The organism is Metapseudomonas otitidis (assembly GCF_900111835.1).
GTDB classification, from domain to species: domain Bacteria; phylum Pseudomonadota; class Gammaproteobacteria; order Pseudomonadales; family Pseudomonadaceae; genus Metapseudomonas; species Metapseudomonas otitidis.
In genome coordinates this window covers 1-42,547 of record NZ_FOJP01000004.1, presented here as the reverse complement: position 1 = coordinate 42,547, position 42,547 = coordinate 1, and the positions used below count along the sequence as shown (strand labels likewise).

The following is a 42,547-nucleotide window of genomic DNA, read 5'->3' as shown; positions in this document are numbered from 1 at the left end:
GGCTACAAAAGCCCCGCAAGCACCGCACCGTAGCCTGGGCTTCAGCCCAGGGGCTCTTGATCCCCGAGCTGACGCCCGGGGCTCCGGGCTCGCCAGATCAGGCCTGCAGTTCGCTGAGGGGTATGAAGCGCAGCAGGTCGCCCTCGGCCAGGGTGGTGCCTTCCAGCACTTCCACCAGGCCGTCTGCCCAGGCGGCACTGCGCAGCACGCCAGAGCTCTGGTTGCGGTAGATCACCGCCCGGCCATTCTCCAGCCGTGCCCGCAGGTACTCGCGGCGGTTGCCCGGCTTGCTCCAGGTGAACCCGGCCGGCACCGGGAAGCCCAGCGGCTCGATGCGTTCCACGCCCAGGCGACGCAGCAGGTAGGGCCGCGCCAGCAGGCCGAAGGTCACCAGGGTCGAGGCCGGGTTGCCCGGCAGGCCGATCACCGGCACACCCCGGAAATGCCCGAAGGTCAGCGGCTTGCCCGGCTTGATGGCCAGCTTCCACAGCGCCAGCTCGCCCTCCTCGCGCAGCGCCTGGCCGAGGAAGTCCGCCTCGCCCACCGACACCCCGCCCGTGGAGAGGATCAGGTCCACATCGCTCAGCGCTCCCAGGGCCTGGCGAGTCAGCTCCAGGTCGTCGGCGAGGATGCCACCGTCCACCACCTCGCAGCCCAGGCGGCGCAGCCAGGCGCAGAGCAGCGTGCGGTTGCTGTTGTAGATCTGCCCGGGGCCAAGGGCCTGGCCCGGCTCCACCAGCTCGTCACCGGTGGAGAGCACCGCCACCCGCGCACGGCGGCGCACCGGCAGCACGGCCACGCCGAGGGTCGCGGCCAGCCCCAGTTCGATGGGGCCGAGCAGGGTGCCGGCATCCAGCACCGTCTCGCCCACCCGCGTTTCCTGGCCACGGGGGCGCACGTTCTGCCGGGCCTTGAGCGGCTGCAGCAGGCGCACCCGGCCATCGGCCAGCACCTCGACGTTCTCCTGCATCTCCACGCAGTCGGCGCCCTCGGGCAGCGGCGCCCCGGTGAAGATGCGCGCGCAGGTGCCGGGCTGCAGCGGTGCCGGGGCACTGCCGGCGAGAATCCGCTGGCTCACCACCAGCGGCTCGCCCTGCCAGTCGTCCAGGCGCAGGGCATAGCCATCCATGGCGCTGTTGTCCCAGGGCGGCAGGTCCAGGCTGGCCACCAGGGGCTCGGCCAGCACGCGGCCATCGGCCTGGGCCAGCGGCAGGGCTTCCACGCCGGCGATCCGCGCCGCATCGGCCAGCGCCAGCAGGCGCGCCTGGGCCGCCTCGACCAGCAGCAGCCCGGGGTGGTCGCAGCCGCTCATCCGCGGCTCTCGCAGGGGGCGGCGGCCTTCAGGTGCGGCACGAAGTTGCAGGGACGGTGGCGGTTGTCCAGCTGCTCGCCGAGGATGCCGTCCCAGGCGGTGCGGCAGGCATTGGTGGAACCCGGCAGGCAGCACACCAGGGTGCCGTTGGCCAGGCCCGCCAGGGCGCGGGATTGCAGGGTGGAGGTGCCGATGTCGGCCACCGAGATCTGCCGGAAGTACTCGCCGAAGCCGTCGACGCGCTTGTCCAGCAGGCAGGCCACCGCCTCGGGGGTGCTGTCGCGGCCGGTGAAACCGGTGCCACCGGTGATCAGCACCACCTGCACGGTGTCCTCGGCGATCCAGGTGGCCACCTGGGCGCGGATCTTGTACAGGTCGTCCTTCAGCAGGACGCGCGCAGCCAGGTTGTGGCCGGCAGCGGTGAGGCGATCGACGAACAGCTGGCCGGAGGTGTCGGTCTCCAGGGAGCGGGTGTCGCTGACGGTGAGCACGGCGATATTGAGCGGCACGAACACCGCCTCGGCCTTGTGGTTCATGGCTGGCTTCCAGTTGTAGGACAGGGAGGCCGGTGTTATATCACAGCGCCCGTTCGCCGAGACCTCGCCCATGCCCGCCGTGCCTGCCCTGCCCTGCTCCGTCCTGCTGCTGTCCGGTGGCCGGGGGCAACGCCTGGGCGGCCGCGACAAGGGCCTGGTGGAATGGCGCGGCCGCCCGCTGATCGACTGGCTGCACGCCGTGGCCCGGCCGATCACCGACGACCTGATCATCTCCTGCAACCGCAACACCGAACGCTACGCCGCCTGGGCCGACCGCCTGGTGCAGGACGACAGCCCCGACTACCAGGGCCCCCTGGCCGGCATCCGCGCCGGCCTGGCCGCCGCCCGCCACCCGCACCTGCTGGTGCTGCCCTGCGACGCCCCACTGGTGGACGACGAGCTGCTGCAGCGCCTGCTCGACGCCGCCGGCGAGCGCCCGGCGATGCTGCACCGGGGCGGTTTCTGGGAGCCGCTGTTCTGCGTCCTGCCGCGCAGCGTACTGCCGGTGCTGGAGGCCGCCTGGCAGGCCGGCGAGCGCAGCCCCCAGCGCGCCCTGCGCCCGCTCGACCCGCTGGCCATCCCCTGCGCCGACGACGACCCGCGCCTGGCCAACCTGAACACCCCGGAACTGCTTGAAAGCACGCCCCCGACGGCGTGACACTGGCCCGGTTCCGGAACTTTGGCCGCGCTTCGTCCGTCAGAGCCTCCAGAACAACCCGTTCATTCATCAAGGAGATGGCAGATGAACCAGCGGATCCTTCCCGCTTTTGCGCTTGTACTGGGCCTGGCCGCCCTCGCCGGCTGCTCCACCCCCAGCGTGATCACCCTCAACGACGGCCGCGAGCTGCAGACCGTGGACAAGCCGGACTACGACGACGACACCGGCTTCTACGAGTTCGAACAACTCGATGGCAAGCGCGCCAAGGTCAACAAGGACCAGGTCCGCACCATCAAGGAACTCTGATCGTCCCGCGCCTCACCCGCGCCCAGCCCGCCACGGGTCCTGCCCGTCGCGGGCTTTGTTTCATCTGCCCCCCCGCCAGAGCGCGAAAACCGTCGCCCCGCAAAATTTTTTTCGCTAACCCCTTGTCGACCAAAAAGTTTTCTGTAGAATGCGCGCCATCTCACGGAGCGTAGCGCAGCTTGGTAGCGCGTCTCGTTCGGGACGAGAAGGTCGCTGGTTCGAATCCAGTCGCTCCGACCAAATCCCGAAAAAACCCGCCTCAACGGCGGGTTTTTTATTGCCTGCCGAAAACCCCAGCCCCATCACCCCGCCCTTTCTTCCAGCGCAACGGCTGCAGAACGCAGACCGGTTCACATCCTCACCAACGAACCGGGACGGCCATTGGCCAGCATGGTAGAAAGCCGCCCCCTTTCCCCCCGTCTACACTTCTCCGGGCACACGCCCGGGATAGCCAGTTCATGCCGAGCTTCAAGCCACTTGCCTGCCTCATCGCCTGCCTCCTCTGCCTACCGGCCCGGGCGGACTCCAGCGGTCCACTGGTGTTCTGCTACGAGGACCAGGATTCCTGGCCCTGGGTGATGCTCGATGGCAGCGGCCTCAACCAGGCCCTGCTCAACCAGCTCGGCAAGGACCTGCACCTGGATATCCGCCAGGTGCCGATGCCCTGGAAGCGCTGCCTCGACGGCCTGTCCCGAGGGCTCTACGACGGCGCCTTCGCCGCGTCCTTCAACCCGGAACGCCTGGTGCTGGGCGCCTACCCCGACATCAAGAATGGCCGTCCGAACCGCGACTACCGCCTGCACGACGCCAGCTACTCGCTCTACCGCATCAAGGGCAGCGCCGCCGACTGGGACGGCCAGGCCTTCCACGGCATCCAGGGGCAGGTAGGCTCCCTCAGCGGCTTTTCCATCATTCCGATGCTGCTCAAGCACGGCCTGCAGGTGGAAGAAACCAGCCGCGACCCGGTGGCACTGATGCGCATGCTCCACGGCCACCGCTTCGACGTGGCGGCCATGCAGACGCTGCGGGCGGACAAGGTCCTGGCGGACCACCCGGACCTGTCAGTCGATATCGAAAAGCGCCCCATCCCGCTGGAGCAGAAGGACTACTACCTGATGCTCTCCCACCAGCGGGTTCAGGGCTCGCCCCAGCTGGCCCAGTCGATCTGGGAGGAAGTGCGCCGCCAGCGCGAATCGGACGCCTACCGCCAGCGCCTGCAGAGCACCCTCGGCAAGGCCCTCTGAACCGCCTTCGCTAGCCCAGCAACTGGCTCAGCACCGCCCGCAGCTTGCCCGGCTTCACCGGCTTGTTGAGCATCGGCGCACCCAGCCCCTGCAGCTCGCGGCGGCACTCGTCGCTGCGGTCGGCGGTGATCATCACCGCCGGGATGGGCCGCTCGAACTGCTCCCGCAGGGCCCGCACCACCTCGCAGCCGGTCACCCCGTGGTCCAGGTGGAAGTCCGCCAGGATCGCCTCGGGCGCCTGCCCCTGCAGCACCGCCCGTGCGGCGTCCAGGTCCGGCGCCACCAGCACCTCGCAGCCCCACTGCCCGAGCAGCGCCGCCATGCTGTGGAGGATACTCACCTCGTTGTCCACCACCAGCAGGCGCCGCCCCGGCAGCGGGTCGCCGGCCAGCGGGCGCACCACCGCGCCGCCACGGGCCGGCACCTCCGGCAGCGGCGCCAGCGGCACGCGGATGGCGAAGACAGAGCCCCGCCCTGGCTTGGAGCGCACCTCCACCGGACAACCGAGGATGCCGGCGATGCGGTCGACGATGGCCAGGCCCAGGCCAACGCCCTTGCGCTCGGCCGCCCGGCCCCGGTCCAGCTGGTTGAACTCCAGGAAGATCGCCCGCAGCTGGTCCGCCGGAATGCCCCGGCCGCTGTCCCACACCTCCAGGCGCACGGTATCGCCCTGCCGGCGGCACCCCAGCAGCACACGGCCACGCTCGGTGTAGCGGCAGGCATTGCTGAGGAAGTTGCGCAGGATGCGCGTCAGCAGGCGGAAATCGGTGCGCACCGCCAGGTGCCGGGGAATGCGCGCGCGCAACTGCAACCCGGCGGACTGCGCCACCCCCTCGAACTCCGACACCAGCGGCGCCAGCAGGTCCTGCACGCGGTAGGCCTCCACGTCCGGGCGGATGGCGCTCTGGTCCAGCTTGGAAATCTCCAGCAGGTCGGTGAGCAGGTCCTCCGCCCCTTCCAGCGCCAGGTGAGTGCGCTCCACCAGTTGCTGCTCGGCGCTCGGCAGGCGGCGCTCGCGCAGGGTCGCCACCAGCAGCCGCGCCGCATTGAGCGGTTGCAGCAGGTCGTGGCTGGCCGCCGCCAGGTACTTGTCCTTGCTCAGGTTCGCCGCCATGGCGGCATCCCGCGCTTCGCGCAGCTGGCCGTTGAGCGCCTCCAGCTCGGCGGTGCGCGCTGCCACCCGCTGCTCCAGCTCATCGTTGAGGTGCTGCAGGCGCTGCTGGGCGAGGATGCGCTCGGTGATGTCGGCGACGAAGCCCTCCACCAGCCCCTCCTCGTCCGGCTTGAGCAACAGGTTCATCAGCACGTCCACATGGCTGCCATCGCGCCGCCGCAGGCGCGTCTCGTAGCCGAACAGCCCCGGCTTGCCGCGCAGGCGGGCGCGGATGCGCTCCAGCTCCGCCGCACCGTCGGCAAACAGCAGCGCCGCGAAATCCGCCGGCATCGCCAGCAGCTCGTCGGCCTGGGCGTAGCCCAGCATCCGCGCCAGCGCCGGGTTGGCCGCGCGCAGCCCGTCCTGCAGGCTGGCCTGGAAGATGCCGTGCACCGCGTGCTCGAACAGCCACTTGTAGCGGTTGCGCTCGGTCTCCAGCTCCTCCAGGCGGCTCAGCAGCTCGGGGTAATGGCTCTTGCGCGCGGAGTGGCTGCCCAGGCCCAGCAGGGCCTGGCGCTGCTCCTCAGAGTGCCTCGGCATACACCACTTCCACGTCCCGCTGGCTGGACTCGCGGGGGTTGGTGAGGATGCACGGGTCCTCCATGGCGTGGCGCGACAGGAAGGGGATGTCCGACACCGACACCCCGTGCAGGCTCAGGGTGTCGGCAAAGCCCACCGAGCGCTTGAAGGCCACCAGGTGTTCCACCAGGCGCTGGCGGGTCTGCGTCTGGTTCAGCCCGCGCACGTCCAGCCCCAGGGTCTCGGCCACCACGCGGAAGCGCTCCGGCGCGGCGTTGTAGTTGAAGGCCACCACGTGCTCCACCAGTGCCGCGTTGCACATGCCGTGGGGCAGGTCGAGGAAGCCGCCCAGGCTGTGGGACATGGCATGCACCGCCCCGAGGATGGCGTTGGAGAAGGCCAGCCCCGCCTGCATGCTGCCGAGCATGATCTTCTCGCGGCGGCCGATGTCGTCGGGGTTGGCGATCATCTCCACCAGGTTGCCGCTGATCAGCCGCATCGCCTCCAGGGCATGGGGATCGGTGAGCGGGCCGCTGCCGGTGGAGACGAACGCCTCGATGGCATGCACCAGCGCATCGATGCCGGTACAGGCCGAGAGGAACGGGTCCATGCTCAGGGTGGTTTCCGGGTCGATCAGCGACACATCGGGCACCACCGCCTTGCTGACGATGGAGAACTTCATCCGCTCGGTCTGGTTGGAAATGATCACGAACTGCGAGACGTCCGCCGAGGTGCCGGCGGTGGTGGGGATCAGGATCAGCGGCGGGCTGGGCACGCGGATGGTGTCCACCCCCTCGAACTCCAGGATGCTGCGCCCGTGGGCCACCACGATGCCGATGCCCTTGGCGCAATCCATCGGGCTGCCGCCGCCGACGGCGACGATCACGTTGCAGCCCTCGGCGCGGTAGACGTCCGCGCCCTGGTGCACCTCCTCCACCCGGGGGTTCGGTGACACCTGGGTGAACAGCCGGTAGTCGATGCCCTGGGCCGCCAGGCTGGCCTCTACATCGGCCACCCAGCCGGCCGCGACCACGCCGGGGTCGGACACCACCAGCACCTTGCGCGCGCCGAAGGTGCTGGCGTAGTTGCCGACGTTATGCCGGCAGCCGGCACCGAAGATGATTTCCGGGGAGACGAATTTACGCAGTTGGCTGATGTCGTGGCGCATGAAACCGCCTGATTCTTGTTGTTATGGAATGGGCTAGCAGACTACTGCAAAAGATAACGTTTTCAATCCGACCATCGGGTGTTGTCCGACAGAAAAAGCCGACCACCATGCTTGCGTTTCGCCAACCAATCTGCGGTCGCCTCCGCGACATTCCGCCACACCCACCCCGCTGCCCGTTTTACAGGCTCGCACGACACCCTGCTGCGGCAGGTCGTCGCAGTTGTTGAAGCCCGGCCCGCTGCCTAAGGTGCGCCTCACTTCAGGCCGGAAGATCGCTGAAAAATGGGTTTCCACGGTTAGGCCTGGAGCTTTTTGGATCGGTTTGATCATGGATGGCCCTTCCCCGCAAAGGGCCTCTCTTTCAGCCACCGGCGCCGTACTCGCCCGGGTTCCGATCCCGCCCCGGCGGCCATGCCGCCCTCCCCTCGCCCATCGGTATCGACGAGGTCAACGTGCCCGACACAGGCGCCACCCGCAGCGGGTGGACATTGAACATTCCACTGCTCCTGCTCTGCGCCTGCCTGCACGGCTGCGATGGCTCGCCCCAGGCCCGCCTGGAGCCTGGCGAGAGCCACCCGGGCGGGGCCACCACCACCGCCCAGCAGGATGCCAACGCCTTCTCCATGCCCAGCAACAACCTGCGCCCGATCCGGCGCATGGACTTCTTCGTCGGCAATGCCTTCTTCCGCTCCGGCTGGAAACCTGCAGGCAACGGCGCACAGGGCAAGAGCGGCCTCGGGCCGCTGTTCAACACCGACGCCTGCCAGAGCTGCCACATCAAGGACGGCCGTGGCCACCCGCCCCACGAGCAGAGCCTGGCGCCGGCGCTCTCCGCCCTGGTGCGGCTGTCGATCCCGGCAAGCGAGGAGGATGCCGCGAGCCTGGTGCGCAACGGCGTGCTCGCCGAGCCGGTCTATGGCGGACAGCTGCAGGACAACGCCCTCGAAGGCCACCGCCCCGAAGGCCGTGTGTGGCTGGAGTACACCCGCAGCAGCGTGACCCTGGCCGACGGCACCGACGTGCACCTGCGCCAACCGAAGATCGAGATCCGCGACCTCGGCTACGGCCCGCTCCACCCCGACACCCTGATGTCATTGCGTGTCGCCCCGCCGATGATCGGCCTCGGCCTGCTGGAGGCCATTCCCGACGCAGAGCTCGAAGCCAACGCGCGCGACCAGGCGAGCCACGGCCAGGTGAGCGGCCGCCTCAACCGGGTCTGGGACGAAGCCAGTGCCCGCACGGTCATCGGCCGCTTCGGCTGGAAGGCCGGGCAACCCAGCCTGCGCCAGCAGAACGCCGCCGCCTTCGCCGGCGACATGGGCCTGAGCAGCAGCGTGTTCGCCCATGACGACTGCACCGGCGCGCAGTCCGCCTGTCGGGAAGCGCCCCAGGGCAGCCAGCCCGAGGTCAGCGAATCGGTCCTCGACAGCGTACTGTTCTATACCCGCCACCTCGCCGTGCCCATGCGTCGCGAGGCGGGCAGTCCAGACGTCCTGCGCGGCAAGGCCGTGTTCAGCGAGCTGGGGTGCGCCGCCTGCCACCGCCCCTCCTACACCACCGGCGAGGCCGCCGAAGCGGAGCTCGCCCAGCAGCACATCTACCCCTACACCGACCTGCTGCTGCACGACATGGGGCCAGGCCTGGCCGACGGTCGCCCCGAGTTCCTCGCCAGCGGCAGCGAATGGCGGACACCGCCGCTGTGGGGCATCGGCCTCACCGCCACCGTCAGCGGGCACACCCAGTACCTGCACGACGGCCGCGCCGAAAGCCTGCTGGAAGCCATCCTCTGGCACGGCGGCGAAGCCCAGGGCTCGCGCGACAGGGTCGTGGCCCTGGCCACCGACGACCGCCTGGCCCTGCTGCGCTTTCTCGAATCGCTCTGAACCCGGCCAGCGAACAGCACCGCACAACAAAAACCCAACAAGGAATCGCGGATGAACAGCCCCCTACTGCGTCACGCCATGACCCTGGCCCTTACCGGCATGAGCGGCCTCACCCAAGCCGCCGCCCTGGAGCTGGACACCACCCAGGTGGTGGACTCGCCGGTGATCGACCAGAACGAAACCGACCGCTTCGGCAGCCTCGCCACCGTGGTCGGCCAGGAGCAGATCCGCGACCTGAATGCCCTCGACCTGTCCTCCGCCCTGCGTCGAACCCCAGGCGTCACCGTCTCGCGCTTCAACCCGGTAGGCGCCTTCGGGGGCGCCGAAGGGGGTGCGGTCTACATCCGCGGCATGGGCGCCAGCCGCCCGGGCAGCGAAATCAAGACCTACATCGACGGCGTACCGTTCTACATGCCGGTCTGGAACCACCCGCTCCTCGACCTGCTGCCCATCCATGGCATGCAAAGCGTCACCGTCTACAAAGGGCCGCAACCACAGCGCTTCGGCAACACCTTCGCCGCCATCGACCTGGCCCCGCGCCAGGCCGGACCGGGTGACAACCATCACGGCGAACTGCAATTGACCGGCGGCAGCTTCCGCACCGTCACCGAACAGGCCGCCCTCAGCGGGCGCAACGGCGACTGGGACTACACCCTGGCCCAAGGCAGTGCCCACTCCGACGGCGACCGTGCCGATGGCGACGGCCGGCTCAACAACGGCCTCGGCCAACTGGGCTACCGCCTGAATGAAAACTGGTCGACCCACTTGCTGCTGCTGCACGCCGACAACGAAGCCTCCGATCCCGGCCAGTTGCACAAGCCGGAAACCCGCAACGGACGCTTCCGCACCCGAGGAACCCTCGCCGCCCTGACCCTCGCGCATGACTACGAGCAGGCCCAGGGCAGCCTCAAGCTGTACCGCAACGAAGGTCGCGGCAGCGCCCTGGAGCAGACCGGACTGGACGGCGACACCATCACCGACTTCGTCCTCCAGGGGCTGCGCTGGGAAGAAACCCTGCAACCCTGGTCCCAGGGCGAGCTGGCGCTGGGCCTGGACATCGACGAAACCCGGGGCGACGTCACCTTCCGCCGCGTCGCACCCGCCCCGCAGGACCAGTTCGACACCCCGACCTTGCGCCTGGTCTCCCCGCATATCGCAATCAGCCAGGCCATCGACCTGGGGCCGGACTGGACCCTCACCCCCTCCGCCGGCATCCGCACCTACGACCACAATGTCTACGCCAGCGAGCAGGCGCCCCATGCCGGGGTGGTGCTCTCCACCCGCAACCTGGAGCTGCGAGCCAACGTCTCCCGAGGGGTGAACTACCCCGGGCTGGAAACCTCGGTGCTCTCCCACCTGATCCCCGCCCTCGGGCAGACCTGGCGCGAGCTGGACCCCGAGCGCCTGGACCACCGCGAACTGGGCGTGAAGTTCAACCCCACCGACAGCGCCACCCTCGACCTGGCCGTGTTCCAGGACAAGCTCGAGAACCGCTACCTCTTCGCCTTCCCGCCTGCCGTGTCGCAACCGACCTACATCAACCTCGGCGACTACGAAGTGCGCGGCAGCGAGGCCAGCTGGCAGCAGCGCTGGAACGCCAACTGGAGCAGCTTCCTCGGCCTCACCTGGCTGGACCCGACCCTCAAGACCCTGCCGTATGCCCCCGAGCGCTCCGTCTCCCTGGGAGTCACCTACGCACAGGGCCCCTGGCGCGTCAGCACCGATGCCCAGTACCAGAGCCGCATGTACGTCCTGCAGGAAGAGCGGGTCAACGGCGCCAGCAACACCGAGCAGGTGGACGCCTTCACCGTGGTCAATCTGCGGGTCGGCCATGCCGTGCCGGCCCTCGGCGAAGTGGGCGAGGTCTTCCTCGCCGTGGAAAACCTGTTCGACCGCGACTACGCCTACCGCACCGGCTACCCCATGCCCGGCACCTCGGCCCAGGTCGGCGTGAAGATGGGCTTCTGAAGCCCCATGAAAGGAGACGCCCCATGACCACCCTGCGAACGCTGGCCCTTCTGGGCCTGTTGAGCCTGGGCAGCCCGCTTGCCCTGGCCGACGAGACCCAGCAGATCGAGCACCTGATGAAACACACCTGGGAAAAGCCCGGCGCGCCGCTGGATGTCGGGCCGGTCAGCACGGTCGAGGATTACGCCATCGCCGGCTGGACCCAGGGCGAGCGTGGCGGCCGGGCACTGCTGCAGCGCACTGCCGAGGGCTGGCGCGTGGTGCTCTGTGCCGGCGACAGCCTGCTGGACAGCGCCACCCTGCGCGATGCCGGCGTACCCGAAGCCCGGATCGGCACGCTGCAAGGCAAGGCCCGCGAGGCGGAAGCCCGGCAACCGGCCGCCCGCATCCGCCAGTTCGCCCTGTTCCAGGGGCAGGTGCGGGTGGACGCCGGGCACGCCCACGGCACGCACTGAGGCCTCACAACCACCGCTGATAGAACCCGTACTCCGCCTCCAGCGCATGGGCCAGGTTGGCGGCCTGGCGGAAGCCGTGGCCCTCCTCCGGGTAGAGGTGCACCTGGGCCTCGCGGCCGAGGCGCTGCAGGGCGTCGGCCATGGCCCGGGTCTGCTCCGGCACCACCACCACGTCGCGGCCGCCCTGGAAGAACAGCACCGGCGCGCGGATCGCCTCCGGGTGCAGGGCCGGGCTGCGGGCGTGGTAGCGAGCGGCATCGCGCACGGGGTCGCCGATCAGCCAGTCGAGGTAATCGGCCTCGAACTTGTGGGTCACCCGGCGCAGCGCCAGGGGCTCGCTGACGCCGTAGAGGCTGGTGCCGGCGCGGAACGGCGTGTCCCCGGCCAGGGCTAGCAGGGTGGTGAAGCCGCCGGCGCTGGCGCCACGGATGAAGGCCCGCGCCGGGTCGATGCGCCCAAGCCCGGCCAGGTGGGCGACCACCGCCCGCGCATCCGCCACGTCCACCTCGCCCCAGCGCCCCTGCAACCCCTGACGGTAGGCACGGCCATAACCGCTGCTGCCCCGGTAGTTGAGGTCGAACACGGCGAAACCGCGCTGGGTCCAGAACAGGATGCGCGGGTCGAACTGCGGGTAGCAGGCCGAAGTCGGCCCGCCATGGACGAACACCAGCAGCGGCGGCCGCTCATCCGCCGGACCCTCGCAGGCCGGGTTGCACGGCGGGTAGAAGAAGCCGTGGGCCGGCTCGCCGTCGCTGGCGAAGGTGATGGCCTCGGGCCTGGGCACGGCCTCGGCCGGCAACGGCAGCTCGCCCCCGGCCAGCACCTGCACCTCGCCCCCGATTCGGTCCACGGCCAGCACCGCCGGTGACCGGTCCGGTGCATGGGCGATGCAGTAGAAGGCCCGCGCATCCGCCGCCAGGGCACGGAAGCGGGTCCACTCCGGGGCCAGGCGCCGCTCGGCGTGGCCCTGCTGCTCCACCAGTTGGCCGAAGCCGCCTTCGAAGCGGCTCAGCAGCAGGTGGCCGGGCGCCAGCGACAGCCAGGTGCACAGCCCCAGCTGCCAGGGTGCCGGCGCGTGGTCCAGCCGCGCGCAGCCCGGCAGCGGCAGCCAGCCATCGGCCGTCTCGCCCCAGGGGCGCCAGGCCCCGTCGCGGTCGCTGAGGCAGAGCAGGCGCCGCCGGGCGTCGAAGCGCGGTTGCTGCAGGGATTCGCCACCGCCCTCCCCCGCCACCACGCGCGGCGCCGACCAGCCACCCATGGCCTCGCGCCAGGCGCAGCACAGGCGGGTGCTGGTCCAGGGCTGGGCGGGCCGGTCCCACTCGATCCAGGCCAGGCGCAGGCCGTCCTCGGAGAGGGTCGGCGCAGCGTAGAAGTCGGCCCCCTCGGCCACGACCCGGCGCTGGCCGTCGCCCAGGTCGAGGCTGACCAGGCGATTGCGCACCGGCCCATTACCGTGCTGCTCCTCCACCGCCAGCACTGCCCGGCCCTGGCGGTCGAAGGCCAGGTCACCCAGGCGGCTGCCCGGCGCGCCGGCAAGGCACAGCGGGTCGCCGTCGAGGGGCTGAATCCAGAGCTGCTGGTCGGCCTCGTCGACGAAGGCCACGGCGCCGTCCAGCACACAGAAGGCGCCCCCGCCGTACTCGTGCACGCGGCTGCGCACCGACTGCCCCGGCGGGGTCAGGCAGCGGGGCGCGCCGCCCTGCCACAACCACAGGGTGGTGCGCGCATCGCGCGGGTCGAAACGGCTCCACAGCAGCCCCTCGGGCGCGACGCGCAGCTCGCCGAAGTCACAACTGGCGGTGGCTGCATCGATCGCGCTGAAGGTGCTCGGCCAGGTCCCGAAAGGCTGGGCAGTTGACGGCATGACGGCCTCCGTTCAGGGCCTCGGCAAGGGTCACGCCTTGGCGATCAGCCGGGCGTTGGCCGGGTTGCGGAACACCAGCTCGTCCAGCCCGCCGGGCGCCTCCTCGGCCTGGCGGCGGGCGTCGAGGATGATGCCGTGGTGCTTCGATTTGCTGCACACCGGGTCGGCGTTGCTGGCATCCCCGGTGAGCATGAAGGCCTGGCAGCGGCAGCCGCCGAAGTCGCGGTCCTTCTCGTCGCAGGAACGGCACGGTTCGGGCATCCAGGCATCACCGCGAAAGCGGTTGAAGCCGAATGAGTCCTGCCAGATGTGGCGGATGCTGTGTTCACGCACGTTGGGGAACTGCACCGGCAGTTGCCGGGCGCTGTGGCAGGGCAGCGCGGTGCCGTCGGGGGTGATGTCGAGGAACAGGTTGCCCCAGCCGTTCATGCAGGCCTTGGGGCGCTCCTCGTAGTAGTCCGGGGTGACGAAGATCAGCTTGCAGGGGTGGTTCTCGGCCGCCAGCTTTTCCCGGTAGGCGTGGGTCACCGCCTCGGCACGGGCCAGTTGCTCGCGGGTCGGCAGCAGGCCGGCGCGGTTCAGCTCGGCCCAGCCGTAGAACTGGCAGGTGGCGAGTTCGACGTAGTCCGCCTCCAGCGCCAGGCACAGCTCGATGATGCGTTCGATGTGATCGATGTTGTGCCGGTGGGTGACGAAGTTGAGCACCATCGGGTAGCCCGCCGCCTTCACCGCCCGGGCCATGGCCAGCTTCTGGGCGAAGGCCTTGCGCGAGCCGGCCAGCAGGTTGTTCACCGCCTCGTCGGCGGCCTGGAAGCTGACCTGGATATGGTCCAGCCCCGCCTCGGCGAACTCGGCGATGCGCGCCTCGGTGAGGCCGATGCCGGAGGTGATGAGGTTGGTGTAGTAGCCCAAGCCACGCGCCGCGCGGATCAGCTCGGCCAGGTCCTGGCGCACCAGCGGCTCGCCGCCGGAAAACCCCAGCTGCGCCGCGCCCAGCTCACGGGCCTGGCGGAACACCTCGATCCACTCGGCGGTGCTCAGTTCCTCGCCCTGGCGGTCGAAGTCCAGGGGGTTGGAGCAATAGGGGCACTGCAGCGGGCAGCGGTACGTCAGCTCCGCGAGCAGCCACAGGGGCGGGCCGGGCGGGCTGGCAGCGCCGAGCGGTTCAACGCAGCTCGATCCAGAACTGAGCACTGGCCACCTCCATGAAGGCGAGGATGTCCTCGTCCAGCCCCGGCACGCCGGGGAAGCGCTCGGCGAGCTGGTCGATGATGGTGGCGACGCTGCGCTGGCCGTCCACCCGTTCGAGGATCAGCCCGGCGCTCTCGTTGAGCTTCACCATGCCTTCCGGGTAGAGCAGCACGTGGCAGCCCTGGGCCGGCTCGAACTGGAAGCGGAAGCCCCGGCGCAGGGCCGGTACGCGGATGCGCAGGTCCTCGCTCATAGCCCCAGCCCCCGGTGCCAGACCCGCTCGCGGGTCACCGTGTGGTAGGGCGGGCGCTCCAGCTCGTAGGCCATGCTCATGGCGTCGAGCATGCTCCACAGCACATCGAGCTTGAACTGCAGGATCTCCAGCATCCGCGCCTGCTGCTCCGCCGTGCGGTAGTGCGCGAGGGTGATGCGCAGGCCGTGCTCCACGTCGCGCCGGGCCTGGGACAGGCGCGAGCGGAAGTAGTCGTAGCCGGCCGGGTCGATCCACGGGTAGTGGGTGGGCCAGGCGTCGAGGCGCGACTGGTGGATCTGCGGCGCGAAGAGTTCGGTCAGCGAGCTGCTGGCCGCCTCCTGCCAGCTGGCGCGGCGGGCGAAGTTGACGTAGGCGTCCACGGCGAAACGCACCCCCGGCAGCACCAGCTCCTGGGACAGCACCTGCTCGCGGTCCAGCCCCACCGCCTCGGCCAGGCGCAGCCAGGCCTCGATGCCGCCGGCCTCGCCCGGTGCGCCGTCGTGGTCCTGGATGCGCTGGATCCACTCGCGGCGGGTGTCGCGGTCCGGGCAGTTGGCGAGGATCGCCGCATCCTTCAGCGGGATGCACACCTGGTAGTAGAAGCGGTTGGCCACCCAGCCCTGGATCTGCTCGCGGCTGGCGCGGCCCTCGTACATGGCGACGTGGAACGGGTGGTGGATGTGGTAGCAGGCGCCCTTGGCGCGCAGGGCCTGCTCGAATGCCGCCGGGGTCATGGCGTGCTGGCTCATGGGCAAGGCTCCTATAGCCGGATGTCCATTCCGTCCCGCGCCACCTCGATGCCATGGCGGGCCAGTTCGGCCCGCTCGGCGGAGCCGGCGTCGAGGATGGGGTTGGTGTTGTTGATGTGGATGAGCACCTTGCGCGGGCCGGGGATGCCGTCCAGCACCTCGATCATGCCGCCCGGCCCGCTCTGGGGCAGGTGGCCCATCTCGCTGCCGAGCTTGTCGCCCACCTCGCACAGGCGCATCTCGTCATCGCGCCAGAGCGTGCCGTCCACCAGCAGGCAATCGGCGCGGCGCATCCAGCCCAGCAGGGCCTCGTCCACCTGCCCCAGGCCCGGCGCGTAGAACAGCGAGCCGCCGCTGCGCAGGTCCTCGATGAACAGGCCGATGTTGTCCCCCGGGTGCGGGTTGCCCCGGTGCGGCGAATAGGGTGGCGCGCTGCTGCGCAGGGGGATCGCGGTGAAGCGCAGCCCCGGGCACGCGGGGATGACGAAGGGTTCGCCGTCCAGCGCAATGGGGTTCCAGGCCAGGCCGCCGTTCCAGTGCCGGAGCATCTCGAACAGCGGGAAGCCCCGGGTCAGGTCCTGGTGGACCATCTCGGTGCACCAGACCGCGTGCGGGCAGCCCTCGCGCAGGCTGAGCAGGCCGGTGACGTGGTCGATCTGGCTGTCCATCAGCAGCACCGCCGCGATGCCGGTATCCCGCAGGCGGCGGGCCGGACGCAGCGGCGCGAAGGACTCGATCTGCGCGCGGATGTCGGGCGAGGCGTTGCACAGCACCCAGTTCACCCCGTCGTCGCTCAGGGCGATGGACGACTGGGTGCGCGCCTCGGCGTCGAGGGTGCCGGCACGCAGGCCGGCGCAGTTGCGGCAGTGGCAGTTCCACTGCGGGAATCCGCCGCCAGCGGCGGACCCGAGAATGCGGATATGCATGGGAGAACCCCCAGGACGCCCCGGCGGACCGGGGCGCTTCGGATCAGCGGTTGGCGAAGTACAGCGTCACTTCGAAGCCAATGCGCAGGTCGGTAAAGGCGGGTTTGGTCCACATGGGTCGATCCTCTTCTTATTGGGGGCCGGAGCATTCCGGCGCCTCGAGTTAAACACCGGCCCGGAGGGCTCCGAATGCTACTTTCGACGGAGTTCCGGTCCTGATTTGGTAGGGGTCGGCGAGCCCCTGCGCACCGGCCGATCGGGTGACCGAACCCGCCACGGCACGGCCCCGCGTGCCCTACCCGGGATTGGAGGGCCCGAGCCCGCCCCGGGTTCGAAGAAAACGGCGACCGGTGCCCAGCCCTCTCTCACCAGGCCCGACCCGCAGCTCGCCAAGCCCCGACTGATGGGGCCTTGCCCCGCCCCAGCCGCCGACCACGGGGCCCCGACCTACTACTTTGGTACTGCTTCAATCCGTAGAACGTAGGATTTGCAAGGCTCCCGCCCTGGCATGTAATGGGCCGACAAGAACAATGAGAACCTCGCCATGCGCCTCATCCAGAAGGCCCTGCTGCTCTGCCTGCTGTCCGTCCCTGCCTGGGCGGCGGACACTACCGCCCCGCTGTTCTCCCCGGACGGCTACCGCATCACCCAGTACCGCAGCCCCACCCCGGCCCGGCACGAGCAGGCCCGCACCCTCGACACCGAGGGCCTGCGCCAGTTGCTGGCCCGCGAGCCGCGTACCCGCCTGGTGGACGTCTACCGGCGCACCTGGCTGAACGAGCGCTTCATCCCCGACGAGGTCCACGCCAACCTGCCCGGCAGCCTGTGGCTGGCCAACACCGGCGACGGCGCCCTGACCCCGGACTGGCAGGCCTACTTCAGCCGCAACCTCGAACGCATCAGCCAGGGCGACAAGGACTGGCCCCTGGTGTTCTACTGCCGCTCCGATTGCTGGCTGGGCTGGAACGCCGCCCGCCGCGCCCACGCACTGGGCTACCGCAACCTCTACTGGTACCGTGACGGCATCGACGCCTGGCAGCAGGCCGGCCTGCCGCTGACACCGGCCGAACCGCAGCCCTTCCCCTGATCGCCGTCCACCCACAACCACAACAACGAGGTGACCTGGCCATGTACAAGATCCTGATCGCCGACGATCACCCCCTGTTCCGCGAAGCCATCCACAACGTCATCAGCGACGGCTTCCCCGACAGCGAAGTCATGGAGACCGCCGACCTGGACAGCGCCCTCGGCCTGACTCAGGAGCACGACGACCTCGACCTCATCCTGCTCGACCTGAACATGCCCGGCATGCACGGCCTCAACGGCCTGATCAACCTGCGCAACGAGGCGCCGACCATCCCGGTGGTGATCGTCTCCGCCGAGCAGGACAAGCAGGTGGTGCTGCAGGCCATCACCTACGGCGCAGTGGGTTTCATCACCAAGTCCTCGCCGCGCGCGCAGATGACCGAGGCCATCGAGCAGATCCTCAACGGCAACGTCTACCTGCCCTCGGACATCATCCGCACCCAGAAGGCCGCGCCGCGCCGGGGCCAGGACGAGCACGCCATCCCGCCGGAGCTGCTGCAGGCGCTGACCCGCAAGCAGCTGCTGGTGCTGGAGCGCATGACCAAGGGCGAATCCAACAAGCAGATCGCCTACAACCTGGACATCGCCGAGACCACGGTGAAGGCCCACGTCTCGGCCATCCTGCGCAAGCTCAACGTGCACAACCGGGTGCAGGCGATCCTCTGCGCCAGCGACATCGACTTCTCGGCCTACCTGCGCCGCTGACCACGGCGCCCACGCCCGGAGGCCCATGCCCGCTCCACGCATCCTGCTGCTCACCGCCCTGGCCATGCTGGCCTTCGCCGGCAACTCGCTGCTCTGTCGCCTGGCCCTCAAGCACACCGCCGTGGACGCGGTGAGCTTCACCGTGCTGCGCCTGGTGGCCGGTGCCCTGGTGCTCGGCCTGCTGCTGCGCCTGCGCCGCCCGCCCCTGGCCCCCAGCGGCAACTGGCGGGCCGCCACTGCGCTGTTCGTCTATGCCGCCGCCTTCTCCTACGCCTACCTGCAACTGGATGCGGGCAGCGGCGCACTGCTGCTGTTCGGCGCGGTGCAGCTGAGCATGGGCGCGGTGGGCCTGCTGCGTGGCGAACGCCTGGGGCCGCTGCAGAGCATCGGCTTCCTGCTGGCCGGCGGCGGGCTGGTGGTCCTGTTGCTGCCCGGCGCCAGCGCCCCGCCTCTGGGCGGCGCCCTGCTGATGCTGCTGGCAGGCCTGGCCTGGGGCGCCTACACCCTGCTCGGCCGCCAGGCCGGCCCGCCGCTGGCGGCCACGGCGGGCAACTTCATCCGCGCCCTGCCCCTGGGCGGGCTGTTGCTGCTGCCCTTCCTCGGCCAGTTGAGCTGGGACGGCCCGGGCCTGGCCTATGCGCTGCTCTCCGGCGCGCTCACTTCCGGCATCGGCTACGCCATCTGGTACAGCGCCCTCCCCGGTCTGGGCGCCCTGCAGGCCGCCAGCGTGCAGCTGAGCGTCCCGGTCCTGGCCGCCCTCGGGGGCGCCCTGCTGCTGGGGGAAGCCATCAGCCTGCGCCTGGCGCTGGTGTCGGTGGCGGTGCTGGGTGGTATCGCACTGGTGCTGCGGGGGCGGTTCCAGGCGAAGCCGGCAGGGGCCTGAGCCAAACCGCCGAGACGCACGCTGACGTCATGCCGGCTGATGGGACAGCGACAAGGCCCTCCGCAGAAAGAACCCATTCCATGATCCACCGCGCATTGACGCGGCCTTTCATGCCGCTAGAATGCGAGACCATGAATACGTTAACGATCCGCCTCGCGGCCGCCTATTACGCCTACCCGACTCCTGATTCCAGGCGGTAGCCGCGTGCTCATCCGATCCGCCTGAGGCGGCTCGGAATCCCCGGTCTCCTCGGGCCCAACCAAGGAGACACCATGAACACCACCCCCGACCTCCTCGCCCTGCTGCAAGCCCGTGGCTTCGTGCACCAGTGCACCGACCTGGAAGGCCTGCGCCAGCACCTCGCCCAGGGCCCGGTCAGCCTCTACCTGGGCTTCGACGCCACCGCCGACAGCCTCCACGTCGGCCACCTGCAGGGCCTGATGCTGATGCGCTGGATGCAGCGCTTCGGCCACCACCCGATCCTGCTGATCGGCGGGGCCACCACGCGCATCGGCGATCCCAGCTTCCGTGACGAGAGCCGGCCGATGCTGAGCGAGGCGCAGATCCAGGCGAACATCGCCGGCATCACCTCCGCCTTCGGCCGCTACGTCGACCTCGACGCCCCCGGCGCGCGGGTGGTGGACAACGCCGAGTGGCTCGACGGCATCGGCTACCTGGCCTTCCTCAACCAGGTGGGGCGGCATTTCTCGGTCAACCGCCTGCTGACCTTCGACGCGGTGCGCCAGCGCCTGGACCGCGAGCACTCGCTGTCCTTCCAGGAGTTCGGCTACACCCTGCTGCAGGCCCACGACTTCACCGAGCTGGCGCGCCGGCATGGCTGCACCCTGCAGCTGGGCGGTGCGGACCAGTGGGCGAACATCATCAACGGCGTGGAGCTGGGGCGCCGCCAGGGCACCGCGCCGCTCTACGGGCTGACCATGCCGCTGCTGACCACCAGCGACGGGCGCAAGATGGGCAAGTCCGCCAATGGCGCGGTGTGGCTCAACGCCGACCGCCTGGCGCCCTATGCCTTCTGGCAGTTCTGGCGCAACTGCGACGACCGCGATGTGGCCCGCTTCCTGGCCCTGTTCACCGAACTGGAGCTGGACGAGATCGCCCGCCTGGCAGCGCTCAAGGGCGCCGAGCTGAACGCCGCCAAAGTGGTGCTGGCCAACCACGCCACCGCCCTGGCCCACGGCGAGGCGGCGGCCCGTGAGGCGGAAGCCACGGCAGCGGCGCTGTTCGGCGGCGGCCAGGGCGACCTGGCGGCGGTGCAGCTGGAGCTGTCGGCCGAGGCGCTGGCGCAGGGCGCGACGCTGATCGACCTGTTGCTGGATGCCGGCCTGCAGCCCTCCCGTGGCGCGGCCCGGCGCCTGGCCGCCGGCGGTGGCGTGCGCCTGGACGGGGTGGAGGTGCGCGACCTCGACGCGCCGCTGCCGGCCGAGGCCCAGGGCTGGACCCTGAGCCTGGGCAAGAAGCGCCACTACGCGATCCGCGTGTCCCGCGGCTGAGGCTCAGGCCGGGGCGCTCTCCGGCGCCTCGGCCTCGCGGGCCTGGGCGTCGAGCATGGCCTGGATCTCCTGGGTGGCCTGGCGGGTGTTGCCGGCGAGCTTCTTCACCTCGTCGGCGACCACCGAGAAGCCCCGGCCGACATCACCGGCCCGCGCGGCTTCGATGGCGGCATTCAGGGCCAGCAGGTTGGTCTGCTCGGCGATGCCCTTGATCACCCCCACCACCTGGGCGATCTGCCCGTAGGCCTGCTGGTTGCGCCGCTGGCGCTGCTCGTGGGCCAGGTGCAGGGCGCGCTCGTCGCTGATGTCGCGCACGGCGCCGATCACTCGGTACAGCCGGCCGCCTTCGTCGCGCACCGCACGCCCGCGCTCGCGGCACCAGATGTAGCCGCGCTGGCGATGGCGCATGCGGTACTCCACCACGTATTCGCCGCTGCCGGCGGGGTCGGCGATCTCCCGCTCGAACAGCCCCAGCACCCGGGGCAGGTCCTCGGGGTGGGTGATGCCCACCTGGCTGTCCCAGCCATCGGGCAGTTCGTCCGGGCGGTAGCCGAGCACGGCGCGGAACTGGTTGGAGATGCGCATCAGGCTGTGGGGGTCGTCGAGGCGCCCGTTGGCCACCTGCAGGTCCCAGCAGCCCTCGGTGAGGGTGGCGCGGGTCTGCTCCCAGACGTGGGTTTCCAGCGCCCAGTCGCGCTGGGCCTGGGCCCAGTGCCGGCGTTCGGCGTCGAAGGCCTGGAGGGTCTCGGCCTGCTGCCCTTCGAGCTGGGTGAGCTGCCGTGCAAGATCGGCGAGGCGGGCCTGGTCAGCCGCGTGCTCGCGCTGGCAGCGCGCCAGGTCGGCACCCAGGCGCTGCGCCTCCAGCAGGGCCTGGCGCAGGTCCTCCAGGGGGTCGGAGAGTGCGCGGTCGGGGAGTTGGGCGGGCGTTTGGCCGGGGTCGGCGAGCACCTGCCGCAGCAGGGTGTCGAGTTGGCGGACCCAGTCCTTTCGGGTGTCGCGGAACAGCATGCATCCTCCCGGGCGCCGCCCCGGCGAGGAAGGTGGGAAGGGCGACGTGCCGGGCACTCTAGGAAAGCCGCCGGGCAGGGTCTTGCACGACCCTGCCCGGCGCTTGACCGAGCCTGCCGGCGCGGATCAGGCGGCGATGATGGCCTTGAGCACGCTGCGGAAGGTCTCCACCTCTTCGGCGCTGAACTGGCTGAAGACGCTGTCCTGCTGCTCCTGGGCGATGCTCCAGAGCGCTTCGGCCTGCTCCACGCCCAGCGGCGTGAGGGCGTAGCTGCCGCCCTGCTCCACCACCATGTCCTTGCGCCGGAGGATGGCGGCCGCTTCCTCGATCTCGCGCCTGGGCATCGCCACTTCGCGCTGCAGGCCGCACTCGTCGAGGCCGGCGTCGTTCTCCAGCACCATCAGCATGCGCGCCTCGCTGGTGCGCAGGCCGGTGGACAGCTGGCGCGGCTGGTAGGCGGCCTGGTAGCTGCGCAGGGCCTGGGTCATGAGGTAGTAGAGGTTGTGCCGCAGGCGACCCTGGAAGGCGCTGGTGGCGGGGCGCTCCTCTTCCTTGCGGGTCATCCGCGCATGGGGCAGGACCATGGAATAGGCGCCCTGGTGGTAGAGCAGCGGGGAGCGGCCGAAGTCGTCGAAGGCCACCACCTTGCCGATCAGGATCCAGTGGTCGCCGCCCTCGATCTGCGCCCACTTCTCGCACTGGAAGCGCGCCGAGCAGTCGGCGAACAGCGGGGAGCCGCCAAGGCCGACCTCGTGCTCGAAGCCGGCGAACTTGTCGTCCTTGGAGCGGGCGAAGCGGTTGGACAGGTCGATCTGGTCGGCGGCCAGGATGTTCACCGCGAAGTGGCTGGCCGCCTCGAACACCGGCAGGCTGCCGGAGCGCTTGTCGATGCTCCAGAGGATCAGCGGCGGGTCGAGGGACACGGAGTTGAAGCTGTTGGCGGTGACGCCGGCCTTCTCGCCCGAGGCGGTGGCGGCGGTGACGATGGTCACGCCGGTGGCGAAGTTGCCCAGCGCGCGACGGAAGTCGCGCGGGTCGAAGCACGCTTGGGTAGTCATAGTCGTCTCGCTGGCCGCCCTGCTGGCGAGGGCGGCGTTCTTGTTATCGGGTGGCGGGGTCAGACCATGCTCGGGTCCGGCTCCAGGCCCATCAGCTCGCGGCCGAGGATCTGCGCGCAGACGTCGTAGTCGGTGTAGGCGTGGGCGCCGGTCATGTGCGAGTCACGGAACAGGCGCTGCATCTCGTTGCCCTCGAACCAGGCGGTGCCGCCAGCGGCTTCGAACAGGCGGTCCACGGCCTGGATGCACATCTTCACGGCGTAGGCCTGGTTGGTGCGCCAGTAGGCCAGGGTCTCGCGGCTCGGGTACTCGTGGCGCTCGCCATGGGCGGCGTGGTCCTGCCAGGTCTTCTCCAGGAAGGCGCGGGCGGCGGCCACCTGGTGGGTCGACTCGGCCAGGCGCATCAGTGCCGGTGTGGCGGTGCCGACGCTGGCGCCGGTGTAGGCCCGCACGCGGTTTTTGGTCTTTTCCTTGAAGGCCTCCAGCATGCGCTCGGCGATGCCCAGGCTGATGGAGGCGAAGCCGCTGGCGAAGTACGGGCGGTACGGGGTGTAGAAGATCTTGCTGTCGGGGTACAGGCCGAAGCCGGCGGAGCGGCCTTCCATCATGTCCTTGGCGGCCTGGATGCGGTGGTTGGGGACGAAGGCGTCCTTGATCACCAGGGTCTTGGTGCCGCTGCCGCGCATGCCGGCGGCGAACCAGTCGTCACGGATCTCGTAGTCGCTGCGCGGCAGCACGGCGAAGCAGTAGACCAGCTCACCCTCGGCGTTCTGCCGGCGGCAGCCGACGATGGCCCACTCGGCGTGGTCGCAACCGCTGCTCCAGCCCATCTCGCCGTTGAAGCGCACGCCGCCGTCCACTTCCTCGATGCGGCCGAAGGGGGCGATGGAGCTGCTGGCGGTGGCGTCCGGGTTCTTGCCCCAGATTTCGTCCTGCAGTTGCTTGGGGAACATCGCCAGCTGGTGGCTGTGGGTGCACAGCAGGCTGAAGGCCCAGGCGGTGCTGGCACAGGCGCCGGCCAGGGCGATGACGCACTCGGTGAATTCCGGCAGGGAGATCTCCAGGCCGCCGTAGGCACGGGGCTGGAAGGCGCGGTGCATGCCGATGCCCTTGAGCATGGCGATGTTCTCGGCGGGGACCATGCGATCACGCTCGGCCTGGGCGGCATTGGCGGCGATGGCGGGGAGGATTTCCCGCAGTGCGTCGAGCAGGGGATTTGTCTTTTTCATCTGGAGGCCCTGGTTATTGTTGGTCGCAGGCAGGCGCTACCGCGAACGCTCCGGAACACCCGGCATGCGTGACATGCGGTCTGACTACCCGGTGGGGTTCGGGCACATTATGAAGATATGAACGATCCCCCTGAATGGACGTTCCACAGGGTCGATTGTACTTTCCATGGGATTTTCGCGATTTCATGCCTGGCTTTCCAAGCGCTGCCGACGCCCTGCCCCGCTCGGCCCGAGAGGCACCCGTCGCGACAGACATGAATATGTTAATGAACGGCGTTTTTCATTAGCATGAGCGCCCCGCCCCCTTGCCGCCGCCCGACCATGACCTGGCCCACCGCCCTGCGTGCCCTGCGCCACCGCAACTTCCGCCTGTACTTCTTCGGCCATGCCGTTTCCACCCTGGGCACCTGGATCCAGCAGGTGGCGCTGGCCTGGCTGGTGTACCGCCTCACCGGCTCCTCGGCGCTGCTGGGGCTGGTGACCTTCGTAGCGCTGCTGCCGCAGTTGCTGGTGGGCCCGCTGGCCGGCGCCTGGATCGACCGGCACGACAAGCGCCGCCTGCTGATCGCAGTGGAGGCGCTGCTCGGGGTGCAGGCCGCCACCCTGGCGGCGCTGACCGCCAGCGGCCTGATCGGGCCGGGGCTGATCGTATTCATGGCCGGGCTGCTGGGGGTGCTCAACGCGGTGGACACGCCGCTGCGCCAGTCGCTGCTCAGCCGCTTCGTCGACGAGCGCGAGGACCTGGCCAACGCCCTGGCACTGAACGCCATGCTCTTCACCCTCGCCCGCTTCGTCGGCCCGCCCCTGGCCGGGCTGCTGCTGGGGGTGGTCAGCGAGGCGCTGTGCTTCGCCCTCAACGCCCTCTCCTACGGCGCGCTGATGCTGGGCCTGTGGTGGGTGCGCATGGGGCCGATCCCGCGGGCCAGCGGCTCGTTCCGCAACGTGTTCGGCGAAGGGGTGGCCTATGCACGGGGCACGCCGGCGGTGAAGGCGATGATGCTCAGCGTGATGGCGGTCAACCTCACCGCCTCCAGCTACGTGGTGCTGCTGCCGGTGTTCGCCAAGGACATCTTCGCCGGTGATGCCACCACCCTCGGCTGGCTCTGGGGGGCGGCCGGGCTCGGCTCGCTGGCCTCCAGTGTGCTGCTGGCCAGCCACCGGGCGCCGAGCGCCCTGCCCCGGGTCATCCTCGCGTCGGCGGCGGCCAGCGGGCTGGCCATGCTGGTGTTCGCCTGGAGCACGCAGCTATGGCTGTCGCTGGTGGCGATGGCGGTATTGGGCTTCGGCATCTCCAGCAGCAACGTCGGCACCAACATCGTGCTGCAGAGTTCAGCCCCGGAGACCCTGCGCGGGCGGGTGGTGTCGCTGTACACCTCGGTGCGCTTCGGCTTCGACGCCATCGGCGGGCTGCTCGCCGGCCTGCTGGCGGCGCAGCTGGGCGCGCCGCCGGTGCTGGCTGCAGCCGGCGTGCTGTTGCTGCTCTATTGCCTGTGGGATGCGCGCCGGGCCAGCCGGTAGGCCAGCAGGCAACCGATGCCGGTGGCGCCGATCACCAGGCACATGGGCAGCGGGGTGCCGTCGTACAGGGCACTGACCAGCGCGCTGCAGGCGGTGCCCAGGCCGAACTGGGTGGCCACCGCCAGCCCGGCCGCCGCACCGGCCTGCCCCGGATAGGCCGCCAGCAGGCAGGCCAGGCAGTTGGCGCCGAGCAACCCGGTGACGCTGACGTACGCCACCACGCAGGCCACCACCGCCGGCAACCCGCCGACCCCGGCGAGCCCCACGCCGGCCAGGGCCAGTCCGGCCACGGCGGCCACGGCGGTGCCCCAGGCCAGCATGTGCTCGGGCGACACGCGCCCCACCAGCCGGGCATTCAGGAAGGTGGCGACGATGATGCCGGCGATGTTCAGCCCGAACAGCCAGGCATAGCCCAGGGGCGAGACGCCGAAGTAGCCGATGTAGACGAAGGGCGAGGCGGTGATGAAGGCGAACATGCCGGCGAAGCACAGGCCCATGCAGAAGATGTAGCCCAGCGCCAGCGGCTGCAGCGCCATGCGCCCGTAGGCGCGAAAGGCCTCGCCCAGGGTGCGGCCACGGGCCTCCGGCAGGTGCGTCTCGGGGATCTTCCAGGCGGTGGCCAGCAGGCACAGCCCGGCGAACACCATCAGCACCACGAACAGCGAGCGCCAGCCGGCCATCAGCATCAGGTAGCCGCCCAGCAGCGGCGCCACCAGGGTGGCGAACATGGTCACCAGGTGCATCAGCGAGAGCACCCGCGCCGCGTCGCGCAGGGGGAACAGGTCCCGCACGATGGCCCGCGCCAGCACCGAGGCCGCGGCCCCGCCGAGGGCCTGCAGCAGGCGCCAGGCGATCAGTGCCTCGACGCCGCTGGCCAGCACGCAGCCGAGGCTGGCCACCAGGTACAAGGCGATGCCACCCAGCAGCAGGCGGCGCCGGCCGTAGCGGTCGGACAGCGGCCCGTAGGCGAGCATGCCCAGGCACAGCCCGGCGAGGAACACGCCGATGGTCAGCTGCACCGCCGACTCCGGCGCGCCCAGGTCGGCGGCGATGCGCGGCAGGCTCGGCAGGTACATGTCGATCGACAGCGGGGCGAAGGCCACCAGGGCGGCCAGCAGCACGATCAGGCGCTGGGGCTGGGCAACGGTCGGGGTCATGGGCGGGTTCCGCAGCGGCAGGAAGGAAACGGCCGCCCGCAGGCGGCCGGCTGGATCAGAGGCTGAGCAGCCACAGGCTGAGCCCGGGGAAGGCCACCAGCAGGGCGATGCGCACCAGGTCGGAACAGAGGAAGGGCACGATGCCCCGTGCCGTCTCGCCGTAGGGCACGTCGCCGGCGGCGCGCTGGACGATGAACAGGTTCATGCCCAGGGGCGGGTGGATCAGGCCGATCTCCACCACCATCAGCGCGAGGATGCCGAACCAGATGGACTTCTCCGTCTCGCCGAGGCCGAAGAAATCCAGGCCCATGATCATCGGGTAGAAGATCGGGATGGTCAGCAGGATCATCGCCAGCGAATCCATCACGCAGCCCAGCAGCAGGTACAGGGCGAGGATCAGGATCAGCACCAGCATCGGCGCCAGGCCGCTGCCGATCACCCAGGCCGCCAGCTCGCCGGGCATCTGGGTCAGCGCCAGGCCGGAGTTGAGCAGGTCGGCACCCAGCAGCACGAGGAAGATCATCGCGGTGGTCTCGGCGGTGCCCAGCAGGCTGGCGCGCAGCCCGCTCCAGCGCATGCCGCCCTGCAGCACGGCGAGCACGCCACAGGCGGCGGCGCCGATGGAGGCCGCCTCGGTGGGGTTGGCCCAGCCACCGTAGATGCCGACGATCACCACCAGGAACACGCCGATCACCGGGCTCACGCCCAGCAGCGCGCGCAGCCGCTCCGCCGTGCTGGCACGGGGGGAGACGGTGGCCTGGCTCTCGTCCCGCGCCACCATGATCCGCAGCACCAGCATGTAGCCGAGGATGGCGATCACCCCCGGCACGATGGCGGCGACGAACAGCTTGGCGATGGATTCCTGGGTCAGCACCGCGTAGATGATCAGCGGCACCGACGGCGGGATGAGGATGCCCAGGGTGCCACCCGCCGCCACCGTGGCGGTGGCCAGGCGCCCGGAATAGTTGTGCCGGCGCAGCTCCGGCAGAGCCACGTGGCTCATGGTGGCGGCAGTGGCCAGGGACGAGCCGCAGATGGCCCCGAAGCCGGCGCAGGCGCCGATGGCGGACAGGCCCATGCCGCCCTTCCAGTGGCCGATGAAGGCCGAGGCGCAGCGGAAGATGGCCCGCGACAGGCCGCCGTGGGTAGCGAACTGGCCCATCAGCACGAACAGCGGGATCACCGCCAGGTCGTAGTTGGACAGCCGCGAATAGGCTAGGTCGTTGAGGGTGAACAGCAGCGAGGACAGGTCACCGTCGTTGACCGCCCAGAAGCAGGCGGCGCCGCCCACCAGCATGGTGATGCCGATGTGTACCCGCAGCAGCAGGAGGCTCATGGTGATGGCGAGGGCGATCAGCCCGAGGGCGAGGCCGCTCATGCCGCACCCCCGCCACCCAGTACCCGCGCCGCTCGGGCCAGCGCGCACAGGGCGAGCAGGCCCAGGCTGGGCACGATCAGCGCCAGGGGGATCCACAGCGGCAGCGAGAGCAGCGTGGTGGCATCGCCGTATTCGCGGTTGTCGACCATCTGCAGTGCGGTGCGCCAGGCCAGCAGGCCGGCCGCGGCGGCGCACAGCAGGTGGGCCAGGGTGTCCAGGCCACGGCGGATGCCCGCCGGCAGCCAGTTGCTCAGGGCATCGACGCGGATGTGCATGCCGCGCAGTTCGCACAGCGGCAGGAAGGCGGCGATGGCGATGGCCGCGCCGACTTCCATCAGCTCCATGTCACCGCGCACCGGGGTGGAGAACAGCTTGCGGCCGATGATGGAGAGCATGGACATGCCCACCAGGGCGATCAGCACCAGGCCACCGGCCAGGGCGAAGGCCTCGGCCACCCGCAGCAGCCCCCGCTGCAGCGGACCGAGGTCCGCCGCCGGGGTGAAATCCAGGGATTCCTTCATGGTGCTTACCGGGCCTCGCTGGCGAGGGTGCGCACGCCGTCGACCAGGGCACGGCCGTCCAGGCCCTTGCCGTCGGCCTCGCTGATCCACTGCTCGACGGCACCGGCCGAGGCCTTGCGCAGGGCTTCGTAGTCGGCCTCGGCGAAGGTCACCCGCGCGTCGGCCGGGGTGGCGGCGACGGCGGTATCGGTGGCCTTGTCCCAGGCGCTGGCGAAGCGTTCCGACAGGGCCTTGCCACTGTTGCGCTCGATGATGGCCTGCAGGTCCGGCGGCAGGCTGTCGAACTTGCGCGGGTTCATCAGCATCGCCAGCACGGTGTAGCCCACGGCGGGCTGCCCTTCCGGCACGTCGGTGTGGAACTGGGTCACTTCGTCGAGCTTGGTGGCGGGCACCACTTCCCAGGCGGCCAGGGCACCATCCACCACGCCCTTGGAGATGGCTTCGGTCATCTGCGCCGGCGGCATGCTCACCGGGGTCGCGCCCAGGCTTTCGACGGTCTTGGCGGCGGTGCGGCTGGAGGCCCGCAGCTTCAGCCCGGCCAGGTCCGCCAGGGTCTTCACCGGCTGGCCACGGGTGTGCAGGCTCATGCCGCCGTCACCGTGGACCACCAGCACCTTGTAGCCCTTGAAGTCGTCCTTGGCGTAGCGCTCGTAGTAGTCCCAGATGATGGCGTTGCCCCGCGCACCGCCGCTGGGCAGCACGAACGGCAGCTCCAGCGCCTCGACCCGGGGGAACTTGCCGGCGGAATAGGCCGGGGCGGTCCAGACGATGTCGGCCACGCCGTTGCGCGCCATGTCGGCGAGCTTGGCCGGCGTGCCGCCGAGCTGCATCGAGGGGTAGAGCTGGCAACGCAGGCGACCGGCGGACTCCTCGGTCAGCTGCGCGCACCAGGGCTCGATGATGTTGGCCTGGGCGTTGGAGGTGGAAGGCAGGAAATGCGCCACCTTGAGGGTGATCACATCGGCGGCCTGGGCCAGGTGCGCCAGCGGCAGGGCCAGGCACAGGGTAGCGAGGGGAAGGATCTTCATCGGGGTGGCTCCTTGTTGTTCTTGTAGGGCGGGACGGGGAACGCAATTCCGTTAATAAGTTAATTTTATTGCGCGCACTGTCAACACCTCTTCGCGAGGCCGCTGCGTCTCGGGCGGGCTCATCTCGCGTCCCGAATTCAATTAAATTCATATAAATCAATTAGTTAAACAAATTTATACACACGAAAAGGTCACCCACCCAACCAAGGTCGATCTCCATCCGTATTGTTAAAATATTAACTAAATGCCTAGAGTATGCCCGCCATCGCCCACCCGACGGCGATGGTTTCCACTCAATCCTGGAGACAAGAACAATGATCAGGACCCCGAAACCGCTGGCACTCGCCTGCCTGCTGGGCCCCGCGCTGGGCCTCGGTGGCGTGGCACGGGCCGACTTCCTGGCCGACAGCAAGGCCAGCGTCGAAGCCCGCAACATGTACATGAACCGCGACTTCCGCCAGCACGGCGCCGCCCAGGCCAAGGCCGAGGAATGGGCCCAGGGCTTCACCCTGCGCTACGAGTCCGGCTTCACCGAAGGCACCGTCGGCTTCGGTCTGGACGCCATGGGCCAGACCGCCATCAAGCTCGACTCCGGCAAGGGCCGGCGCGGCACCGGCCTGCTGCCCTACGGTGCCCAGAGCCACGAGCCCGAGGACACCTACAGCGAGCTGGGCGTGACCGCCAAGCTGCGCCTGGCGCGCAGCGTGCTGAAGCTCGGCACCCTGCAGCCGCAGCTGCCGGTGGCCGCCTACAACGACGTGCGCCTGCTCTCCTCCACCTACTCCGGCGGCCTGCTGACCTCCCAGGACGTGGATGGGCTGACGCTGAACGTCGGCCGGCTGGAGAAGATCAACCTGCGTGACTCCTCCAGCAACGACGAGATGAACTACGGCGGCGTGGAAAGCGCACACCTGGACCTGATCGGCGGCAGCTACGCGGTCAACCCGGGGCTGACCCTCAGCTACTACGCCGCACAGATGGAGGACATCTACCGCCAGCACTTCGTCGGCCTGGTGCACAACGCCACCCTCGGCGACGGGGTGACGCTGAAGACCGACCTGCGCTACTTCGACACCGGCGAGCACGGCGACCACCGCTACCGCAGCGCCAAGCGGGTGGACGGCGGGCGCATCGACAACCGCTTCTTCAACGGCATGCTCACCCTCGGCATGGGCGCCCACAAGGTCGGCCTGGGCTACCAGAACCTCTCCGGCGACGGCGACTTCGCCTACCCGGGGCTGGACCCGTACTCGGTCAACCTGGTGACCTTCAACGTCTTCACCAAGGCCGAGACGGACGCCTGGCAGGCGCGCTACGACTTCGACTTCGCCGCCCTGGGCATCCCCGGCCTGAGCTTCATGACCCGCTACGTGAGCGGTGAACACGTGCAGACGGCCAGCGTGCGCAACGGCAAGGAGTGGGAGCGCGACACCGACCTGGCCTACGTCTTCCAGGACGGCCCGCTGAAGGGCTTCAACGTGCGCCTGCGCAACGCCACCTTCCGCTCCAGCAACGGGCTGACCACCGACGTGGACGAGAACCGGCTGATCCTCGGCTACACCCTGCCGCTGTTCTGAGCCCCGTCGCGTCTCCCCGGTGGCCACACGGGCTGCCGGGGAGCCGGCATTCGGCGCGCCCCGGCGGTGGCTCGGTGCCGGCGTGAGCGTGGAGGGTTCTAGGCCGGAAGCGATAGGTGGGTGCGGATCGCCTCCAGTGCCGCGCCCACCGTCAGCCGGGCCGTGTCGACGGTGAAGGGCGGGCTCTCCCACGGGTCGAACGCATGCCGCTGCACGGACGCCCAGCTGGGCGGCACCAGGCCCGGGATGTCGCCCTGGCGCGTCTCGACCCGGCGCCGGTGCTCGGCCGCGTCACTGCAGATCACCCGCACGTCGCACAGCCTCGCGCCGGCGTCGGCTGCCACCTGTGCCCAGGCCTGGCGGCTCTCGGCCACCGGGTTGACGCAATCCACCACCACCCGATGCCCCAGCCGCAGGTTGCCCAGGGCCAGGCCATTGGCCACGCGGTAGCCGCTGGTGCCCACGTCGGCGGCGATGCCGGCCTCGCGGATGGCCTGCTCGATCACGTCGAGCCGCAGGTACACCGCGCCCAGCTCGCGGGCCAGGCGCGATGCGAGCGTGGTCTTGCCGGTGCCCGGCAGACCCGTGAAGACGATCAGCACGCTCATTTCATTCCGCCCCTCGGCTGCTGCGGTAGGCCCCCGGGGTCATCCCGGCGTGGCGAGTGAAGAAGCGGCTGAAGTAGGCCGGGTCCTTGAAGCCCAGGCGGTAGCCGATGCCGTTCACCGACTCCCCGGTGAACAGCAGCAGGCGCCGCGCTTCCTGCATCAGCCGTTCGAACACCAGGCGCTTGGAGGGCATGCCGGCGATGCGTCGGCACACCTCGTTGAGCCGTGCCTCGGTCACGCCCAGGGCATCGGCATACTGGCCCAGGCCCCAGTGCTCGGGGTAGCGCTGCTCGATCAGCACGTTGAAGCGCTGGAAGATGTGCAGGTCCTCGCGGCGGGCCGGCTGGGCGGCCAGGGAGCGGCTGGAGAGGCGCAACAGGCTGATGAAGATCAGCTCGGTCAGCGCCACCAGGCTCAGGGCGCGGCCCGGTCGGCTGTCGGCGAATTCCTGGCGCAGTTCGTCGAACAACAGGTTCAGGCGTGCCACCTCCCCTTCGTAGCGCGGCTCCAGCGCCCCCACCGACACGCACAACGGCGCGATGCGCGGACCGCTGGCGAGCCCGGCGTGGGCCTCCAGCAGCGGCCACACCAGTTGCTGGCGCACGGTCAGCACATGGCCGTCGCTTTCCGCATCGGTGACGAAGGCGTGGGTGACGGTGGGCGGGGTGAGGAAGAACATCGGCCCTTCCTGGACGAAGCCCTCGTCGTCGAGGAACACCCGCACGGTGCCGCTCTTGACGTAGTGCACCTGGAAGAAGCGGTCGTGGCGGTGCACCGGCATGTTGCGGCCGAAGAAGTCGGCAAGCTTGCCGAGGGCCTCGTAGTGCACATCGGCATCGGCGTAGCGCTGGTCATAGACCTGGCCGATGTCGATGTTGGGGATGGGCGAGGACACCGCCATCGTGGCCGCCTCCGCGGGGCTCAGGGCTTGATCTGCTTCAGCTCGTTGAGCAGGTCCAGGAGCTGCTGCAGCTTGGCCTCGCCGAACTGCTGGTGGATCTTCTGGTAGTTGCGCTCCATGCCATCGCTCATGGACACGAAACACTGCTGGCCCTTCTCGGTCAGGCCGACGAAGACCCGGCGCTGGTCCTGGGCGGACTTCCAGCGGCGCACCACGCCATCACGCTCCAGGCGCGCCAGCACGCCGGTCATGCTCGGCTTGAGGATGCAGGCCTGCTGCGCCAGCTGGTGGCTTTCCATCTCGCCGGACTGGCGCAGGATGCGGATGACCCGCCACTGCTGCTCGGTCAGCCCGTGCTGGTTGAGCAGCGGCCTGAAGAAGGCCATGGCGGCCTCGCGGGCCTGCAGCAGGGTCAGGGTCAGGGACGGTCGTGGGGTCGACATCAGGCGGTCTCGGTGGGAAGTGAAGGTGAAGAATTTAATCAACAACCGCCGAACCGAGGCAATTACCTTCCTGCTGCCACAGCCTGTAAGCCCCCGCCTGGCAACCCGGTGCAACTCGGTTTGGCAGCCAGCGACAAGTCCCGTTTGCCCTCCGCGCTTTAAATAGCCACAGCCCGATCGCACGACCAAGGCTTGATTGTCGTTAACATATTAACTATAAAAGTTAACCTGTTAATGAGTTAACGGTTTTCAGGTGCTGCGCTCCCACCGTCGAGCCCACCTGGTTTTTTCATCGGGGCCCAGCCCCACCTGCGTCAGGAGTGAACAGATCCATGCGTCGCGCCACTAGCGAAGTCGCCCAAGGCACCCTGTTCGGCGTCGCGCTGAACTACAAGGGGCTGCTGGAAAGCCGACTGCCCGAGTTCAACGAGCCGCCCTACCAGAAGCCGCCGGTCAAGCCGGTGCTCTTCATCAAGACCCCGAACACCCGCAACCACGACGGCGGCGCCGTGCCCTTCCCGGCCGGCGAGCGCCTGCAGCCGGGCCCGGCCCTGGGTGTGGTGATCGGCCGCGACGCCAGCCGCGTCAGCGCCGAGGACGCCCTGGCCCACGTGGCCGGCTACGTCATCGTCAACGAGTTCAGCCTGCCGGAAACGAGCTACTACCGCCCGGCGGTGAAAGCCAAGTGCCGCGACGGCTTCTGCGCCCTCTCCGACGAGCTGGTGCCGGCCGAGAGCATCGGCAACCCGCACGCCCTGGGCATCCGCCTGCGGGTGAACGGCAAGCTGCGCCAGGAGAACAGCACCGCCAACCTGGTGCGCAGCATCCCCCAGCTGATCGCCGAGATCAGCGAGTTCATGACCCTGCACGAAGGCGACGTGCTGATCACCGGCACCCCGGAAGGCCGTGTCGACGTGCAGCCCGGCGACGAGGTGGTGGTGGAGATCGACGGCCTCGGCCGCCTCGCCAACACCGTGGTTGCGGAATAAGGAGCCCCTGATGAAACACGCACGCATCCGTTACCAGGGCGACATCCACGCCGTGACCGTCGAAGACGGCAACGCCGTCCGCCTCGCCGATGGCCGCCTGCTGGCCGAAGACCAGGTCGAGTGGCTGCCCCCGGCCACCGGCAGCATGTTCGCCCTCGGCCTCAACTACGCCGACCACGCCGCCGAACTGGCCTTCAAGGCGCCCACCGAGCCGCTGGCCTTCATCAAGTCCCCCGGCACCTACACCGGCCACAACCAGGTCACCTGGCGCCCGGACAACGTCGCCTACATGCACTACGAGTGCGAACTGGTGGCGGTGATCGGCAAGCCCGCGCGCAACGTCAAGCGCGAGGACGCCCTGCAGTACCTGGCCGGCTACACCGTCTGCAACGACTACGCCATCCGCGACTTCCTCGAGAACTACTACCGCCCCAACCTGCGGGTGAAGAACCGCGACTGCACCACCCCGGTCGGCCCCTGGATCGTCGACGCCGCCGACGTACCGGACCCGTCGAAGCTCAGGCTGCGCACCTGGATCAACGGCGAGCTGAAGCAGGAAGGCACCACCGCCGACATGATCTTCGACATCCCCTACCTGATCGAATACTTCTCCAGCTTCATGACCCTGCAGCCGGGCGACATGATCGCCACCGGCACGCCGGAGGGCCTGGCCGACGTGGTGCCGGGCGATGAAGTGGTGGTGGAAGTGGAAGGCGTCGGCCGCCTGGTCAACCGAATCGTCAGCGAAGCCGAGTTCTTCGCCCGCAAACAAGAGGCATGAGCAGCATGATCAAGCACTGGATCAACGGCCAGGAAGTCGAAAGCAAAGAGACCTTCGCCAACTACAACCCGGCCACCATGGACGCCATCGGCGAAGTCGCCAGCGGCGGCGCCGAAGAGATCGCCGCGGCCGTCGCCGCCGCTAAGGACGCCTTCCCCAAGTGGGCCAACACCCCGGCCAAGGAGCGCGCCAGGCTGATGCGCAAGCTGGGTGAACTGATCGATGCGAACGTGCCCAAGCTGGCCGAGCTGGAGACCCTGGACACCGGCCTGCCGATCCACCAGACCAAGAACGTGCTGATCCCCCGCGCCTCGCACAACTTCGAGTTCTTCGCCGAGGTCTGCACCCGCATGGACGGCCACAGCTACCCGGTGGACGACCAGATGCTCAACTACACCCTCTACCAGCCGGTGGGCGTGTGCGGCCTGGTCTCCCCGTGGAACGTGCCGTTCATGACCGCCACCTGGAAGACCGCACCCTGCCTGGCCCTGGGCAACACCGCCGTGCTGAAGATGAGCGAACTGTCGCCGCTGACCGCCAACGAACTGGGTCGCCTGGCGCTGGAAGCCGGCATCCCCAAGGGCGTGCTCAACGTGGTGCAGGGTTACGGCGCCACCGCCGGCGACGCCCTGGTCCGCCACCCGGACGTGCGCGCCATCTCCTTCACCGGCGGCACCGCCACCGGCCGCAAGATCATGCAGACCGCCGGCCTGAAGAAGTACTCCATGGAGCTGGGCGGCAAGTCCCCGGTGCTGATCTTCGATGACGCCGACCTCGACCGCGCCCTCGACGCCGCGCTGTTCACCATCTTCTCGCTCAACGGCGAGCGCTGCACCGCCGGCAGCCGCATCTTCATCCAGGAGACCGTCTACGACCGCTTCGTCGCCGAGTTCGCCGCCCGCGCCAAGCGCCTGATCGTCGGCGACCCGCAGGACCCGAAGACCCAGGTCGGCTCGATGATCACCCAGGCCCACTACGACAAGGTCACCGGCTACATCCGCATCGGCATCGAGGAAGGCGCCACCCTGCTGGCCGGCGGCCTGGAGCGCCCGGCCAACCTGCCCGCGCACCTGTCCAGGGGCCAGTTCATCCAGCCCACCGTCTTCGCCGACGTGGACAACCGCATGCGCATCGCCCAGGAAGAGATCTTCGGCCCGGTGGTGTGCCTGATGACGTTCAAGGACGAGGCCGAGGCCCTGCGCCTGGCCAACGACACCGAATACGGCCTGGCCTCCTACATCTGGACCCAGGACATCGGCAAGGCCCACCGCCTGGCCCGTGGCATCGAAGCCGGCATGGTGTTCATCAACAGCCAGAACGTGCGCGACCTGCGCCAGCCGTTCGGCGGTGTGAAGGGCTCCGGCACCGGCCGCGAAGGCGGCCAGTACAGCTTCGAAGTGTTCGCCGAGATCAAGAACGTGTGCATTTCCATGGGGAGCCACCACATTCCCCGCTGGGGCGTGTAGCCACGCCGGGTACTCATGCAGAACGCCCAGGTGCCGGAACCCGGCACCCAGGGCGTCGTATCAGCTGGCGTGCATCCACAACCACAAGAATCCCGGCCGCCCCACCAGGCGCCCGCCACCAGGAGAACCGTCATGGGCAACGTTGCTCTGGCTGCCAAGATCACCCACGTCCCCTCCATGTACCTGTCGGAGCTGCCCGGCCCGCGCCACGGCTTCCGCCAGGCCGCCATCGACGGGCACATCGAGATCGGTCGCCGCTGCCGCGAACTGAACGTCGACACCATCGTGGTGTTCGACACCCACTGGCTGGTCAACGCCAACTACCACGTCAACTGCGCCGCCCAGTTCGAAGGGCTCTACACCAGCAACGAACTGCCGCACTTCATCAGCAACATGGACTACGCCTTCCCCGGCAACCCCGAGCTGGGCCGCCTGCTGGCCGAGGAATGCAACCGCCTGGGCGTGGAGACCATGGCCCACGACGCCACCACCCTCGCCCCCGAGTACGGCACCCTGGTGCCCATGCGCTACATGAACACCGACCGCCACTTCAAGGTCATCTCCGTCTCCGCCCTGTGCACCTCCCACTACCTCAACGACAGCGCCCGCCTCGGCTGGGCCATGCGCCAGGCCGTGGAGAAGCACTACGACGGCAACGTCGCCTTCCTCGCCAGTGGCTCGCTGTCCCACCGCTTCGCCCAGAACGGCCAGGCCCCCGAGTTCGCCACCAAGGTCTGGAGCCCCTTCCTGGAGACCCTCGACCACCGCGTGGTGCAGATGTGGCAGGACGGCGAATGGGAAGACTTCTGCGCCATGCTCCCCGAGTACGCCGTCAAGGGGCATGGCGAAGGCTTCATGCACGACACCGCCATGCTGCTCGGTGCCCTCGGCTGGTCGAAGTACGACGGCAAGGCAGAGGTCGTGACCCCCTACTTCGGCTCCTCCGGTACCGGCCAGATCAACGCCATCTTCCCGGTCACCCCCCAGGACGGCTCGGCCATTCCCGCCGCCCAGGCCTCCAACCCCGGCGGCAACCCCACCGGCAGCCGCCTCTGAGGACCGCCCCATGCCCCACTTCATCGCCGAATACACCCACAACATCGAAGCCGAGGCCGACCTGCCCGGCCTGTTCGAGAAGGTCCACGCCTGCCTGGGTGCCTCCGGGGTCTTCCCCCTCGGCGGCATCCGCAGCCGTGCCGTACGCCTGGACACCTGGCGCATGGCCGACGGCCAGCACGACTACGCCTTCGTCCACATGACCCTCAAGGTGGGCGCCGGCCGCGACCTGGCCACCCGCCGCCAGGTGGCCGATGCGCTGTTCGAGGTGATCAGCGGCCACTTCGCCGCGCTCCAGGCCCGGCGCCTGCTGGCCCTCTCCTTCGAGATGACCGAGCTGGACGCCGAGCTCAACTACAAGCTCAACAACGTGCACGCCTTCCTCAAGGGCCAGGCCGGCTGACCCCCGGCCCACCGCCGGCGCGGGGTGGCAACGCCCCGCGCCGCGCACCCCGACGCGACTCCCAACAAGAAGTACAAGACCATGAGCACCGCCCACACCGCCTGCCCCACCGGCGCTGACCACGCCACCCGCGACACCACCCACCGCACCGTCACCTGGCGGCTCATGCCGCTGCTGCTGGTGTGCTACCTGTTCGCCCACCTGGACCGCATAAACATCGGCTTCGCCAAGATGCAGATGAGCGCCGACCTGCAGTTCAGCGACACCGTCTACGGCTTCGGCGCCGGCCTGTTCTTCATCGCCTACGCGCTGTTCGGCGTGCCCAGCAACCTCGCCCTCGACCGCGTCGGCCCGCGCCGCTGGATCGCCACCCTGATGGTGGTCTGGGGCGTGCTCTCCACCAGCATGTTCCTGGTGCAGGGCGCCACCGGCTTCTACGTCCTGCGCTTTTTGCTGGGGGTCGCCGAGGCCGGCTTCTTCCCCGGCATCCTCGTCTACCTCAACCGCTGGTACCCGGCCCGCCGCCGCGCGCAGATCACCGCCCTGTTCGCCATCGCAGTGCCCATGGCCGGGGTCATCGGCGGCCCGCTGTCCGGCGCCATCCTCGAAGGCTTCCACGACGCCCTCGGCCTGCGCGGCTGGCAGTGGATGTTCCTCCTCGAAGGCGCCCCCGTGGTGCTGCTCGGCCTGCTGGTCTGGGCGCGCCTGCCGGAGCGCTTCGATGACGTCGCCTGGCTCGACGACGCCCAGAAGCGCCAGCTGCGCGAAGACATGGCCCAGGAGGAACAGCGCAAGCCGATCACCTCCTTCGCCGGCATCCTGCGCGACCGCCACGTCTGGCTGCTGGTGGCCATCTACTTCGCCGTGATGCTCGCGGTGAACACCCTGGCCTTCTGGATGCCCACCCTGATCCACGGCGCCGGCGTCGCCCGCGACAGCCAGGTCGGCCTGCTCAGCGCCGTGCCCTACCTCGCCGGGGTGTTCTTCATGCTCGCCTGCGGCCGCTCCTCGGACCGCCACCGCGAACGCCGCTGGCACCTCAGCGTGCCGCTGCTGATGTGCGCCGTGGGCATCGCCAGCAGCGGCCTCGCGCCCACCAGCGCGATCCCCGTGCTGGCCGGCCTGATCATCGCCGGCATGGGCGCCAGCGCCGCCCTGCCGATGTTCTGGCAGTTGCCGCCGGCCTTCCTCTCCGACAAGGCCCAGGCCGCCGGCATCGGCCTCATCAGCTCCTTCGGCAGCATCGCCTCGTTCCTCGCGCCCTACCTCATCGGCTGGATGCGCGACACCACCCAGAGCGCCAGCCTCGCGCTGTTCGTCCTGGCCTTCTTCATCGCCCTCGGCGCCGGACTGGTGCTGCGCACCCCCGCCGCCCTGGTCAACCCACGCTAAGAGAGACCCCACCATGCTCGACGCCACCCTGATCCAGCAGGCCGCCGCCCGACTCGACGCCGCCGAACGCTCGCGGCAGCAGATCCGCCAGTTCTCCCTGGACCACCCCGGCATCACCATCGAAGACGCCTACGCCATCCAGCGCGCCTGGGTGGCGCAGAAGATCAGCGACGGGCGCAAGCTGGTGGGCCACAAGATCGGCCTCACCTCCCGCGCCATGCAGGTGTCCTCCAACATCACCGAGCCGGACTACGGCGCGCTGCTGGATGACATGTTCTTCGACGAAGGCACCGACATCCCCTTCGAGCGCTTCATCGTCCCCCGCGTGGAAGTGGAGCTGGCCTTCGTCCTCGGCAAGCCGCTGCGCGGGCCGAACGTCACCCTGTTCGACGTGCTCGACGCCACCGAGTGGGTCATCCCCGCCCTGGAGATCATCGACGCCCGCATCCAGCAGGTGGACCCGCAGACCCAGGCCACCCGCAAGGTCTTCGACACCATCTCCGACAACGCCGCCAACGCCGGCGTGGTGATGGGCGGACGCGCCGTGCGCCCCACCGAGATCGACCTGCGCCGCGTGCCCGCCGTGCTCTACCGCAACGGCGTGATCGAGGAATCCGGCGTCTCCGCCGCCGTGCTCAACCACCCGGCCAAGGGCGTGGCCTGGCTGGCCAACAAGCTGGCGCCCTACGACGTCACCCTGGAAGCCGGGCAGATCATCCTCGGCGGCTCCTTCACCCGCCCGGTGGCCGCCCGCCCCGGCGACACCTTCCATGTCGACTATGACCAGCTGGGCTCGATCGCCTGCCGCTTCGTCTGAACCACCGCCCACGAGGAGTCCCCATGGACATGCCCGTCAACACCTTCAAGCAACGCCTCCTGGCCGGTGAGGCCCAGGTCGGCCTGTGGCTCGGCCTGGCCGACCCGTACTGCGCGGAGCTGGCCGCCAACGCCGGCTTCGACTGGCTGCTGATCGACGGCGAGCACGCCCCCAACGACCTGCGCAGCCTGCTCGGCCAGTTGCAGGCCGTGGCGCCCTACCCTGCCCAGCCGATCATCCGCCCGCCCATCGGCGACCCGGTGCTGATCAAGCAACTGCTCGACATCGGCGTGCAGACCCTGCTGGTGCCCATGGTGGACTCCGCCGCCCAGGCCGCCGAACTGGTGCGTGCCATGCGCTACCCGCCGTTCGGCATCCGGGGCGTCGGCAGCGCCCTGGCCCGTGCCTCGCGCTGGAACAGCATCCCCGGCTACCTGGACAAGGCCGACGAACAGATGTGCCTGCTGGTGCAGATCGAGAACCTCGACGGCCTGGCCAACCTCGACGCCATCGCCGCCGTGGAGGGCGTGGACGGCGTGTTCATCGGCCCGGCCGACCTCTCCGCCGCCATGGGCCATCGCGGCAACCCCGGTCACCCCGCGGTGCAGGCCGCTATCGAAGACGCCATCGCCCGCATCCGCCGCGCCGGCAAGGCCGTCGGCATCCTCAGCGCCGACGAGGCCCTGGCCCGCCGCTACCTGGAGCTGGGCTGCAGCTTCGTCGCCGTCGGCGTCGACACCAGCCTGCTGATGAAGGCCCTGCAAGGCCTCGCCGGCCGCTTCAAGGGCACGCCCGCGCCGCCGTCCAGCGCCGGCAGCGTCTACTGACCCGCATTCCCGACCCGCCCCCCCCATCAACGTCCGCCCCGGTGCTGCACGCAGCACCGGGAACGGGCGACGACCGTCCGAAAGAAGGCAGACCGATGACCCTCGATGACCTCAACCTGCTGCGCGAACAGGCCTACGTGAACGGCCAGTGGATCGAAGCCGACGACGACGCGCGCTTCGCCGTGACCAACCCCGCCAACGGCGAGCTGATCGCCGAAGTCGCCTCCCTCGGCCGGGTGGAAACCGCCCGCGCCATCGACGCCGCCCAGGCCGCCCTGCCCGCCTGGCGCGCCCGCACCGCCAAGGAGCGCAGCACCATCCTGCGTCGCTGGTACGAGCTGATCATGGCCAACCAGGAAGACCTGGCCCGCCTGCTCAGTTGGGAACAGGGCAAGCCCCTGGCCGAGAGCCGGGGCGAGATCGCCTACGGCGCCAGCTTCATCGAGTGGTTCGCCGAAGAGGCCAAGCGCGTCTACGGCGACGTCATCCCCCACGACAAGCCCGGCCGCCGCCTGGTGGTGATCAAGCAGGCCATCGGCGTGGTCGCCGCCATCACCCCGTGGAACTTCCCCAACGCCATGATCACCCGCAAGGTCGGCCCGGCCCTGGCCGCCGGCTGCACCGTGGTGCTCAAGCCCGCCTCGGAGACGCCGCTGTCCGCCCTCGCCCTGGCCGCGCTCGGCGAGCGCGCCGGGATTCCCGCCGGGGTGCTGAACATCGTCCCCGGCACCCGCTCGCGGGAGATCGGCGCCGAACTGACCGGCAACCCGTTGGTGCAGAAACTCTCCTTCACCGGCTCCACCGGCATCGGCAAGCTGCTGATGGCCCAGTGCGCCGAGACCATCAAGAAGGTCAGCCTGGAACTGGGCGGCAACGCGCCCTTCATCGTCTTCGACGACGCCGACCTCGACGCCGCCGTGCAGGGCGCCCTCGGCTCCAAGTTCCGCAACACCGGGCAGACCTGCGTGTGCACCAACCGCCTGCTGGTGCAGCGCGGCGTCTACGACGAATTCGCCCGGCGCCTGGTGGCGGCGGTCAACGCCCTCAAGGTGGCCCCGGCCGACGACGACGGCGCCCAGCAGGGCCCGCTGATCAACGCCAAGGCCGTGGCCAAGGTGGAGGAACACATCGCCGACGCCATCGCCAAGGGTGCCCGCGTCCTGGCCGGCGGCAAGCCCCACGCCCTGGGCGGCAACTTCTTCGAGCCCACCGTGCTCGGCGAGGTGACCCCGGAGATGCTGGTGGCCCGCGACGAGACCTTCGGCCCGCTGGCACCGATCTTCCGCTTCGACACCGAGGAGCAGGCCATCGCCATGGCCAACGACACCGAATTCGGCCTCGCCTCCTACCTCTACACCCGCGACCTCGGCCGCGCCTGGCGGGTCAGCGAAGCCCTCGAATACGGCATGGTCGGCGTCAACGAAGGCCTCATCTCCACCGAAGTCGCCCCCTTCGGCGGCATCAAGCAATCCGGCCTCGGCCGCGAAGGCTCCAGATACGGCATCGACGACTACATCGAGCAGAAGTACATGTGCCTGGGCATCGGCTGATGCCCTCAGCGTTGGTCAGCGTGGGCTGAAGCCCACCCTACGGGCGATGTCGCCACCACCGGGCAGCACCCCGTGGGAGCGAATTCATTCGCGACGCTCTTCGCGGTTGAAACCGCTCCCACGGCACGGCTCCGGCGGTGGATTGATCCACGCACGGTCGCATCCGTAGGATGCGGTGAGCTCGGCGAACCGCATCGCTCCGTGCCCTGGCCTGCAATGATGGGCTTCGCACAGCTCAGCCCATCCTACGTTTGTCGCCGCGACCCGGTGCGTGTGGGGGCTGGCTGAAACGAAAAACGCGGCCGAGGCCGCGTTTTTCGTGGAGCGGGTGGGGTTAGAAGAAGCCCAGGGGGTTGATGTCGTAGCTGACCAGCAGGTTCTTGGTCTGCTGGTAGTGGTCGAGCATCATCTTGTGGGTTTCGCGGCCGACGCCGGATTTCTTGTAGCCACCGAAGGCGGCGTGGGCCGG

The 42,547-nt window shown here is 69.5% G+C and carries 43 protein-coding genes and 1 tRNA gene; 22 read left to right on the top strand and 22 right to left on the bottom strand.

Annotation, left to right across the window (positions count from 1 at the left end; genetic code table 11):
- Nucleotides 1-97: 97 nt before the first annotated feature.
- Nucleotides 98-1,312 carry a molybdopterin molybdotransferase MoeA gene (locus tag BM198_RS06085; RefSeq protein WP_074968579.1) on the bottom strand — a complete coding sequence of 405 codons (1,215 nt, stop codon included), beginning with the start codon at nt 1,310-1,312 and terminating at the stop codon, nt 98-100.
- Nucleotides 1,309-1,848: a molybdenum cofactor biosynthesis protein B gene (gene moaB / locus BM198_RS06080; protein WP_044405115.1), complete on the bottom strand. Its 540-nt coding sequence runs from the start codon at nt 1,846-1,848 to the stop codon at nt 1,309-1,311. The genes BM198_RS06085 and moaB overlap by 4 nt, the downstream gene beginning before the upstream one ends.
- A 70-nt stretch (nt 1,849-1,918) precedes the next feature.
- On the opposite strand from moaB, the gene mobA reads away from it, so the two are divergent.
- From mobA to BM198_RS06060, 4 genes are all read left to right on the top strand, one after another.
- Nucleotides 1,919-2,506, top strand: coding sequence for a molybdenum cofactor guanylyltransferase MobA (mobA, locus tag BM198_RS06075; protein ID WP_074968577.1), 588 nt, complete (start codon nt 1,919-1,921; stop codon nt 2,504-2,506).
- 84 nt (nt 2,507-2,590) lie between these two features.
- Complete coding sequence (locus BM198_RS06070) at nt 2,591-2,812, top strand: YgdI/YgdR family lipoprotein (protein WP_044405121.1); 222 nt, start codon at nt 2,591-2,593, stop codon at nt 2,810-2,812.
- Nucleotides 2,813-2,975: 163 nt separating this feature from the next.
- A tRNA-Pro gene (locus BM198_RS06065) sits at nt 2,976-3,052 on the top strand.
- A 218-nt stretch (nt 3,053-3,270) separates the two neighbouring features.
- Entirely contained in the window at nt 3,271-4,056 is a 786-nt protein-coding gene (locus BM198_RS06060; RefSeq protein WP_074968575.1) for a substrate-binding periplasmic protein, read from the top strand.
- Nucleotides 4,057-4,066: 10 nt separating this feature from the next.
- Here the strand turns inward: BM198_RS06060 and BM198_RS06055 are convergent, their stop codons facing one another.
- From BM198_RS06055 to BM198_RS29505, 3 genes are read right to left on the bottom strand one after another with little or no spacing between them, the layout of a single operon-like run.
- The gene (locus BM198_RS06055) at nt 4,067-5,749 is read right to left on the bottom strand and encodes a hybrid sensor histidine kinase/response regulator (protein WP_074968573.1); all 1,683 of its coding nucleotides are present in this window, start codon (nt 5,747-5,749) and stop codon (nt 4,067-4,069) included.
- Complete coding sequence (gene ercA, locus BM198_RS06050; protein WP_044405130.1) at nt 5,733-6,896, bottom strand: alcohol dehydrogenase-like regulatory protein ErcA; 1,164 nt, start codon at nt 6,894-6,896, stop codon at nt 5,733-5,735. Before ercA ends, BM198_RS06055 begins: the two co-directional genes overlap by 17 nt.
- Nucleotides 6,897-6,929: 33 nt before the next feature.
- Nucleotides 6,930-7,226 (bottom strand): hypothetical protein, encoded by a 297-nt coding sequence (locus BM198_RS29505; RefSeq protein WP_139233574.1) that lies wholly within the window; start codon nt 7,224-7,226, stop codon nt 6,930-6,932.
- A gap of 122 nt (nt 7,227-7,348) precedes the next feature.
- Between BM198_RS29505 and BM198_RS06045 the strand changes: the two genes are divergently transcribed.
- The 3 genes from BM198_RS06045 to BM198_RS06035 are packed head-to-tail and all read left to right on the top strand — an operon-like array spanning nt 7,349 to nt 11,202.
- Complete coding sequence (locus tag BM198_RS06045) at nt 7,349-8,779, top strand: di-heme oxidoreductase family protein (protein WP_394328329.1); 1,431 nt, start codon at nt 7,349-7,351, stop codon at nt 8,777-8,779.
- A 51-nt stretch (nt 8,780-8,830) separates the two neighbouring features.
- The gene (locus BM198_RS06040) at nt 8,831-10,747 is read left to right on the top strand and encodes a TonB-dependent receptor plug domain-containing protein (protein ID WP_083422340.1); all 1,917 of its coding nucleotides are present in this window, start codon (nt 8,831-8,833) and stop codon (nt 10,745-10,747) included.
- A gap of 23 nt (nt 10,748-10,770) precedes the next feature.
- The gene (locus BM198_RS06035) at nt 10,771-11,202 is read left to right on the top strand and encodes a copper uptake system-associated protein (RefSeq protein ID WP_074968569.1); all 432 of its coding nucleotides are present in this window, start codon (nt 10,771-10,773) and stop codon (nt 11,200-11,202) included.
- Between the two features lie 4 nt (nt 11,203-11,206).
- Here BM198_RS06035 and BM198_RS06030 read toward each other — a convergent pair whose 3' ends face one another.
- The 6 genes from BM198_RS06030 to pqqA are packed head-to-tail and all read right to left on the bottom strand — an operon-like array spanning nt 11,207 to nt 16,300.
- On the bottom strand, nt 11,207-13,066 hold the full coding sequence (locus BM198_RS06030; RefSeq protein WP_074968567.1) for an alpha/beta hydrolase family protein: 1,860 nt from the start codon (nt 13,064-13,066) through the stop codon (nt 11,207-11,209).
- A 30-nt stretch (nt 13,067-13,096) separates the two neighbouring features.
- Nucleotides 13,097-14,260: a pyrroloquinoline quinone biosynthesis protein PqqE gene (gene pqqE / locus BM198_RS06025; protein ID WP_074968565.1), complete on the bottom strand. Its 1,164-nt coding sequence runs from the start codon at nt 14,258-14,260 to the stop codon at nt 13,097-13,099.
- Entirely contained in the window at nt 14,232-14,510 is a 279-nt protein-coding gene (gene pqqD, locus BM198_RS06020; protein ID WP_074968563.1) for a pyrroloquinoline quinone biosynthesis peptide chaperone PqqD, read from the bottom strand. The genes pqqE and pqqD overlap by 29 nt, the downstream gene beginning before the upstream one ends.
- Nucleotides 14,507-15,259, bottom strand: a complete 753-nt coding sequence (pqqC, locus tag BM198_RS06015) for a pyrroloquinoline-quinone synthase PqqC (RefSeq protein ID WP_074968561.1) — start codon at nt 15,257-15,259, stop codon at nt 14,507-14,509. The genes pqqD and pqqC overlap by 4 nt, the downstream gene beginning before the upstream one ends.
- A gap of 11 nt (nt 15,260-15,270) precedes the next feature.
- Nucleotides 15,271-16,185, bottom strand: coding sequence for a pyrroloquinoline quinone biosynthesis protein PqqB (pqqB, locus tag BM198_RS06010; RefSeq protein WP_074968559.1), 915 nt, complete (start codon nt 16,183-16,185; stop codon nt 15,271-15,273).
- Between the two features lie 43 nt (nt 16,186-16,228).
- On the bottom strand, nt 16,229-16,300 hold the full coding sequence (gene pqqA, locus BM198_RS06005) for a pyrroloquinoline quinone precursor peptide PqqA (RefSeq protein WP_072432761.1): 72 nt from the start codon (nt 16,298-16,300) through the stop codon (nt 16,229-16,231).
- A 429-nt stretch (nt 16,301-16,729) separates the two neighbouring features.
- On the opposite strand from pqqA, the gene BM198_RS06000 reads away from it, so the two are divergent.
- The 4 genes from BM198_RS06000 to tyrS all read left to right on the top strand — a co-directional run bounded on the left by BM198_RS06000 (nt 16,730) and on the right by tyrS (nt 20,370).
- Nucleotides 16,730-17,272 (top strand): PQQ-dependent catabolism-associated CXXCW motif protein, encoded by a 543-nt coding sequence (locus BM198_RS06000; protein WP_083422339.1) that lies wholly within the window; start codon nt 16,730-16,732, stop codon nt 17,270-17,272.
- Between the two features lie 41 nt (nt 17,273-17,313).
- The gene (locus tag BM198_RS05995) at nt 17,314-17,976 is read left to right on the top strand and encodes a response regulator transcription factor (protein WP_044405153.1); all 663 of its coding nucleotides are present in this window, start codon (nt 17,314-17,316) and stop codon (nt 17,974-17,976) included.
- Nucleotides 17,977-18,001: 25 nt separating this feature from the next.
- Nucleotides 18,002-18,859: an EamA family transporter gene (locus BM198_RS05990; RefSeq protein WP_074968557.1), complete on the top strand. Its 858-nt coding sequence runs from the start codon at nt 18,002-18,004 to the stop codon at nt 18,857-18,859.
- Between the two features lie 272 nt (nt 18,860-19,131).
- Nucleotides 19,132-20,370 carry a tyrosine--tRNA ligase gene (gene tyrS, locus BM198_RS05985; protein ID WP_074968555.1) on the top strand — a complete coding sequence of 413 codons (1,239 nt, stop codon included), beginning with the start codon at nt 19,132-19,134 and terminating at the stop codon, nt 20,368-20,370.
- A gap of 3 nt (nt 20,371-20,373) precedes the next feature.
- Here the strand turns inward: tyrS and BM198_RS30625 are convergent, their stop codons facing one another.
- From BM198_RS30625 to BM198_RS05970, 3 genes are all read right to left on the bottom strand, one after another.
- The gene (locus BM198_RS30625) at nt 20,374-21,378 is read right to left on the bottom strand and encodes a methyl-accepting chemotaxis protein (RefSeq protein WP_074968553.1); all 1,005 of its coding nucleotides are present in this window, start codon (nt 21,376-21,378) and stop codon (nt 20,374-20,376) included.
- 126 nt (nt 21,379-21,504) lie between these two features.
- Nucleotides 21,505-22,437 carry a p-hydroxyphenylacetate 3-hydroxylase reductase component gene (locus BM198_RS05975; protein ID WP_074968551.1) on the bottom strand — a complete coding sequence of 311 codons (933 nt, stop codon included), beginning with the start codon at nt 22,435-22,437 and terminating at the stop codon, nt 21,505-21,507.
- A 59-nt stretch (nt 22,438-22,496) separates the two neighbouring features.
- Nucleotides 22,497-23,666, bottom strand: a complete 1,170-nt coding sequence (locus tag BM198_RS05970; RefSeq protein WP_074968549.1) for a p-hydroxyphenylacetate 3-hydroxylase oxygenase component — start codon at nt 23,664-23,666, stop codon at nt 22,497-22,499.
- Between the two features lie 321 nt (nt 23,667-23,987).
- On the opposite strand from BM198_RS05970, the gene BM198_RS05965 reads away from it, so the two are divergent.
- A complete protein-coding gene (locus BM198_RS05965) occupies nt 23,988-25,184 on the top strand; it encodes an MFS transporter (RefSeq protein WP_069563643.1) in 1,197 nt (398 codons plus the stop codon).
- Here the strand turns inward: BM198_RS05965 and BM198_RS05960 are convergent.
- From BM198_RS05960 to BM198_RS05945, 4 genes are read right to left on the bottom strand one after another with little or no spacing between them, the layout of a single operon-like run.
- On the bottom strand, nt 25,148-26,341 hold the full coding sequence (locus tag BM198_RS05960) for a Bcr/CflA family multidrug efflux MFS transporter (RefSeq protein ID WP_074968545.1): 1,194 nt from the start codon (nt 26,339-26,341) through the stop codon (nt 25,148-25,150). The two genes, BM198_RS05965 and BM198_RS05960, sit on opposite strands and share 37 nt — an antisense overlap.
- 55 nt (nt 26,342-26,396) lie before the next feature.
- Nucleotides 26,397-27,719 (bottom strand): TRAP transporter large permease, encoded by a 1,323-nt coding sequence (locus BM198_RS05955; RefSeq protein ID WP_044405176.1) that lies wholly within the window; start codon nt 27,717-27,719, stop codon nt 26,397-26,399.
- On the bottom strand, nt 27,716-28,240 hold the full coding sequence (locus tag BM198_RS05950; protein WP_044405178.1) for a TRAP transporter small permease: 525 nt from the start codon (nt 28,238-28,240) through the stop codon (nt 27,716-27,718). The genes BM198_RS05955 and BM198_RS05950 overlap by 4 nt, the downstream gene beginning before the upstream one ends.
- Before the next feature lie 5 nt (nt 28,241-28,245).
- Nucleotides 28,246-29,268 (bottom strand): TRAP transporter substrate-binding protein, encoded by a 1,023-nt coding sequence (locus BM198_RS05945; RefSeq protein ID WP_074968543.1) that lies wholly within the window; start codon nt 29,266-29,268, stop codon nt 28,246-28,248.
- A 314-nt stretch (nt 29,269-29,582) separates the two neighbouring features.
- Between BM198_RS05945 and BM198_RS05940 the strand changes: the two genes are divergently transcribed.
- Nucleotides 29,583-30,845 (top strand): OprD family porin, encoded by a 1,263-nt coding sequence (locus tag BM198_RS05940; RefSeq protein WP_074968540.1) that lies wholly within the window; start codon nt 29,583-29,585, stop codon nt 30,843-30,845.
- A 98-nt stretch (nt 30,846-30,943) separates the two neighbouring features.
- Here the strand turns inward: BM198_RS05940 and BM198_RS05935 are convergent, their stop codons facing one another.
- From BM198_RS05935 to hpaR, 3 genes are read right to left on the bottom strand one after another with little or no spacing between them, the layout of a single operon-like run.
- A complete protein-coding gene (locus BM198_RS05935) occupies nt 30,944-31,447 on the bottom strand; it encodes a P-loop nucleotide/nucleoside kinase family protein (protein WP_074968884.1) in 504 nt (167 codons plus the stop codon).
- 7 nt (nt 31,448-31,454) lie between these two features.
- Entirely contained in the window at nt 31,455-32,354 is a 900-nt protein-coding gene (gene hpaA, locus BM198_RS05930; protein WP_074968528.1) for a 4-hydroxyphenylacetate catabolism regulatory protein HpaA, read from the bottom strand.
- Nucleotides 32,355-32,374: 20 nt separating this feature from the next.
- Nucleotides 32,375-32,797, bottom strand: coding sequence for a homoprotocatechuate degradation operon regulator HpaR (gene hpaR / locus BM198_RS05925; protein WP_044405190.1), 423 nt, complete (start codon nt 32,795-32,797; stop codon nt 32,375-32,377).
- A gap of 332 nt (nt 32,798-33,129) precedes the next feature.
- Here hpaR and BM198_RS05920 point away from each other — a divergent pair, with 332 nt between their 5' ends.
- The 9 genes from BM198_RS05920 (at nt 33,130) to BM198_RS05880 (ending at nt 42,078) form a co-directional block, all read left to right on the top strand.
- Nucleotides 33,130-33,786 carry a fumarylacetoacetate hydrolase family protein gene (locus tag BM198_RS05920; protein WP_074968527.1) on the top strand — a complete coding sequence of 219 codons (657 nt, stop codon included), beginning with the start codon at nt 33,130-33,132 and terminating at the stop codon, nt 33,784-33,786.
- Between the two features lie 10 nt (nt 33,787-33,796).
- Nucleotides 33,797-34,567, top strand: a complete 771-nt coding sequence (locus tag BM198_RS05915) for a fumarylacetoacetate hydrolase family protein (RefSeq protein ID WP_074968526.1) — start codon at nt 33,797-33,799, stop codon at nt 34,565-34,567.
- Nucleotides 34,568-34,572: 5 nt separating this feature from the next.
- Nucleotides 34,573-36,033, top strand: coding sequence for a 5-carboxymethyl-2-hydroxymuconate semialdehyde dehydrogenase (hpaE, locus tag BM198_RS05910; protein WP_074968882.1), 1,461 nt, complete (start codon nt 34,573-34,575; stop codon nt 36,031-36,033).
- A 132-nt stretch (nt 36,034-36,165) separates the two neighbouring features.
- Complete coding sequence (gene hpaD / locus BM198_RS05905) at nt 36,166-37,089, top strand: 3,4-dihydroxyphenylacetate 2,3-dioxygenase (RefSeq protein ID WP_074968525.1); 924 nt, start codon at nt 36,166-36,168, stop codon at nt 37,087-37,089.
- Between the two features lie 10 nt (nt 37,090-37,099).
- Nucleotides 37,100-37,492 (top strand): 5-carboxymethyl-2-hydroxymuconate Delta-isomerase, encoded by a 393-nt coding sequence (locus BM198_RS05900; RefSeq protein ID WP_044405200.1) that lies wholly within the window; start codon nt 37,100-37,102, stop codon nt 37,490-37,492.
- Nucleotides 37,493-37,573: 81 nt separating this feature from the next.
- Entirely contained in the window at nt 37,574-38,884 is a 1,311-nt protein-coding gene (locus BM198_RS05895; protein WP_044405203.1) for an MFS transporter, read from the top strand.
- Between the two features lie 13 nt (nt 38,885-38,897).
- On the top strand, nt 38,898-39,701 hold the full coding sequence (gene hpaH / locus BM198_RS05890) for a 2-oxo-hept-4-ene-1,7-dioate hydratase (RefSeq protein WP_074968524.1): 804 nt from the start codon (nt 38,898-38,900) through the stop codon (nt 39,699-39,701).
- Nucleotides 39,702-39,724: 23 nt separating this feature from the next.
- Entirely contained in the window at nt 39,725-40,528 is an 804-nt protein-coding gene (hpaI, locus tag BM198_RS05885; protein WP_074968523.1) for a 4-hydroxy-2-oxoheptanedioate aldolase, read from the top strand.
- Nucleotides 40,529-40,623: 95 nt separating this feature from the next.
- Nucleotides 40,624-42,078, top strand: a complete 1,455-nt coding sequence (locus BM198_RS05880; RefSeq protein ID WP_074968522.1) for an NAD-dependent succinate-semialdehyde dehydrogenase — start codon at nt 40,624-40,626, stop codon at nt 42,076-42,078.
- 334 nt (nt 42,079-42,412) lie between these two features.
- Here the strand turns inward: BM198_RS05880 and BM198_RS05875 are convergent.
- On the bottom strand, nt 42,413-42,547 hold a 135-nt coding region (locus tag BM198_RS05875; protein WP_074968520.1), incomplete at its 5' end, for an aldehyde dehydrogenase family protein.

Excerpts from the sequence above, each read along its gene's own strand:
- mobA (WP_074968577.1), top strand. The coding sequence starts at position 1,919 with ATGCCCGCCGTGCCTGCCCTGCCCTGCTCCGTCCTGCTGCTGTCCGGT.
- BM198_RS05995 (WP_044405153.1), top strand. The coding sequence starts at position 17,314 with ATGTACAAGATCCTGATCGCCGACGATCACCCCCTGTTCCGCGAAGCC.
- BM198_RS05955 (WP_044405176.1), bottom strand. The coding sequence starts at position 27,719 with ATGAGCGGCCTCGCCCTCGGGCTGATCGCCCTCGCCATCACCATGAGC.
- BM198_RS29505 (WP_139233574.1), bottom strand. The coding sequence starts at position 7,226 with ATGATCAAACCGATCCAAAAAGCTCCAGGCCTAACCGTGGAAACCCAT.
- BM198_RS06040 (WP_083422340.1), top strand. The coding sequence starts at position 8,831 with ATGAACAGCCCCCTACTGCGTCACGCCATGACCCTGGCCCTTACCGGC.
- BM198_RS06000 (WP_083422339.1), top strand. The coding sequence starts at position 16,730 with ATGCGCCTCATCCAGAAGGCCCTGCTGCTCTGCCTGCTGTCCGTCCCT.
- hpaI (WP_074968523.1), top strand. The coding sequence starts at position 39,725 with ATGGACATGCCCGTCAACACCTTCAAGCAACGCCTCCTGGCCGGTGAG.
- BM198_RS06060 (WP_074968575.1), top strand. The coding sequence starts at position 3,271 with ATGCCGAGCTTCAAGCCACTTGCCTGCCTCATCGCCTGCCTCCTCTGC.
- BM198_RS05970 (WP_074968549.1), bottom strand. The coding sequence starts at position 23,666 with ATGAAAAAGACAAATCCCCTGCTCGACGCACTGCGGGAAATCCTCCCC.
- hpaD (WP_074968525.1), top strand. The coding sequence starts at position 36,166 with ATGGGCAACGTTGCTCTGGCTGCCAAGATCACCCACGTCCCCTCCATG.
- BM198_RS30625 (WP_074968553.1), bottom strand. The coding sequence starts at position 21,378 with ATGCTGTTCCGCGACACCCGAAAGGACTGGGTCCGCCAACTCGACACC.
- BM198_RS05895 (WP_044405203.1), top strand. The coding sequence starts at position 37,574 with ATGAGCACCGCCCACACCGCCTGCCCCACCGGCGCTGACCACGCCACC.
- BM198_RS05915 (WP_074968526.1), top strand. The coding sequence starts at position 33,797 with ATGAAACACGCACGCATCCGTTACCAGGGCGACATCCACGCCGTGACC.
- BM198_RS05950 (WP_044405178.1), bottom strand. The coding sequence starts at position 28,240 with ATGAAGGAATCCCTGGATTTCACCCCGGCGGCGGACCTCGGTCCGCTG.
- BM198_RS06085 (WP_074968579.1), bottom strand. The coding sequence starts at position 1,312 with ATGAGCGGCTGCGACCACCCCGGGCTGCTGCTGGTCGAGGCGGCCCAG.
- BM198_RS06055 (WP_074968573.1), bottom strand. The coding sequence starts at position 5,749 with ATGCCGAGGCACTCTGAGGAGCAGCGCCAGGCCCTGCTGGGCCTGGGC.
- BM198_RS05990 (WP_074968557.1), top strand. The coding sequence starts at position 18,002 with ATGCCCGCTCCACGCATCCTGCTGCTCACCGCCCTGGCCATGCTGGCC.
- pqqD (WP_074968563.1), bottom strand. The coding sequence starts at position 14,510 with ATGAGCGAGGACCTGCGCATCCGCGTACCGGCCCTGCGCCGGGGCTTC.
- BM198_RS05880 (WP_074968522.1), top strand. The coding sequence starts at position 40,624 with ATGACCCTCGATGACCTCAACCTGCTGCGCGAACAGGCCTACGTGAAC.
- BM198_RS06035 (WP_074968569.1), top strand. The coding sequence starts at position 10,771 with ATGACCACCCTGCGAACGCTGGCCCTTCTGGGCCTGTTGAGCCTGGGC.
- BM198_RS05940 (WP_074968540.1), top strand. The coding sequence starts at position 29,583 with ATGATCAGGACCCCGAAACCGCTGGCACTCGCCTGCCTGCTGGGCCCC.
- hpaR (WP_044405190.1), bottom strand. The coding sequence starts at position 32,797 with ATGTCGACCCCACGACCGTCCCTGACCCTGACCCTGCTGCAGGCCCGC.
- BM198_RS06030 (WP_074968567.1), bottom strand. The coding sequence starts at position 13,066 with ATGCCGTCAACTGCCCAGCCTTTCGGGACCTGGCCGAGCACCTTCAGC.
- moaB (WP_044405115.1), bottom strand. The coding sequence starts at position 1,848 with ATGAACCACAAGGCCGAGGCGGTGTTCGTGCCGCTCAATATCGCCGTG.
- BM198_RS05945 (WP_074968543.1), bottom strand. The coding sequence starts at position 29,268 with ATGAAGATCCTTCCCCTCGCTACCCTGTGCCTGGCCCTGCCGCTGGCG.
- BM198_RS05960 (WP_074968545.1), bottom strand. The coding sequence starts at position 26,341 with ATGACCCCGACCGTTGCCCAGCCCCAGCGCCTGATCGTGCTGCTGGCC.
- BM198_RS05920 (WP_074968527.1), top strand. The coding sequence starts at position 33,130 with ATGCGTCGCGCCACTAGCGAAGTCGCCCAAGGCACCCTGTTCGGCGTC.
- hpaH (WP_074968524.1), top strand. The coding sequence starts at position 38,898 with ATGCTCGACGCCACCCTGATCCAGCAGGCCGCCGCCCGACTCGACGCC.
- BM198_RS05900 (WP_044405200.1), top strand. The coding sequence starts at position 37,100 with ATGCCCCACTTCATCGCCGAATACACCCACAACATCGAAGCCGAGGCC.
- tyrS (WP_074968555.1), top strand. The coding sequence starts at position 19,132 with ATGAACACCACCCCCGACCTCCTCGCCCTGCTGCAAGCCCGTGGCTTC.
- pqqC (WP_074968561.1), bottom strand. The coding sequence starts at position 15,259 with ATGAGCCAGCACGCCATGACCCCGGCGGCATTCGAGCAGGCCCTGCGC.
- BM198_RS06070 (WP_044405121.1), top strand. The coding sequence starts at position 2,591 with ATGAACCAGCGGATCCTTCCCGCTTTTGCGCTTGTACTGGGCCTGGCC.
- pqqB (WP_074968559.1), bottom strand. The coding sequence starts at position 16,185 with ATGCATATCCGCATTCTCGGGTCCGCCGCTGGCGGCGGATTCCCGCAG.
- hpaE (WP_074968882.1), top strand. The coding sequence starts at position 34,573 with ATGATCAAGCACTGGATCAACGGCCAGGAAGTCGAAAGCAAAGAGACC.
- BM198_RS05965 (WP_069563643.1), top strand. The coding sequence starts at position 23,988 with ATGACCTGGCCCACCGCCCTGCGTGCCCTGCGCCACCGCAACTTCCGC.
- BM198_RS05975 (WP_074968551.1), bottom strand. The coding sequence starts at position 22,437 with ATGACTACCCAAGCGTGCTTCGACCCGCGCGACTTCCGTCGCGCGCTG.
- ercA (WP_044405130.1), bottom strand. The coding sequence starts at position 6,896 with ATGCGCCACGACATCAGCCAACTGCGTAAATTCGTCTCCCCGGAAATC.
- hpaA (WP_074968528.1), bottom strand. The coding sequence starts at position 32,354 with ATGGCGGTGTCCTCGCCCATCCCCAACATCGACATCGGCCAGGTCTAT.